The organism is Streptomyces sp. NBC_01431, assembly GCF_036231355.1.
Lineage (GTDB): Bacteria > Actinomycetota > Actinomycetes > Streptomycetales > Streptomycetaceae > Streptomyces.
On sequence record NZ_CP109498.1, the window covers coordinates 1 to 56,731 of the forward strand.

Annotated in this window: 56 protein-coding genes and 2 pseudogenes (1 of these 58 cut by a window edge); 30 read left to right on the forward strand and 28 right to left on the reverse strand. The window is 68.9% G+C overall.

Annotated elements, in window-relative coordinates:
* Positions 1-34 precede the first annotated feature (34 nt).
* The 3 genes from OG522_RS40825 to OG522_RS40835 are packed head-to-tail and all read left to right on the forward strand — an operon-like array spanning position 35 to position 2,612.
* Complete coding sequence (locus OG522_RS40825) at positions 35-952, forward strand: C40 family peptidase (protein WP_329468708.1); 918 nt, start codon at positions 35-37, stop codon at positions 950-952.
* Positions 949-1,599, forward strand: coding sequence for a hypothetical protein (locus tag OG522_RS40830; protein WP_329468710.1), 651 nt, complete (start codon positions 949-951; stop codon positions 1,597-1,599). Before OG522_RS40825 ends, OG522_RS40830 begins: the two co-directional genes overlap by 4 nt.
* Positions 1,600-1,613: 14 nt before the next feature.
* Complete coding sequence (locus OG522_RS40835; protein WP_329468711.1) at positions 1,614-2,612, forward strand: hypothetical protein; 999 nt, start codon at positions 1,614-1,616, stop codon at positions 2,610-2,612.
* 90 nt (positions 2,613-2,702) lie between these two features.
* Here the strand turns inward: OG522_RS40835 and OG522_RS40840 are convergent, their stop codons facing one another.
* Positions 2,703-2,921 carry a hypothetical protein gene (locus tag OG522_RS40840; RefSeq protein ID WP_329468712.1) on the reverse strand — a complete coding sequence of 73 codons (219 nt, stop codon included), beginning with the start codon at positions 2,919-2,921 and terminating at the stop codon, positions 2,703-2,705.
* Between the two features lie 815 nt (positions 2,922-3,736).
* On the reverse strand, positions 3,737-4,216 hold the full coding sequence (locus OG522_RS40845; protein WP_329468713.1) for a hypothetical protein: 480 nt from the start codon (positions 4,214-4,216) through the stop codon (positions 3,737-3,739).
* A 350-nt stretch (positions 4,217-4,566) separates the two neighbouring features.
* On the opposite strand from OG522_RS40845, the gene OG522_RS40850 reads away from it, so the two are divergent.
* Entirely contained in the window at positions 4,567-4,854 is a 288-nt protein-coding gene (locus OG522_RS40850; RefSeq protein ID WP_329468714.1) for a hypothetical protein, read from the forward strand.
* A gap of 76 nt (positions 4,855-4,930) precedes the next feature.
* Here the strand turns inward: OG522_RS40850 and OG522_RS40855 are convergent, their stop codons facing one another.
* Together OG522_RS40855 and OG522_RS40860 are read right to left on the reverse strand one after the other, a co-directional pair.
* Entirely contained in the window at positions 4,931-5,482 is a 552-nt protein-coding gene (locus tag OG522_RS40855; RefSeq protein ID WP_329468715.1) for a GNAT family N-acetyltransferase, read from the reverse strand.
* Positions 5,479-6,753, reverse strand: a complete 1,275-nt coding sequence (locus OG522_RS40860) for a Tat pathway signal protein (protein ID WP_329468716.1) — start codon at positions 6,751-6,753, stop codon at positions 5,479-5,481. Before OG522_RS40860 ends, OG522_RS40855 begins: the two co-directional genes overlap by 4 nt.
* Before the next feature lie 183 nt (positions 6,754-6,936).
* On the opposite strand from OG522_RS40860, the gene OG522_RS40865 reads away from it, so the two are divergent.
* The 4 genes from OG522_RS40865 to OG522_RS40880 all read left to right on the forward strand — a co-directional run bounded on the left by OG522_RS40865 (position 6,937) and on the right by OG522_RS40880 (position 10,563).
* Entirely contained in the window at positions 6,937-7,266 is a 330-nt protein-coding gene (locus OG522_RS40865; protein ID WP_329468717.1) for a DUF6415 family natural product biosynthesis protein, read from the forward strand.
* 122 nt (positions 7,267-7,388) lie between these two features.
* Entirely contained in the window at positions 7,389-8,546 is a 1,158-nt protein-coding gene (locus OG522_RS40870) for a hypothetical protein (RefSeq protein ID WP_329468719.1), read from the forward strand.
* Positions 8,543-9,448: a lactate/malate family dehydrogenase gene (locus OG522_RS40875; RefSeq protein WP_329468720.1), complete on the forward strand. Its 906-nt coding sequence runs from the start codon at positions 8,543-8,545 to the stop codon at positions 9,446-9,448. The genes OG522_RS40870 and OG522_RS40875 overlap by 4 nt, the downstream gene beginning before the upstream one ends.
* Positions 9,445-10,563 (forward strand): hypothetical protein, encoded by a 1,119-nt coding sequence (locus tag OG522_RS40880; protein WP_329468721.1) that lies wholly within the window; start codon positions 9,445-9,447, stop codon positions 10,561-10,563. Before OG522_RS40875 ends, OG522_RS40880 begins: the two co-directional genes overlap by 4 nt.
* Positions 10,564-10,644: 81 nt before the next feature.
* Here OG522_RS40880 and OG522_RS40885 read toward each other — a convergent pair whose 3' ends face one another.
* Positions 10,645-10,767 (reverse strand): hypothetical protein, encoded by a 123-nt coding sequence (locus OG522_RS40885; RefSeq protein ID WP_329468723.1) that lies wholly within the window; start codon positions 10,765-10,767, stop codon positions 10,645-10,647.
* A gap of 247 nt (positions 10,768-11,014) precedes the next feature.
* On the opposite strand from OG522_RS40885, the gene OG522_RS40890 reads away from it, so the two are divergent.
* Entirely contained in the window at positions 11,015-11,305 is a 291-nt protein-coding gene (locus tag OG522_RS40890; protein WP_329468725.1) for a tetratricopeptide repeat protein, read from the forward strand.
* A 123-nt stretch (positions 11,306-11,428) separates the two neighbouring features.
* Positions 11,429-12,114 (forward strand): annotated as a pseudogene (locus tag OG522_RS40895) (recombinase family protein).
* On the opposite strand, the gene OG522_RS40900 reads toward OG522_RS40895, so the two are convergent.
* From OG522_RS40900 to OG522_RS40915, 4 genes are all read right to left on the reverse strand, one after another.
* Positions 12,024-12,539, reverse strand: coding sequence for a tyrosine-type recombinase/integrase (locus OG522_RS40900; RefSeq protein ID WP_329468726.1), 516 nt, complete (start codon positions 12,537-12,539; stop codon positions 12,024-12,026). The pseudogene OG522_RS40895 and the gene OG522_RS40900 sit on opposite strands and share 91 nt — an antisense overlap.
* Positions 12,536-12,709, reverse strand: coding sequence for a hypothetical protein (locus OG522_RS40905; RefSeq protein WP_329468727.1), 174 nt, complete (start codon positions 12,707-12,709; stop codon positions 12,536-12,538). The genes OG522_RS40900 and OG522_RS40905 overlap by 4 nt, the downstream gene beginning before the upstream one ends.
* Positions 12,710-12,806: 97 nt before the next feature.
* The gene (locus tag OG522_RS40910; RefSeq protein ID WP_329468728.1) at positions 12,807-13,595 is read right to left on the reverse strand and encodes a hypothetical protein; all 789 of its coding nucleotides are present in this window, start codon (positions 13,593-13,595) and stop codon (positions 12,807-12,809) included.
* Between the two features lie 174 nt (positions 13,596-13,769).
* On the reverse strand, positions 13,770-13,946 hold the full coding sequence (locus OG522_RS40915; protein WP_329468729.1) for a hypothetical protein: 177 nt from the start codon (positions 13,944-13,946) through the stop codon (positions 13,770-13,772).
* 12 nt (positions 13,947-13,958) lie between these two features.
* On the opposite strand from OG522_RS40915, the gene OG522_RS40920 reads away from it, so the two are divergent.
* Complete coding sequence (locus OG522_RS40920; RefSeq protein WP_329468731.1) at positions 13,959-14,141, forward strand: hypothetical protein; 183 nt, start codon at positions 13,959-13,961, stop codon at positions 14,139-14,141.
* A gap of 419 nt (positions 14,142-14,560) precedes the next feature.
* Here the strand turns inward: OG522_RS40920 and OG522_RS40925 are convergent, their stop codons facing one another.
* The 4 genes and pseudogenes from OG522_RS40925 to OG522_RS40935 all read right to left on the reverse strand — a co-directional run bounded on the left by OG522_RS40925 (position 14,561) and on the right by OG522_RS40935 (position 17,991).
* Positions 14,561-14,863: a hypothetical protein gene (locus OG522_RS40925; RefSeq protein ID WP_329468732.1), complete on the reverse strand. Its 303-nt coding sequence runs from the start codon at positions 14,861-14,863 to the stop codon at positions 14,561-14,563.
* A 162-nt stretch (positions 14,864-15,025) separates the two neighbouring features.
* A pseudogene (locus OG522_RS41520) lies at positions 15,026-15,199 on the reverse strand (helix-turn-helix domain-containing protein); the annotation flags it as partial.
* A gap of 907 nt (positions 15,200-16,106) precedes the next feature.
* Positions 16,107-16,790, reverse strand: coding sequence for a recombinase family protein (locus tag OG522_RS40930; RefSeq protein WP_329468733.1), 684 nt, complete (start codon positions 16,788-16,790; stop codon positions 16,107-16,109).
* Between the two features lie 169 nt (positions 16,791-16,959).
* Positions 16,960-17,991, reverse strand: a complete 1,032-nt coding sequence (locus tag OG522_RS40935; RefSeq protein WP_329468734.1) for a hypothetical protein — start codon at positions 17,989-17,991, stop codon at positions 16,960-16,962.
* Positions 17,992-18,292: 301 nt separating this feature from the next.
* Between OG522_RS40935 and OG522_RS40940 the strand changes: the two genes are divergently transcribed.
* From OG522_RS40940 to OG522_RS40950, 3 genes are all read left to right on the forward strand, one after another.
* Positions 18,293-18,517, forward strand: coding sequence for a hypothetical protein (locus OG522_RS40940; protein WP_329468735.1), 225 nt, complete (start codon positions 18,293-18,295; stop codon positions 18,515-18,517).
* 319 nt (positions 18,518-18,836) lie between these two features.
* Positions 18,837-19,121 (forward strand): hypothetical protein, encoded by a 285-nt coding sequence (locus OG522_RS40945; protein ID WP_329468736.1) that lies wholly within the window; start codon positions 18,837-18,839, stop codon positions 19,119-19,121.
* Between the two features lie 354 nt (positions 19,122-19,475).
* Entirely contained in the window at positions 19,476-20,852 is a 1,377-nt protein-coding gene (locus OG522_RS40950; protein ID WP_329468737.1) for a tyrosine-type recombinase/integrase, read from the forward strand.
* Between the two features lie 77 nt (positions 20,853-20,929).
* Here OG522_RS40950 and OG522_RS40955 read toward each other — a convergent pair whose 3' ends face one another.
* Both OG522_RS40955 and OG522_RS40960 read right to left on the reverse strand, forming a co-directional pair.
* Positions 20,930-21,076, reverse strand: a complete 147-nt coding sequence (locus OG522_RS40955) for a hypothetical protein (protein WP_329468738.1) — start codon at positions 21,074-21,076, stop codon at positions 20,930-20,932.
* Positions 21,077-23,051: 1,975 nt separating this feature from the next.
* On the reverse strand, positions 23,052-23,234 hold the full coding sequence (locus OG522_RS40960) for a hypothetical protein (RefSeq protein ID WP_329468739.1): 183 nt from the start codon (positions 23,232-23,234) through the stop codon (positions 23,052-23,054).
* A 1,458-nt stretch (positions 23,235-24,692) separates the two neighbouring features.
* Here OG522_RS40960 and OG522_RS40965 point away from each other — a divergent pair.
* The 4 genes from OG522_RS40965 (at position 24,693) to OG522_RS40980 (ending at position 28,691) form a co-directional block, all read left to right on the forward strand.
* Positions 24,693-25,817, forward strand: coding sequence for a hypothetical protein (locus tag OG522_RS40965; RefSeq protein WP_329468740.1), 1,125 nt, complete (start codon positions 24,693-24,695; stop codon positions 25,815-25,817).
* Between the two features lie 81 nt (positions 25,818-25,898).
* Entirely contained in the window at positions 25,899-26,144 is a 246-nt protein-coding gene (locus tag OG522_RS40970) for a hypothetical protein (RefSeq protein ID WP_329468741.1), read from the forward strand.
* 175 nt (positions 26,145-26,319) lie between these two features.
* Complete coding sequence (locus OG522_RS40975; RefSeq protein WP_329468742.1) at positions 26,320-27,579, forward strand: AAA family ATPase; 1,260 nt, start codon at positions 26,320-26,322, stop codon at positions 27,577-27,579.
* A gap of 86 nt (positions 27,580-27,665) precedes the next feature.
* A complete protein-coding gene (locus OG522_RS40980) occupies positions 27,666-28,691 on the forward strand; it encodes a ParB/RepB/Spo0J family partition protein (protein ID WP_329468744.1) in 1,026 nt (341 codons plus the stop codon).
* A 381-nt stretch (positions 28,692-29,072) separates the two neighbouring features.
* On the opposite strand, the gene OG522_RS40985 is transcribed toward OG522_RS40980, so the two are convergent.
* Positions 29,073-29,726 (reverse strand): DUF7691 family protein, encoded by a 654-nt coding sequence (locus OG522_RS40985; protein WP_329468746.1) that lies wholly within the window; start codon positions 29,724-29,726, stop codon positions 29,073-29,075.
* A 152-nt stretch (positions 29,727-29,878) separates the two neighbouring features.
* On the opposite strand from OG522_RS40985, the gene OG522_RS40990 reads away from it, so the two are divergent.
* Positions 29,879-30,532, forward strand: a complete 654-nt coding sequence (locus OG522_RS40990) for an adenylate kinase (protein ID WP_329468673.1) — start codon at positions 29,879-29,881, stop codon at positions 30,530-30,532.
* A gap of 91 nt (positions 30,533-30,623) precedes the next feature.
* On the forward strand, positions 30,624-31,229 hold the full coding sequence (locus OG522_RS40995; RefSeq protein WP_329468674.1) for a helix-turn-helix domain-containing protein: 606 nt from the start codon (positions 30,624-30,626) through the stop codon (positions 31,227-31,229).
* 275 nt (positions 31,230-31,504) lie between these two features.
* Here OG522_RS40995 and OG522_RS41000 read toward each other — a convergent pair whose 3' ends face one another.
* A complete protein-coding gene (locus OG522_RS41000) occupies positions 31,505-32,125 on the reverse strand; it encodes a restriction endonuclease (protein ID WP_329468676.1) in 621 nt (206 codons plus the stop codon).
* A gap of 116 nt (positions 32,126-32,241) precedes the next feature.
* The gene (locus OG522_RS41005; RefSeq protein ID WP_329468678.1) at positions 32,242-32,574 is read right to left on the reverse strand and encodes a hypothetical protein; all 333 of its coding nucleotides are present in this window, start codon (positions 32,572-32,574) and stop codon (positions 32,242-32,244) included.
* A gap of 889 nt (positions 32,575-33,463) precedes the next feature.
* Here OG522_RS41005 and OG522_RS41010 point away from each other — a divergent pair.
* The 5 genes from OG522_RS41010 to OG522_RS41030 all read left to right on the forward strand — a co-directional run bounded on the left by OG522_RS41010 (position 33,464) and on the right by OG522_RS41030 (position 38,053).
* Complete coding sequence (locus OG522_RS41010; protein ID WP_329468679.1) at positions 33,464-34,648, forward strand: hypothetical protein; 1,185 nt, start codon at positions 33,464-33,466, stop codon at positions 34,646-34,648.
* An 805-nt stretch (positions 34,649-35,453) separates the two neighbouring features.
* Complete coding sequence (locus OG522_RS41015; protein WP_329468680.1) at positions 35,454-35,984, forward strand: hypothetical protein; 531 nt, start codon at positions 35,454-35,456, stop codon at positions 35,982-35,984.
* A 49-nt stretch (positions 35,985-36,033) separates the two neighbouring features.
* Positions 36,034-36,258: a hypothetical protein gene (locus tag OG522_RS41020; protein WP_329468681.1), complete on the forward strand. Its 225-nt coding sequence runs from the start codon at positions 36,034-36,036 to the stop codon at positions 36,256-36,258.
* 71 nt (positions 36,259-36,329) lie between these two features.
* Positions 36,330-37,172, forward strand: coding sequence for a hypothetical protein (locus OG522_RS41025; protein ID WP_329468683.1), 843 nt, complete (start codon positions 36,330-36,332; stop codon positions 37,170-37,172).
* A gap of 746 nt (positions 37,173-37,918) precedes the next feature.
* Positions 37,919-38,053, forward strand: coding sequence for a hypothetical protein (locus tag OG522_RS41030; protein ID WP_329468684.1), 135 nt, complete (start codon positions 37,919-37,921; stop codon positions 38,051-38,053).
* 3,239 nt (positions 38,054-41,292) lie between these two features.
* Here the strand turns inward: OG522_RS41030 and OG522_RS41035 are convergent.
* The 3 genes from OG522_RS41035 to OG522_RS41045 all read right to left on the reverse strand — a co-directional run bounded on the left by OG522_RS41035 (position 41,293) and on the right by OG522_RS41045 (position 43,473).
* Positions 41,293-42,576, reverse strand: a complete 1,284-nt coding sequence (locus OG522_RS41035; protein WP_329468686.1) for a hypothetical protein — start codon at positions 42,574-42,576, stop codon at positions 41,293-41,295.
* Complete coding sequence (locus OG522_RS41040) at positions 42,573-42,782, reverse strand: hypothetical protein (RefSeq protein WP_329468687.1); 210 nt, start codon at positions 42,780-42,782, stop codon at positions 42,573-42,575. Before OG522_RS41040 ends, OG522_RS41035 begins: the two co-directional genes overlap by 4 nt.
* 496 nt (positions 42,783-43,278) lie before the next feature.
* Positions 43,279-43,473 carry a DUF397 domain-containing protein gene (locus OG522_RS41045; RefSeq protein ID WP_329468688.1) on the reverse strand — a complete coding sequence of 65 codons (195 nt, stop codon included), beginning with the start codon at positions 43,471-43,473 and terminating at the stop codon, positions 43,279-43,281.
* Positions 43,474-43,605: 132 nt separating this feature from the next.
* On the opposite strand from OG522_RS41045, the gene OG522_RS41050 reads away from it, so the two are divergent.
* Together OG522_RS41050 and OG522_RS41055 are read left to right on the forward strand one after the other, a co-directional pair.
* Positions 43,606-43,860 (forward strand): hypothetical protein, encoded by a 255-nt coding sequence (locus OG522_RS41050; protein WP_329468690.1) that lies wholly within the window; start codon positions 43,606-43,608, stop codon positions 43,858-43,860.
* Positions 43,861-43,925: 65 nt separating this feature from the next.
* On the forward strand, positions 43,926-44,870 hold the full coding sequence (locus OG522_RS41055) for a zeta toxin family protein (RefSeq protein WP_329468748.1): 945 nt from the start codon (positions 43,926-43,928) through the stop codon (positions 44,868-44,870).
* A gap of 397 nt (positions 44,871-45,267) precedes the next feature.
* Here the strand turns inward: OG522_RS41055 and OG522_RS41060 are convergent, their stop codons facing one another.
* A complete protein-coding gene (locus OG522_RS41060) occupies positions 45,268-45,618 on the reverse strand; it encodes a hypothetical protein (protein ID WP_329468691.1) in 351 nt (116 codons plus the stop codon).
* A 247-nt stretch (positions 45,619-45,865) separates the two neighbouring features.
* Here OG522_RS41060 and OG522_RS41065 point away from each other — a divergent pair, with 247 nt between their 5' ends.
* The 3 genes from OG522_RS41065 to OG522_RS41075 are packed head-to-tail and all read left to right on the forward strand — an operon-like array spanning position 45,866 to position 49,819.
* Positions 45,866-46,267, forward strand: a complete 402-nt coding sequence (locus OG522_RS41065) for a plasmid mobilization protein (protein WP_329468692.1) — start codon at positions 45,866-45,868, stop codon at positions 46,265-46,267.
* Positions 46,264-47,757: a relaxase/mobilization nuclease domain-containing protein gene (locus OG522_RS41070; RefSeq protein ID WP_329468694.1), complete on the forward strand. Its 1,494-nt coding sequence runs from the start codon at positions 46,264-46,266 to the stop codon at positions 47,755-47,757. The genes OG522_RS41065 and OG522_RS41070 overlap by 4 nt, the downstream gene beginning before the upstream one ends.
* Before the next feature lie 31 nt (positions 47,758-47,788).
* Positions 47,789-49,819, forward strand: coding sequence for a hypothetical protein (locus tag OG522_RS41075; protein ID WP_329468695.1), 2,031 nt, complete (start codon positions 47,789-47,791; stop codon positions 49,817-49,819).
* Positions 49,820-49,888: 69 nt separating this feature from the next.
* Here OG522_RS41075 and OG522_RS41080 read toward each other — a convergent pair whose 3' ends face one another.
* The 6 genes in view from OG522_RS41080 to OG522_RS41105 are tightly spaced (at most 17 nt apart) and all read right to left on the reverse strand, a layout consistent with a single transcriptional unit that may run on beyond the window.
* Positions 49,889-50,389, reverse strand: coding sequence for a DUF4913 domain-containing protein (locus OG522_RS41080; RefSeq protein WP_329468749.1), 501 nt, complete (start codon positions 50,387-50,389; stop codon positions 49,889-49,891).
* A gap of 2 nt (positions 50,390-50,391) precedes the next feature.
* Positions 50,392-52,170 carry a type IV secretory system conjugative DNA transfer family protein gene (locus OG522_RS41085; protein WP_329468697.1) on the reverse strand — a complete coding sequence of 593 codons (1,779 nt, stop codon included), beginning with the start codon at positions 52,168-52,170 and terminating at the stop codon, positions 50,392-50,394.
* Positions 52,167-53,639 carry an ATP/GTP-binding protein gene (locus OG522_RS41090; protein ID WP_329468699.1) on the reverse strand — a complete coding sequence of 491 codons (1,473 nt, stop codon included), beginning with the start codon at positions 53,637-53,639 and terminating at the stop codon, positions 52,167-52,169. The genes OG522_RS41085 and OG522_RS41090 overlap by 4 nt, the downstream gene beginning before the upstream one ends.
* A gap of 17 nt (positions 53,640-53,656) precedes the next feature.
* Positions 53,657-55,159 (reverse strand): SCO6880 family protein, encoded by a 1,503-nt coding sequence (locus tag OG522_RS41095; protein WP_329468700.1) that lies wholly within the window; start codon positions 55,157-55,159, stop codon positions 53,657-53,659.
* Positions 55,146-56,432, reverse strand: coding sequence for a hypothetical protein (locus OG522_RS41100; RefSeq protein ID WP_329468702.1), 1,287 nt, complete (start codon positions 56,430-56,432; stop codon positions 55,146-55,148). The genes OG522_RS41095 and OG522_RS41100 overlap by 14 nt, the downstream gene beginning before the upstream one ends.
* Positions 56,432-56,731, reverse strand: the 3' portion of a protein-coding gene (locus OG522_RS41105) for a hypothetical protein (protein ID WP_329468703.1). The gene runs 480 nt beyond the window's last position; only the last 300 of its 780 coding nucleotides appear in the window; its start codon lies off the right edge, out of view; its stop codon occupies positions 56,432-56,434. Before OG522_RS41105 ends, OG522_RS41100 begins: the two co-directional genes overlap by 1 nt.

A 56,731-nucleotide genomic window follows, 5' to 3' on the forward strand; every position in this document is an offset into this window, starting at 1 on the left:
TGACGACAACAAGAGCGACGGCGGACACGGAAAATTGGTCCTTCTCGAAAAGGCCGTGCCCGAGCAGTACCGGAAATGGGTCATTGCGGCAGGCCAGCAGTGCCCCGAGGTGTCCAGCCCGCTCATCGCCGCGCAGATCGAGGCCGAATCCAACTGGGACCCCTACGCTGCGTCCCGGAACCCCGAGACGCACGAGGTGATCGCAGAAGGGATCTCCCAGTTCATCCCGGCGACCTGGGCCACTTGGGGCGTGGACGCCGACGGCGACGGAAAGGCCAACGTCTACACGCCGGCCGACGCGATCATGACGCAAGCCCGCTACGACTGCTATCTGGCCAAGGTGGTCAAGAGCTACAACCTGGCCGGCGACCAGACAAAGCTCATGCTCGCCGCCTACAACGCAGGCCCGTACGCGGTGCAGAGGGCGGGGGGTGTCCCGCAGATCCCGGAGACCCTGGACTACGTATCCAAGATCACGGCGCTGATGGCCAAGTACAGCCGGGCGATGCAAGACGGCGGGCCCACTTCCGAGTTCGGGCAGCGCGTTGCGGACAACGCGAAAAAATGGATCGGCACCCCCTACAGCTGGGGCGGCGGCAGTGTCGACGGCCCGAGCTTCGGGTTCGCCCAGGGCGCCAGCACTCGGGGGTTCGACTGCTCAAGCCTTGTGCAGTACGCCGTGTATCACGCGTCCGACGGAAAGATCATGCTGCCGAGGACCAGCCAGATTCAGGCCACCCAGGGCAAGGCCATCGACCCGGCGGACATCCGTGTCGGTGATGTGATCGCATTCGCGCTCAGCGGCGCTGGAGACTACGACCACATCGCCGTCTACGTCGGTCAGGGCCAGTTCGTGCACGCACCGCGCACCGGGGACAACGTCAAGGTGTCGTCCCTGGGCGACAGCTATTACAGCTCCAAACCGAAGACCATCAGGAGGTTCGGGCAGTGACCACGACACGGCAGCGGCGTGCGGCGGCCCTGGCGGCGGCCGCCGCCCTGGCGGCCCTGCTCGCCGGATGCAGTTCCGGCGGGCACGACGACCCGGCGCCCCCCGTCCCCAGCCGTCCCGCGCCGTCGGGCACCGGGCGCTATCCCGAGCCCCTGAACCCGGCGCCCGCGCCGTCCCTGCCTCCAGGCAAGAGCGGCCAGCCTCCCGGCGGCATCCCCTCCCCCGCAAGCGTCGACCAGAGCGACGCCACCGCGGTGAGCCGAGCCGCCCTGATCGCGCTGTCGACCTATGACACCGCCATCGACACCAGCCGCAACGACGCCGGCCGCCGGGCCGCCGAGGCCGGATGGTGCACCGAGGCCTACGCCGCACAGCTGCGCGGCGCAGCCGCCCACGCCGCCCCCGGCTCCGCCTGGACCCAGTGGGCCCAGCACCGCGCCTACACGACAGTGGCGGCGCAGAGCACCGAGGAGGCGGGCCGACCGGTCGACACCGCCACCACCGCCTACCGCCAGTGGACCCTCACACTCACCCCCAAAGGGCGCGACGGGTGGACCGGAACACCCGAAGTTCGCACCGTGTTCGCCGAGCTCACCCGCCCCGAGGCGGGCAAGCCCTGGCAGCTGAACTCCGTCAACTACCAGTAGCAGAGGAGCAGGACGTGGCCACCCCCGACCAGGTACCCGCCTGGCCCCTGTACGAGCTGCGGGCCGACGACGACGGAACCGTGACCCTGACCGGCCCGGCCGCCACCCCCGGCCCCTACCCCGGGCGCACGGAGGCCCTGGCCGCCGCCGCGGCCCTGGCCGCCCGACATCTGCGGCCCCCACGCGCCGTACGAGCCACAGCGATTGACGCCGATGGCACCGAATGGCCGCTCATCATCGCCACAGACGGCACCGCCCGCGAGGCAGGTCCCGCCCGGCGCCCCAAGGCCTCCCGCCGCAAGAAAAACGGCCAGCCTGCGCCCGTGCCCGCGTTCCCCGTCGCGCCGGTCCCCGCGCCGGCGCCCGCCATCGAGACGCATCCCGACCTGGCGCCCGCCCCCTTCCCGCCCGCCGTGGACGACGAGCCCAGCCGTACCGTGCGGATCGCATCCCCCCGCCGCTCCCGCGTCCCTGCCGACCCGCGCCAGCCCGCCGCCCCCACCGAACAGCACAGCCGCGCTCAGGAGACCGCCCCGCCGCAGGGCCCCGCCGAGCCCGCCGCCGACGAGCCCCGGGCGAAACCCGCCACCTATCTGCGGATCCGCACCCTCGCCGAGGCCGGACAGCTGACCGAGGCCAGGAGCGTGGCTGCCGAACTTGATGGCCAGGCCAGCCGGGTACACGGGCCCAGTCATCCCACCGCCCTGGAAGCCCGCGAGGTCCTGGCCCACATCACCGCCCAAAGCGGCGATCTGCCCACCGCCGTCCGCCTCTACCGCGACGTCGCAGAACGCTGGTGGCATCAGAACCTGCGGCAGGCCGCCGACCAGGCCGCAGGCCGCGCCCACGCCCTTTGGCTCCGCATCGCCGATCCTCACCAGGCCCTGGCCGCCGGGCAGGACGTCATCCGGATGCGACAGCAGATCCCCGGTCCCGACGGCCGCGCCTACCGCCAGGCCCTGCACCACATGGAACAGCTGGAGACCAATCACCAACCAGCTCCCCGTATCTGACGACTCGGCAGCACGGCGGCGGCCCCGGAAACTTCGGTCTCCGGGGCCGCCGCTTCCGTGCGTTGGTCAGGAAGTAGGTGCTCGGGTCGGTCACGGGGCGTTCAAGGTCTCGATACCCGCCTTCCAGGCGGCGATGTGCTCCAACAGGGCCTGGCGCGCCTGTGCGGGTACGGAGCTGCGGAGGTCGCGCACGGCCAGGGCGCGCTGCCACCAGGAGTCGCGCTCGGCCGGGTCTGCTGCGGCATCGGACCGGGCGGTGCACAGCCCGATCAGCTCGTTGGTGGTCTCGGCGAAGACGTCGTAGACCATCGCTGTAGGGGCCGCCGGCGTAGGGGGCGACCATGAAGTTTCTCCTCGCGGTTAGAGCGGTTCGGCGGCGTGGCCGCGATCCCCTAAGTACGGAACGGCAGTTGGGCCGTCGGCGCGATGAGTATGTCGATGGGATAGGCAAGTGCCGGAGGGCCGGGATCTGTCATCGTTCTGTCGCGCAGTCCAGTTATGGATCCCTGAAGCGGCCGGCGCAGGGTCGGGTGTCCAGCAACCGATCGTTTCCCAAACACCGCCCAGCCGAGATTTCTTCACCCACGAGCGTTCAGGAACCGTGCCCAAGAACGAAGTCACGACGCGCGTGAGTTCCAGACTTCCAGTGCGCAAGGTCAGCGTCAGCGACTGGCCCGTCGGCTGCCGGCTCTCGTCAGGTCTCGGGCCCGGCTTACCAGATCATCAGCAAGGCTCTGATCAGAAAGTGGCGGAAGACCCTCCTCGGTGCTGCAGCAGGGCGGTTTCGACCGCTCGCCCTGCGGTGGACGCTCCAAACCTGCCAGTTCGTAGAGAAGCGTGTACACGTCGTTGTGCGGATCGTCATCGTCGTGAGGTCCGACGATGACTATGATTGCTTCGTCCTCAGCAGTGAAAGCCACGACCACTCGCAGAGCCCGGGGCAGGTGTTTTACGCAGAGGTGCTCTACTACATCCCCGGTAAGCCTGTAGCCGAGGGCCTTACAGCCCTGGCTACGCAGCTCCCTCAGGAACTGGTCGTACGCAGCTCGGTGCATACGACGCAAGCCTGCGACCTGCTGTTTTGCGAGCGGTGTGACAGAGACCGTGACAGGCACCAGCGCAGCCTAGTGGGCTTGCGCTGCCTCTTCCTCGTCTTTGGTCAATGCTGGTTCGACCTGTCCCTCGCGCAGCTGCCGGAGGCTGGTCTTGAGGTCTTCTCGGTCGAGTAGAGCCGCGTCTTGCAGGCGGTTCCAGACGGAGTTGATGAGGTCCCTGTTGCGGCCCGCAGCCCGCAGCTCTTTCACCAGGTGGAGCACTCGGTGGAGCTGTATCGGGTCTACTCGCTGAGGGTGCTCGCTCGCCAGAGACAGTACTCCCTCAGCAACCCAGGTCCTGACGGTGCGATCGGTCAGCGCCAGCAACGACGCTGCGATCTTCAAGCGGACCGGCTCGGCAGTGCCGAGTGCAGCCTCAGCGACGCTACGAAGCTCCGTCGCTTGATCCGGCTCCCGGGACTCGATCCGTTCAGCTACGGCCTCGACCCGCTCTACGCGATCGAAGAGGGCTCTGACCTGCTTTTCTTCTCGTTCTAGTGTTTGCGTCATAGCGGCCTCCTCCCAGTTGCCTTACTTCAAAATATCCGAGCTTATTTAGAAGCCGCAATGGGAGCGGCGAAACGTTGCCTGACTTCAGGACCGTTGCGGCGAGCCTGCGAGCCCCCGACGGGAGCGTCCTACAGCGCCCCCGGCCTCAGGCGCGTGTACATGTCTGGAGAACCGTCCATCTTCAGCTCGTACCACCAGCCCGCCCCGGCGGCGGGAGGGCCGGGAGCGGCTGGGTGAGCGCGACAGAGACCGGGAACTCCACCCCTCCAGGCTGCCGCGCACCCGCCGCCGGGGTGCCCGACGGCGTGTAGGACGTGCCCAGTAAATCGAACGCGTGCTCTAATCAGGCCATGGTGCGAATCTTCCCTCCCGATCTTCTACAGGCCCAGCGCGAGTGGACCCGCACCTACGAAGCGCTCGCGCACCAGCCGTTCCGGACCGTGCTGCGCCGTCGCCTGCAACTGCTGTCCTCACGGATCGCTCGCCACTCCTACTGGAGCGCCAAGGGCGGACGCCCGTCCTCGGACCGAACCGAGCTGCGCCGCCAGGCCCGCGCTGCCGAGCAAGATGAGAAGAGACCGGCACACGGCCGAACGCCCGGGGACCCGGCTGTGCACCATTTGTTCAGCGGCCGGTGAGCTCGACCCGCTCCTCAGAGGGTTCGACCACATCCAGGACGCGTGAGCAGGGGCTGCGTCCCGCGGACGCAGTTGGTCAGGGCAGGGTGCGCAGCATGGTCGCGTAGACCGGGGAGTCGGGGAACGGCCGCTGATCGCCGATGTTGTAGTACCCCCAGGTTTCGTACAGGGCCTTGACCTTGGCGTGGGTGGGGTCGACCAGGAGTGTGACGCGCTCTTCGGGGCGGCCGTGCAGGAGCTCTTCGTGGATGCGGTGTGCGAGGCCGGTGCCGCGCCAGGGGGAGCGGACCATGATTTCGAAGAGGGCCAGGGTGCGTTGTCCGTTCTCGCGGCTCTGGTCCTCGGGCAGGGGGTTGAGCATGTGCGTCCACCAGCCGGTGCGCTCGGGCAGCGGGGAGGCGTAGGCGTAGCCCGCGGCCTCGCCCCGGTCGTAGGCGACGACGGCTTCCCAGCCGGGGCGGGAGGCGTGTCCGGACAGGCGGTCCTCGAAGCGTTCGATGGAGAAGAACGGGTCGGTCATCTCGTTCGCGTACACCTCGCCGTACAGGGAGACCAGTGTCGGACGGATCGCGTCGAGCTGGTCGCGGTTGTAGCGGATGAGCTCGGTGGTGGTCGGGCTGCTGGTCACGGGGTGGCTCCTCGGGGACGGGGGCGAACGGTCTGGGTGTGCTCGATCCACTCGCGGGTGACCGCGGTGTCGGGGGCGCGCATGGTCAGGGCGGAGGTGAACTTGCCCAACAGATGGGGGACCCGGCCGGTGGCGGCGCCAGCGGGAGGGATGACGTGGTGGGCGGTGGCGACGGCCTGCTCGATGTCGCCCTGCCGGAGTTGGGTGAGGGCGGCCTGCGCGGTGTAGTAGGCGCGGTTGCGGTGCTGGTCGGGGCGGAGCGCGGCGAGCGCGCGGTGGGTGTGGAACTCGGCCCGCTCGCCGTTGTCCAGGCGCAGGAGAGTGGCTCCGGCGAGACCGTGGAGTTCGCCCTCGGTGTAGAAGTCCATGCTGGCCGGGCGGTTCGCGCCGGGGTCGGCATGCGCGAAGGAGGCGGCGGCCCGGTCGAGGGCGCGCAGGGCGCGGGGGCGGTCCCCGGCGTCGGCGGCGGACAGGGCGAGCCGGGAGTGGGACAGGGAGGCGTACAGCGGGTCGGCCCGGTGCACCCGGGTGTTGGTGGCTGCCTCGGCGGCGGCGACCGAGTCGGTGTAGCGGCCGCGCTGGGAGGCCAGCATGGCGGCGTAGCGCCATGCCTGGTGCTGGACCTGGGCGTTCCCGGACAGCCCGGCCAGGGTGATGGCCTCCTCCAGGTGGCGCTGGGCGTCGTCGAAGTGGCGGGCGTCGACCGCGGCCCACATCGCGGCCGCGGTGAACGAGGCGGCCAGCGAGTAGAGGTGGCCGCGTACCCGCTGCGTGGCGCTCCCGTTGCGCTGGAGTCCGAGGGTCCGCGCCGCGAGGCCTTTGGCCCGGTTCTCCAGCTCGGTGCCGCCTCCGGTGGTGTCGTCTGTCAGCCACAGCGCGGTGAGTTCGTCGCGGAGCTCCTTTACCTCGGTGAATCCGACGGTGGGGCGGGCGGCAGCCGTGGGTGCACCGACGGCGAGGACGGTCCCGGTGGCGGCGGTGACGAACGTGCGGCGTTTCACGGGCTCCTCCTGCGACGGGGCGCGGCGGTTGGGGACGAATCCCAGGTCGGTGGGGGAGCGCCCGGTGATCGCTGCCAGAGCGAGACGCTGTGGTTCCCGGGGCCACCGGTTCTCGCCGGAGAGCCAGCGGAACACGGTGCGCTCACTGGTCGTCCCTACTCGCCCGGTGATCTGCCGCGTGGTGGTGTTGACCAGCTCGGTGAGGTCGGGGACCTCGACCTTGTTAGCGGCCATCCACGTGGCGAGCGCCCGGTTCTTACTCCGCGCCATACCGTCACGGTAGGGCGAGCAGCCGATCACGGAAAGTAAAGGCCGGGTCAATTCGTCAGCTGCTCCGCGAGTGCCCGTGCAGTTCTTCGTCATGGCCAACTCACCCCGGCAGGCGGTTACTTACTGCGTACGGCGTGCGGGCCCCGGGCCCCGCCGCACCGTCTTGCGGAAGGACCGCCCCTCATGGCCACCACCGAGCAGCACCACCGTCCCACGGCCACCGACATAGCCCGGGACGTCCAGCTCGCCGAGTCCCTGGCTCGATGGCCCGGCGACCAACGGGCCCAGGCGTGCCGGGAACGGCTGCGGGACTACATCCAGCTGCTCGCCGACCCGGCCGAGACGCAGGTACGCCTCATGCCCACCTCGCGGGCCCGCGACGTGGCCGAGCAGTCGATCCGCCACGCCCGCCGCCTTCTCGCCGACGGTCGGCACGGCGACCCCGGCGCCTGCCTCGCCCTGCTCGCCGGCGCGGTTCGCCACCTCATGCAGTACGCGGGAATGCCCCGCTGAGAGTCCTGCGCCGGGGCGGGCCCCACCCTCCGGCGCAGCCCCCGCCCGCCCCGGAAGGGGCGGGCCCCTCACCCCTTCCTGTAGCGGCACGCTGAGCTGGTGTGCCGGAGAGGAGCACGACCGTGGCGCCCACCATGACGCCGATTCCGGCGACCGTCCTGTTCTCGTACGCGGACCAGCAGATCCGCCGGTCGGCCCGCGCCCTGTGGCCGGGATCCCAGATAGACCTGGGGCCGCACGTTCCCTCCGTGACCGGCTACGTGCGGACCATCAGCCTCGACGGCACCCCGCTGTTCGCCAAGTACTCGCTGCTCGGCCTGTCGCTGGTATCGGTGCTGCGGGGCACCTGCGGCTCCTGGACGGCCGTCCAACAGGCCCAGGACGCCTATGTCTCCTCTCCCCGCGCATTGTTGGGACGGGAGGCAGGACAACTGCGGCTGTTGCGCCGGGCGGGCCTGAAGACGCCGCACGTGGCCGGGCTCGACAGCGGCGTCCTCTTCACCATGCCCGTGGCCGGGCCGACCCTGGGCGACCTGCTCGCCAAGGAACCCGAGCGCACGGAGGCCCTGATCACCGGCGTGCTGCGCACCCTGCGCGAAGGCTTGCGCCGGATCGACACCACCGAGGCCGAGGCCGTGGCGATCGGCGAGCGGTCGATCCCGGCGACGTTCACCCGCAAGTTCAACGGCCTCTCCGGGACGGCTTACTTACGGCAGGCCGGGCCGCACTGCTCGGTGCTGACCGCCATCGTCGGCCGCCTCCAGCGCATGCGGATGGCCCCGGTGCCCGGCTCGCGGCCGCTCGTGTACGGCGATCTCAAGCCCGAGCACGTGGTGTACGTCAACGGCCCCGACTGCGCCCCGGTCTTCATCGACCCCGGCATGGGGCGCGGCCGCCCGCAGGCCGACCACGCGAAACTCCTCTCGCGTCTGATCCTGTCCCTATTCGCGAACCCGCCCGTTCCGGCCGCCGTGCACGCCATCACCACCGGGCTGTCGGCCGTGGTGGAGCACGCCGTTGCCGGGCTCGGCAAGCCGGAGCGGTCGGCGTGGCTGCGGGAGCTGGTGCTGCTGTGGCTGATGGACACCGTCAACATCGTCTCCACCTACCTGACTTGCCCGGTGGTACTGCCCCTGCCGCCCCAGGCCGTGACCATCACCGAGCGGGCCGCCTCCCTGTTGGGTCTCCTCGACGCCGTGAGCACGGACCTGACCACACGTGACCCGCGCACCGTCTGGTCTCTCGCGCTCAGCCGTCTGTCGGAAGGTGTTGCGCGATGACCGGCCATACGGTGGGCATCGTCGGAGCCGGCGCCGTCGGCCAGACCGTCGGCGCCCTCCTCGTCACGGCGCCCTGGTGCACGGGCGTCAAGGTCCTCTCCCGCACGGTACCGGCGGCCGCGGGCCTGGCCTGCGATCTGGAAGACCTGGCCGTGGTGACCGGCTCCCCGGCCTGGGTGAGCCACGCCCGCGGCCCGGACGAACTCGCCACCTGTGACGCAGCGGTCATCTGCCCGCGCGCCCTGTTCACCAACAGCGCCCGCACCGACGTCCGCATGGCCGGACTGGCCGCGAACGCCCCCGTGATCGTGCGCCTCGCCCGGGGCCTGAAGGACTACCGCGGCGTGGTGATCGTGGTGACCAACCCCGTCGACGTCATGACCCGCCTGTTCGCCGAAGTGGCAGGCACCAACAGGGTGTTCGGGATCGGCTCCCACACCGACACCGCCCGCTACCGCATCGCCCTGGCCCACCGGCTCCGCGTACCGCTGACCGCCGTGGGCGCCCACGTGGTCGGCGAGCACGGCGACAGCGCGGTTCCCTGTGCCACCACCCTCCACGGCCACGCCCTGGACCTCATCCCGGACGGCGCACTTGCCGATGCCAGAAGCAGGCCCGCGCTCATCAACGCAGGCATCGGCCGCACCCGCTGCGGGCCGGCCGGGGCCGTCCTGGCCGCCCTCACCCACGCCCTCGGACTCACCGACGGCACCCTGGAACTCTCCACCCGCCACCGCGGCGCCTGGATCGGCGTCCCGGTGCAGTTCACCGCCGGGCAACCGACCGTAGCCCTGCCCCGCCTCACCCCCGACCAGGACACCGCCCTGGCGGCGGCCGCCGCAAAACTCGACACCGCGTACCGGGCCGCCGCCCCGTACCTGCCCCGAAGGACCGCATCGTGACCCTCCCTCAGCAGTACGCCACCCACATCCAGGCCAGCACCTGCTCGGTCACCGTCGCCTCCTACAGCGAACCCGTCGCAACCTGGGCTCGGCAGTACTTCGGGCAGTGGTGGCACGCCGCCCCCGAGCACCCCCCGTACGGCCGGAACCTCGTGGAGGCCGACATCGACCCGGCCGGGCTCGCAGCAATCACCCAGGACGTCCTCGACTACCCGCACCAGCAGACCACCTACGCGAACACACCCATGCTCCACCGGCGCACCCCGGGCCGGGCCGTCCTGGCGGCCCAGCCCGACGACCAGCTCGCCTACCGCTACGACCGCGGAGCCGGACTGCTGCGGATCGTCGGCGACGAACAGAGGACTGTCGCACTCGCCGCCGCCCGCCTGGCCCGCGAGACGATCCGAGGACAGCTACTGCTGGACGGCTGGTCGATCCTGCACGCCTCCGCCGTCACCAACGAGCACGGAGAGACCGTTTTGACGTTCGGCCCCAAGGGGGCAGGCAAGACCACCGTCGGCCTCCTCCTGGCCCGCCAGGGCTGGCGACTGCTGGCCAACGACCGGGTGTTCGTCAAGCCAGCCGGGGACCACGTACGCGTCCTGCCCTGGCCATCAGCAGCCGCCATCGGCTTCGGACTGCTCGACGCCCTCGGCCTGTACGACCCGGTCGCCGACCGGGTCAAGAAGGGCGAGGAACTCCACCCCACGCAGGACCAGACCGTCACCGACGCCCTGATGACAGGCTCCCGCACCCCGATCCGCAACGCCAAAGGCAAAGAGCTCAAGCCCCAGTTCCACCCGCACCAGCTCGCCGACTGGCTCGGCCTCACCCTCGCCACCGAAGGCCGCGCCGCCCGCCTCCTGTTCCCCACCGTCACCCCGGACACGGCGCCCACCGTCCTCGACCACACCCCCACACTCACCGACGCGGACTTCTTCACCGCCGCCACCGAAGACCGCTACCCCGACACATTCGACCTGCTGCCCGTCGGCGCCAGCCAAGACGCCGACCGTCTCACCGAACTGCTCGCCACACTCCCCCACCACGCCCTGGCCCTGAGCCACGACGCCGACGCGAACACCGCACTGCTCACGAAGGCGGTGGCAGTGTGACCACCGCGTAGCAAGCCCCACAGAGGCGCGGACCCCGGCCATCTTTGGCCAGGGTCCGCGCTTTTCGGCATGGCAGCGCAGTCAGTCGCTGGGCTGGAGGGAAGGAACGTGCCGCCTGACCAGGGCAGGCGGGTGCTGCGGGTCGAGGCGGAAGCCCCGTCGCTGGTAGGCGCGGGCGAGCTGCTCGGTGCGGGCGGCGGCCACCAGGCCGATGCCGTGGGCGTCTGCCGGAGCGCGAGGCGTACGAGGCGGCCGGCGGAGAGCGGGTCGCCCGCGGCGACGGCGAACAGAAGGTGAAGACGAGGAGTAGCCCCCGGCGGGCCGAGCGGCACGGGCTGCCTCCGGTGAGGTTGTCGCAATCCCGCCCGGCCCCGGAAACCTCCGCCTACGGTGCCGATATGAAGAACATTCTCCGCAAGACAGCGCCGCTGTCCGAAGCGAGTGGCATGGGGTGGCGGGGGATGCGGCCGGTGCGGCCGCGGCGTTCGAGCAGATACTGGCCGACCGGCAGCGGGTACTGGGTCCGGATCACCCCAACACCCTGACCGCCCGTAAAGACCTCGCCGTGTTGCATGGGTTGACGGGGGATTCGGCCGATGCGGCCCGCGCGCTCGCCGAACTGCTGGCCGACTGCGAGCGCGTGCTGGGTCCGGATCACCCCAACACCCTGGCCGTCCGTAGCCATCTCGCCCGGTTGCGGGGCAGGGCAGGGGGCGATGCTGTTGATCTATCGACCGGTTGATGAGCCAGATCAGTAAGTGGCGGCGCGCGACCGGATCGGCGCCGGATCATGCCCATAAAACGGTGTCAGAAAGTCGATGTGTTCAAGAACTTGAGGAGCACCCTTTTCTGTACGAGCTGGCGGGTGCAGCCACCCCAGGACGACGACGCCGATCTCCTCGCCCCCGTTCCGGCCGTACGGACCGGCGGCCTTGTGGGATACGCACGCGTGTCCACCAAGGGGCAACTGCTTGATCGGCAGATCCACGCACTCACCGAAGCAGGGTGCATCCGGATCTTCGCCGACAAGAAGTCCGGCAAGAACGCCGAACGCGAGGAACTGGGGAAGGTCCTCGACTACCTGCGCGAGGGCGACACCCTCGTCGTCCCTTCGCTGGACCGGCTCGGCCGCTCCATCCAGGACCTCATCGCCATCGTGTCCGGCCTGCGCAAGCGCGCGTCGGCTTCACCTCGCTGCACGAGGCGCTCGACACGACCACGCCCGGCAGGCGCCTGGTCTTCCACGTCTTCGCGGCCCTGGCGGAGTTCATCCGCGAACTCATCGTCCAGGGCACCAACGAGGGCCTGGACGCAGCCCGCGCCCGCGGCGCCCGACTCGGCCGCCCGCCGGCGATGACCGACGAACAGGTACGTCACGCCCGCGACCTGCTCGCCCGCCCGGAGAACACCGTCACCTCGATCGCCAAGCTCCTCGGCGTCTCCCGCAACACCATCTACAACTACGTGCCCGAACTGAAGGGCGGTCGCCTCGCACTCGCCGAGGCGACCAACACGCCAGAACTGCCCCAACCCACCAGGTCAGAAGACTGACCACCGCCGTTTGCGGCTGGTGACACGGTTCTTACCGGCACCCCATGTTCCATGGCGCCGGCGACGTCGGCGGCGAGGCCGTAACCGGGGCTGTCGTCGAGGAGTTCCTTGCGTTTGTTGTAGCGCTGGGTGGTTCGGAAGTCGCGGTGGTCGGCCCAGCGCTGGATCTTGTCGGGGCGGGCGTCCGGCCTGGCCAGGGCGTGGGTGATGGCGTCGTTCTTGGTGCCGTGCGGGCCGCGCGGCGTCAGCCCGGCGCGTTTGGCCAGGGACTGCAGCAGCCGCCACACCGCCGGTTCGTCGAGCCGGTTGCCGCTGGCCGTGCAGAACAGCCACCCGTGGTGCGGCCGTCGAGGTAGTCCTGTAGTGCGTCCCAGGCGACGGGTGGGATGGGCTTCTTCTTCCGGCCGGCAGCAGTGGGCCCTCACCGGGTAACGATCGGAGTCACGATCGAGGTCATTACGGCGGCGCAGGCCAGGCCGACGAGAAGCGGTTCGCGAGAAGCCGGGTGGCGGTACGCCAAGTAGACGAGCGACCCGCAAACAAGGACGGAGACCGAAACGAGCAGGACGGCAACGAGCAGGACGATGGTGGACATGGCCTGGTTCCCTTCGAAGTTCGGCATGAGGCTGGCGGTCCGGCGTCCCAACTGGCTGGAGGAGGCCGGACGAAGGGCAGCCTGCGGTGACCGAGGGCTAGCCGCGCAACTCGTGAGTGCACGAGTTGCTGACGCGCTGGGCGATCCGGCGCCGTTGTTCGAGGGCCAGGCGCTTGGTCTTGCGTCGTACGCGCTCGCCAACGGCATCCGGGTCGGAGGCGCCGGTGGTGGCCGCAGCCTCGGTCCAGGTGGTGCCCTTACCTTCGGCGTAAGCGAATAGCACCTGCCGTTCGACCGGATCCAGGCCGCGAAGGACGCCGTTGAGGCGTGCGTCCTCGAACACCCCGCCCGCAGTGTGGGAGAGCAGGTCGACGCTGGCGGCGACCAGGTCGTACAGCGACAGCCCGTCACTGAGGTCCGCGTCCAGCGACAGCACCCGGCCGTGCCGGGTGCCCCGTCGCCACACCGGCACGAGCTGCCGGTGCACCGTGCGGGTCTCGGCCCGCAGCGCGCCCAGGGCGGTGAACGGCAGCACCCCGGTCTCCAGGAAGGGCGCACACCAGTTACCCAGCAGGGCCGTTGACGCGGCCTCCCTCCATCGCTCGCTGCTCGGCTGCGCCAGCACCTTGGTGAGCAGCCGGTCGACCGCTTGGTCGAGTGCCTTGGTTCCGTCGCCCAGACGCAGGAGTCCCGCTGCTGCCGGACGGCAGATCAACGCCTGACACAAGTCCGATGTGGGGTCCACCATCTGCACCTCGGTGCCCGGTGGGGTGTCACTGATGCGGATACCGTCGGGGGTTTCCTCGACGTACGTGAGCAGGGAATCTCCCTTCTTGCGCGCCGGGATCGGCATCAAGTTGCCCTGCTTGTATGGCGGGAGAGGCATCAGGCGGGGGCGATCGGGGTGCTGGTGTTGCATGACGCAGTGCTCCGTGGGCGAGTGATGGGTGTGTCATCTTTCGGTCCCGGGAGACCTTCCGACCGGCAAGGAATCCTCAGGCAGATCGTGTGATCCGCATCACTCCATCGTTGTCGGGGGCCTCTGCCCCATGCGCACGGCCTAGGTCATGGTCTGTTCCAATGCGCCGCCGAGGCCGTAGCCGGGGCTGTCGTCGAGGAGTTCCTTGCGCCGGTTGTAGCGCTGGGTGGTGCGGGCGTCGTTGTGCTCGGCCCATCGCTGGATCTTGTCGGGGCGGGCGTCCGGCTTCGCGAGGGCGTGGGTGACGGCGTCGCCCACTCCATGCTCTCCATGGCCCTCCACCTCCGCGACCAGGAGATGAGCCTGCGCGACATCGCCAAGCGCCTCGTCATCACCACCGGCGCGAAGAAGGGCCAGCACCCCTCACCCGCCACCGTCATGCGAATGCTGCGCGAGCACGACCAGCTGACCGCCAACCCCGGTCACTCTGAGCTACTTGTCCCTCTGCCGTAGCTACCCGAGCGTAAGGCCGACGCGAACGCCTCCCGCCAGCCGTTCCGCAGGCCACGGCCCACGGCCCGCCAGGAGGACAGGAAGCAGCTGCACCCGCGCCCCTCCCGGCAGGGGCAGTCGGCCGCGTGCCCGCGCACGGCGAGCCGGACGAGGACGAAGGGGAGCACGACCAGATCAGCGAGCAGGACGAACGGAGCGACGAGGAGGACCAGGACATGAGAGCGCCAGCGGCGCGTGTTCGTGTTCATGGTCGGAAGTCTGGAGGCGTTGCCCTGTGGATAGTTTCCGCCGAGCACGGGTGACGCTCCGTCAGAACGGTCTGTCCGGGGCTGGATAGGATCTGTTCGACGTCACAGTTATGCCGATACCTGCGACGACGAACGGCCCCTCGTGAGAGGGGCCGTTCGTGGCGCGGACGGTTACCCGAAGGTCGCCGTAACGGAGGTGAGTCCCGGCATCCACTGGGACTCAGGGCCCTGCAGAGCCTTCAGGCGTCGCCAGGTGAACACCCAGACGTCGAGGTTCTTGTCGCGGATTCCGCAGGCGTACAAGTACGCGACGAACCGCTCGTACTTGGGCACCTCCTCCGAGTTGAGCATCGCCCCGACGCTGCTCTTGCTCAGACGACCCTTACCGCGCGTCTCCAGCGTGCGCAGCGACGGCGATCCAGCCCAGATCCGTACGGCGCGAAGGGCTTCAACGAGCTGGGCCGGCGTGGCCACCGTCAGAGGGTCCGGCTGGCCGAACTGAGGCAGCGGAATGTCGCTGCGGAATGCGAGCTCAGGCCGCCGTTCCCGCCGGGCATCTCGAGTTGCTCGTGCCTCTTCCCAGAGCCGGAGCATCAGCCGTGCCTGAGGGTCGGTTGCATTCGCCACGCTCAGGATCCGGACAAGGGTCTCGCGGGTGGGGAGAGCCCCTCCGCTGAGAGCCTGGGAGAGTGTGGCGCGACCTATCCCGGCCATTTTCGCAGTTGCGGTAGCTGTCAGATTGCGGTCCAACAACAAATCGTTGAGCCCCCGAGCGAAGGCAGCGTTCTGGCGCTCTTCATCCGTTGGCATCGGCGCTACCTCCGCCCTCGGCCCATGACGCGCTTGGAGCGCCTGGCGAGCCTGGCGAGCCTGGGGGCGAGCGCGCGGAGCGGCCTATCGGCGGCGCCGATGAGGACCGCGGCCAAGACCGCGCCAGCCACTTCCACGGCGTGGCCACCGAACCAGAGCCACCCCAAGGCGATCAACGGCACGCCGATTGCGAGAAGGGAGCGGCCGAAGCCGAAGGATCGCGGGATGGGTGGACGCAGCACGCATCCGTTCGTTGGCAGCGTGGAGGGCTGAAGTGCCCAGCCACCCTGCGTGTAGAGCCACAGCATGAGGAAACCTCCATGAGGTTCGTCGTCCTAGCCCGGACGTGAGAAGAAGGGGTTTCGCAGACCCCGAGGCAGCGCCCTCGCTCCCTCACTATGAGCATGGCGGGGTGTCGTCGCAGAAGGCAACTTCCGTTAATTCGGGCATCAGTTGGTGTCATTGACGGGCCGACTGCTCGATCGGTCAGCAGATTTCATCGGCGCCGAGGGGCGAGGATGCCGCTTCGTCCGTGTACCCGTTCCAGGACCGTCCAGGACTGTCCGAGACTGTCCACAGAAGCTGTCGGCGTAGTCCAGCAGGCCACAGCAAATCTGCAGCTCAGTTGCCTACATGGCGAACCCAGGCGCTTAGACTGTCCAGAACTGTCCCAACCCGTCCTGGAGCGTCCGTGCCGGCTGGCCAGCCAGCTGGCTGGCGTGGATAGTAATGGTCGAGCCCAGTCCGCCTAGCCCGGACGAACTCTCTTAGGCGCCTGTTCGCAGCGGGAGCCTAGTGTGTGACCAAGGCCACACGAGTTACGACGTCGCCCGCATCCTTGATGCGGGCTTTCGTCGTTCTCATCCCCCGCGCTACGCCCAGAAGGGCACGCTGCAGACCCCGTTGATCACCGGGCTGATTTCGGCAGGGCCGCTGGGCGAGCGCTCGGGACGAGCGAGTCACGTCCGGCCGCCAATTCGGGCACGTACTTGTAGAGCGTGGTGCGGGAGACGCCCAGCAGCTTGGCGATCGAGGTGATGGTGTTCTCCGGGTCGGTCAGCAGGCCCCGGGCGTGGCGGATCTGCTCCTCGGTCATGGCGGGAGGTCGGCCGATCCGTTCGCCGCGGGCGCGCGCGGCCGCCAGGCCCTCATGGGTGCCCTGCACGATCACCTCGCGGATGAACTCTGCGAGCGCGGCGAACACGTGGAAGACCAGGCGGCCGCCGGGTGTGGTGGTGTCGAGGGACTCGTGCAGCGATTGGAAGCCGATCCCGCGCTTGCGCAGTCCGGCCACGATGGAGATCAGGTCCTGGATCGAACGGCCCAGCCGGTCGAGGGAGGGCACCACGAGCGTGTCGCCGGGCCGGAGGTAGTCGAGGCACTTCCACAGTTCCTCGCGCTCCGCGTTCTTTCCGGACTTCTTGTCCGTGAACACCCGCACACAGCCGGCCGCTTCCAGAGCCGCGATCTGCCGGTCGAGCAGCTGCCCCTGGGTGGACACCCGCCCGTACCCGACCTGGGCCCCGGACGCGTTCGCGGGGAAGGTCTCCATCGGGCTGTCGGCGTCAGCCCACTCTGCGGTCGTCGTCATGTCCAGCACCGTACAGAAAAGGGGCCCAAGAGGTTCTTGAACACGCCGAGTTGATGAACACTCTTCTTGGACACGTAGAGCTGATTCTCCGCCCGCTGTTGCCCGCGAACAGCGTGCTGTCCAACAACCGGTCGGTTGATGAACGAGCCTCGCCCTAGGGCCCTTGGTCCTACTGCAGAGGTCGACGCCATTCGTTGATGGTGTGGCGGCGTTTGAGCACTGGTAGGACGACCTGACCGGCGTCTCTGTCGAAGGCGTCTAGCTGAAGCACGATTCGGTGACAGACGAGGTCGGTGCCGTTGTACTTCTTCCACTTACCGTCGTCGTGCCGTTTGGGGGGACGGTGCACGTCGAGGAGTTGGAAGGCTTCGAGCGGCTGGTGCGTCTCGTATGCGTCACGGCCAAGGCCGTAGAAGCCGTGCCGAGTGTTGCTCAGGACGTAGCCGTAGGTCAGGGTCCCCCCGCCCTCGACGGCAAGGTGCGTGGCGTCGAACTTCATGATGTCGAACCACATGAGGAGGGCGGCGATCTCGCTCGTGGTGAGGACGTGTACCCATCCGTTCGTGAAGAATCCGACGGGAATCTCTAGGTACTGCTCGGTGTCGTTGGGGACCGTGTACGGGATGTTCGTGGCCCCGGCGTTGTTGCTCTTGCCGTTCTCGCAGAGCAGCAGGACGCCCCGGCGGACCTCGCCGGCGATGCCGCTAGCCGACGTGAGGAGGCCCATGCGCTCCAGCGTCTTCATGGCCTCAGCGATCTGCCTGATCTTGTTCGTCCGGACCGAGGACGCCTGAACACCTGGGCCTGTGTACTTGGCGACCGTCGCGGCCAGCCCCAGCCAGGAGTCTGTCTCCTCGGAGTTCGGCTCGATCGGGTACGGCTTCGGCCACTCTCTTCCAGTGGCGGCCTCGCACTGTGCGGCGAACAGCATCAGCAGGAACAACTTCAGCGTCAGGCCCTTGGGCGAGATCATCTGTGCGCTGAGAGGTCGCTTGGACTTCGGCAGAGGCTTCCGCTCGTCCTCGACCAGCCCGCCGAACACCTCCAGCCGGACGAAGGACCGTCGAACCCTTACCACCTGTGGCATACGGCCACGTTCGTGGATCTCGCGCGCCTTCTTGGCCGCGTTGGCGAGCTCACCCTTGGCCTGCATCAGCTCCAGTTGGTCCTTCCGGACCTCGACCTTGCCGTCCTGCGCCACAGCCCTACCCCAAGAAGATTTCGACTGTTTATCCCCTACGGATTGATCCGCATGTGACGGTATCCATGTCTATTCCATCTATCTGTCATTTGAATATTGAAGGTGTCGACATGAGGATCAATCCGTTCGACAGCATACCTGAGGCGCTGTCAGGCCGGGCTCAAACTTGAGGTCATTGGGGGAAACCACCCCCGTGCACGGGCCGGAATCCCTTCCCGTGGATGTTCCTCAGGACCAGGGCAGCAAGCCGGCAAGCAGAACTGCCCTGGTACCTGTGCACCACAAGAAAGAGGTAACCCTCTTGGCAAACGACGGTACCGCAGGACGCCCAGCCCAGCACCAGCCCGCCATCTCCGTCCGCAGGCGGCACGCTGAGGGCCGCCTGGCGTGGTGCCAGTTCGCCTTCTCCGTCATCTGCGTCATCGGAGGAGTCGCGCTGTGCCTCACCGGCAACCCCGGCGCAGGTATCCCCCTCATCGGGGTCGGGGCCTGGAGTCAGGTCAGGGTCGTGATCAACCTGCGATGAGTCGGGTGGCCCAACTCATCGAGCGAAGCCCCGCTCCGCTCGATGAGTTGGGCCCTCGCCCGGGCGTCCTTCGCCGCACCGAAGTCCGAGGGCATCTGGGACGAGGTGCGCACCGACGGGCGTCGACCGGCGGCCGGGCCGAGAGCGGCAGGTGTATTTCGCCGCCCCACGGGTGTCAGTACGCCGCCGAACAGCCGTCTCAGCCGCCGGGCGGACGCGGAGCTCGCGCATGGTGAAGGGGTGGCAGACAAACCGAGGTGGTATCACCAGGGGCGGGCATCGGGCATCGGGCGGATGGCACGCCCCGCGCCTTGTGCGGGTGTGGATCGTCGCTCCGCTCGCCGTCCTCGGCGCCGTCGGCGCGGGCTATCTGACCTACCGCTTCGTTGTTGACCCGCTCGTCGCCAACACCGCGGACGCCATCAAGCTCACCCTCGCCATCCTCACCCTGATCGGCGCCGTGCTGGCCGGTGTGTACGCCTACCGCAAGCAGCGCATCGCCGAGAGCGACACCCACCGCGCCGACGCCAAGGGCGGTCGCCTCGCACTCGCCGAGTCGACCAACACGCCAGAACTGCCCCGACCCTCCAGGTCAGAAGACTGACCACCGCCGTTTGCGGCTGGTGACACGGTTCTTACCGGCACCCCGAGTACGAGAACCGTGTCGATGCACTCCCGACTGCCAGCCTGCGTTGAGCGGACCGAGCACCACACCCGCCAAGATCAAGTACTGGCGGCTTTTGGGCTCACCTCGGCGCTACCGGGAAGGCACCCGAAAACACGAGCCATCAACCACTCCTTGCCTCTATATGCAACTTGAGACAATCGCCCTGCACCCCATTCTCGGTGGGGTGGTTGAGGAGGTATGGCACGGTGCGGGTTCGGGTGGGGCTCGCGCGAGTTGCTCTTAGGGTGTGGGGGCTGGCGATTGTCTCAAGTTGTCTGTTTGAGGTGCTGCGTGGACCCGTACGAAGTGATGGAACAGTGGCTCGCGGCTGGATTGGGAAAGCAGGGCCGTGCGCTGCAGGGCACCAGCCCCGTGCGCTACCGCACCGACGTGGAGAGCTGGCTCCGCTTCATCGAGAGCGCCACCGGCATCGGCGCCTTCAACGCCGTCGAAGCCCACGTCGAAACCTGGCTCTCCGCCCGCCACCACCCCACCCGCGCAGCCGGCACCCCCCGACCCAACCGCTCGCCCCACAACCGCGACCGACGCCTCAGCGCGCTCTCCGCGTTCTACAACTACGCCGTCAACGCCGGGCACATCGACACCGTCCCGCTCAACCTCGCAATGCTGCGCACCACCGAACTGCCCCGCACCACACCCCTCACCCCGAGGGAAGCCCTGTACGTGTGGATCGCCGCCGACGACCTGCTCCCCGGCGAGCAACATCACGGCGCCGGCGGCGCCACTCCACACCGCGACCGGCTCATGGCCTACCTCATGCTCGACGGCCTCCGGCCCCGCCAGATCACCGCCCTCGACCTCGAAGACCTCAACCCCACCACCCACACCGCCAAGATCCTCGTCGCCAAGGGCGACGGCACCCGACAACGGACCCTCTCGCTGGAAGTGTGGGGCGCCCTCGACGGCTACCTCCCTCACCGCAAGCCCGGGCGCGACAACGGCCACGAGCCGCTGCTCACCTCCCGCGCCGGTAAGCGACTCGACTCCAACCAGACCCCCACCACCGTGCTGAAACGGGTCCTCGGCCACGTGCCGGCCGACTTCCCCCTGCCCGACCGCGTCACGCCCGACCACATCGCGCTCTCCCCCAGCCCGTTCACCGGGCAGACCCGGCGCAAGGGCACCCAGCCCGGCGAAGCGCTCGCCTACCGCACCACCACCGGCACCTGGACCACGACCCCCGCCGACCACGAACTCCCCCTCCAACTCCGCATCCAGCACCATCTGCGCGGCATCGGCACTCTGCCCCCGTGCGCCGACCACCCCGTTGACCAGGCCGCTCCGGCTGGCGACTGCGCATACTGCGACACCCACGCCGCGGCGTGGGACGCGTTCGCCGCGATGCTCGACGACACCGCACCCGCCTGCTGGGACTGGGAGGTGCCCCCGTACGCCCCGTACCAGGACCCCATCGAGCGGTTCCTCAACTTCCACGCCGGACAGTGCGCCATGTGCGGCAACCAACCCGCCCAGCAACCCCACACCGAGGACTTCGACGCCGACACCCAGCACGTCCGCGGACTACTCTGCCCCACCTGCACCACCGAACAAGACGACAGTCCCCGCTGGGACCGCTACCGCGACCGCGGCCCGGCCATGATCCTCGGACTGGTGCAGACGTATCCCTGGCTCCGCGGCCGCCGATAAGGGGCCTACGCACCACATCGTCGTGCACGATGAGCTCGTCGGCGGGGCCCATCCACGGGATGGGCCCCGCCGACGAGCTAGCGACGGCGGACGTTCACGGAGATCTGGATCCCGCCCACGGCGGCGGCTGCGCCGCCAATGGTGCCGATAGCAGTGGCCTGGTCGGCGTGCCCGGTCAAGGTGAGTACGGTGATGGCCGGGACGCTGACAGCGGCGACGCCCACGGTGAACCACCTCAGAGCACGTCCAGGGCGTTGTCCGACCTCTGAGGTACCTTCGATCTGGGTCAAGGGTCTCCTTCCCGTCTGGCGATGCGAAGAGCCCGTCGACGACCCCGGGAGCCCCCGGATACAGCCAGCCTCCAAGCAAGGGCCGTATCCAGGGGCTCCCTTCGTCGTACAAAGGGCGCTGTGCGGAACGCACTCAGGTTACGGCGCGCCACTGACACTCCGAGCGGACTGCCATGGGCCCTGTCGACAACTGCCGTCGAAGCACAACATCCTGACGACATGCCAGCCGGTGCCGAACTCGCGCATGCTGGAGGAAACTCCCGCTCAGCCCCTGTCCGGCGTCATCATGCGTCATGCCCACTATGGGTTGGGGCTTCTCCCCGACATGCACCGCGATGAGCGGGTCAAAGATGAGCGGGTCGAAGGTCGGAGGAGATGTTGGAGCACGTCACGGCCGCCGTCGACGAGTCTTGATGCGCAGCTCCAGCTCGGCATGGACCTGCACCAAGCAGCAGCCGAGCGGGATGCGCTTGCAGGCGTTCCCCCTCGTCGATGGACTTGCCGTGGCCCCTGTACTTGATCGGCTGCTCGGACGCCGAGCTGACCGGCCTCCTTCAAGAAGACGTAATCGCCGACGTCGTCGCTCCCCCGACCTTCCCGAAGTAATGGTTCGCCAGGTCCACCTTGACCCATCCGAGGTGCACCCCGGATGCGGCACACCAGGAGCACGCCCGCCACGAGGCCAGGCGGATAGGTCTCGTCATGGGCGGACATGAACTTCCGCAGGATGTTCTTGCCCTTGTCCACGACCTTCTTGGCCGCCCCGCCGCGGCGACCACTACCGGGAAGCTGTCGAGGAGCTCCTGGCCGCCAAGGCGGAGCACCGTGAACCCCCGGTCTGTCGAGCAAGCGTCGATCTCGCACACCTTCCCCGGCCCGAGGCTCGCACAGCGCCTTGGCTGCCCGGTACAGGTCCCGCTACCTCGGCTGAGTCCAGTCGGCGGCGCTGGTGGCCCAGATGCGGCGGTTGGCAGGAACGCCGAGAGCCACCGCCATTGCTTAATTGGGTTTACGACTGTGCGTTGAGATCCTGAGCGAGGAGTGCGACCCACCCCCCGCGCGCGGGGAGCACAGGCCGCGACCTGCCTAGATTCGGAACAGCGGCAAGAAGCGCGGACTACCCCCGCGCGTGCGGGGAGCGCGCTACAGTGCTTGAGGTGGCGACCCTAATAAGTTGACGCATGCCTGTGCATTGAATGGGCGGCGTCTGGTGCATAGTTTGCTGCCAGCGAAAGAGCGGGATCACGCCCGGCAAGGCGTGACCCCGCAAGGACGGGTTCGTGAGACCCGGCCAACTGGCCGCGTACGCGGTCAGCGAAGGGTGACCAGGGACCGGCTATAGGCCATGGCGCCTCCTCCAGTCGCTGAACCAGTCGGCAACAGCTCGACCCGCCAGCGCTGACAGGAAGGTGATCAAGACCTTTGCTGGTCCCTTCCCCTTGTCGCGAGACTCCCCGTCGTTCATGTGTGCCTCCAATGCACCAATGGGAGTGGCATAACCACGAACTCATGTGTTGGTGCTTGGAGTTGCACGCGTCGGACGGACCGACATCGCAGAGACGACGATATGCCGTGCCACGGAGCCGGAGAACCGTCTTCCCGATAAGTCTGAAATCCCATTCCTTCCCCCGTATGCAGCCATAAGGGCCGTTAGATTGCTCGCCCAGCGCGCCACAACGCGCTTACAGCGCGCAATGGAGAGGCGAGGCCAGCCTCCAACCCGGAAATCTTCACAAGCGGATGAAACGCTTCCCCTTCTCGCAAATGTGCGTTCAGAAGGAGGGCGCGTGGTGGTCCGCTTGTGGCGCGCATGGGTCAGCGGAAGTCCTGCGCACCCGTCGCCGAGACAGGTGTATGTCCCCTCCTCCTTGGCCTCATCTGGGTCCGGCGGAACGAACAGGGGCGGCATCTACCGGGCGGCGAGCTCGTGCGGCAGGTGCGGGCCCCGCAGGAAGGCCCGCATCGCGCCCTCCCACAGACCGCTGGCTGCGAATTCCTCCGCATTGCCGTTCTCCGAGCGGACTGGCTGAGGGATGTGGCGGTCGGCGGTGAAGCCCAGCATGCGCAGCTCCAGCTCGGCATGGACCTGCACCGAGCAGCAGCCGAGCGGGATGCGCGTGCAGGCGTTCCCCCTCGTCGAAGGCCCGTGCCGACGCCGCGCCCCACGACGAATCCCGCTACAACAACCAGGCGTGCCGCTGCGCCACATGCCGCACCCATGCCAGCGCCCAGCGAACTGCCCGCAACCACAAGGCAGATCGCACGGCCCAGCCCCTCCCCTCTTCGCTGCGGGTCGCGTCGTGATGGCGAAGCCGGATCCTCTGCAAGATCGATTTAGTTACCTCCGCTTCCAATAGGAAACGGAGGTAACCCCCCGCACGCCCGTCCGATGACCTGGAGATCTCATGACAAGCCCACTCGTACGACACGGAGGGAGAGGCGCGGGACAGATGGTGCCTGAAACAGATAGGCTGCGCCTGGCGCCAGACGACCACTCAGAAGCCGTGCTGTGGACGGATGGTGGCCACCAAGACAAAAAAGGAAAGCCCCCGCCGTAAGTTTCTGGTGTTTGCCGACATCAGAAGGCGGGGGCGGACCGGCACCCTACCCAACAGGTCAATGGAAGGCGCCAGTCACTATGACGCAGGCTACCCGGACAACCCGGGTTACAGACAGTGGGACCCCGCACTCCGCCGTGAAGATCACACCGGCGACGCAGACCAGGGGCCCTGTCACCGCGACCACCACGACTCGATGACCGCGGCCGGCGGAGCTTCCGCCGTGTCCGACGACACCATGTCGTGCCCCATCCCTTCCGTATCCGGCCTCGCGTGCATCAAGCACATCCCCGAAGGCTGGGCAGCAGAGGAAGGCCGCCTTGGTGGCCACTGGTGGGAATCCCCCGCCACGACAGACCTGTTCGAGCGCGGCGCGCACGTCGACGCCATAGCCCTCGTATCGGGTCGGCCAGCCAGCGTCCACATGCCCGCGGACTGCCCACCGCAGTGCGCACACTACGAGCCGACTCCGGGCATGCCCGGGTCAGTTGAACGAGGTCATTTGACGTAGCTCCTGCTGAGCGGGAGGTCTGCCCTCACGGGGGCACTTCCTCTACCGCTGGCCGCTGGTGTTGGCGCACCATGCGCGGCCCTATCCCACGGCTCGGTCTAAGCCACCGAGCTAAGGCCCGAACTTTCAACTCCGGTTTGGCGACCGGCTTCGAGCGTTCGAGCGACCTTCAGGTTCTCCCAGAACCAGCACCAACCGAAGCGGGGCTTTTTCATGCCCTCACGAGGACAGGTACATAGTGCACGACGAGAACAACGTTTGTCAGCTTCAGCGAGCCAATGCGGGCGTTTCGCGCGGTATTTCCGTCCCTCCGAGTGACATCCCGTGCCAGCGGAAGCCCGTCGCCGAGGGCGCCACTACCTCTCGAATCGAACAGGGATTCGTTTACACGTCGGGGTCGGCTTCTCTCGTGTACGGCGGTGAGCAAGAGATCGCACGTACGCGGTCACGCCGAAGCGGTCCGCGTCGTTGGCTTCGCGCTGTGACATGGCTGATCGCAGCCGGCCTTCACCCGCAGGCGAACGCCACCACGCTGGCCGTTGCGCGCGACCTCACGGCGCGTATGGACTACGACAGTGGCCACGCTCGCTACTGCCTCCTGGAGACCGCGGCCCGCCTGGGCGTTCACGAGGCGACCGTGAAGCGGCACGTGGCTGTGCTGCGCGAACTGGGGGCGCTGGTCTGGGTGGTGCACGGCACCCGTGCCAACATCCGCCGAGCTCTGGGCATGCCGGGGTATGCCGCCACCGCGACGGTGTACGCCGCGGTCATCCCGGCCTCCTACGACAACGCGATAGGGAACCACATCGTCGGCTCCGGATACGACGCGCGCATCATCGTGGGCCAGCGCAACAGTCGCGGGCCTGTGAGCAACGTCGCGGGGGAAGGCCCGAGTTCGGAGGTCTGTGCGCCCCCTTCCCTGAGCTTGGTTAAGGAAGACGGTCAGGTTCAGGTAGTGGGTGGTTGTGAAGACACCTCGCGCACGCGCGCGAGCCGCCGAACCGCCCCGGTCCCCCAGCAGAAGGCCAGCAGCAACATCCAGGAGTCGCAGCGGCGGACTGCGGCGCAGGTTGCCCGCTGTGTCTGGATTGCCCGGCAGGTGCGGGCTCGGGTCAACTGGACGCAGACTGCTCGGCTGCGGCGCCTGGAGTTCGTGCTGCGGCCGCTCACCGATGCGGGTCTGGACGTTCATGAGATCGTCGCTGAGCTCAACTCGTGGATGCTTGCCTGGCGTCCGGCCGACCCGGCCTCCTACATCCGGGCCACGCTGGTCCGGCACGCCTCGCGCGAGGCAGAGGAGCGGGCCGCGCTTGCTGAGGAGCAGGTGCTCGAGGCGGCCGCGACCGCGCCGAACGCCGCCTTCACCGAAGCCGTTCGTACCCTGCGAGTCAAAGAGTCTGCGGAGTCGGCGCCCGCCGAGGAGACCACGCTGAGCGGGGCTGAGCGAGTAGACCTCCAGGCGATCGGCATGCAGCACCCGAGCCTGGTCGTGCAGTACCTGGAGATGGCCGGGGAGCAGGCAGCAGTCGAGCTGTACGGGCGGCTCATGGTCGACGGCGCCCTCGCGAAGACCGGCCGCGCCGCCCAGGTCTCGCTCCACGGGTGAAGGCCCGTCTGGACCCGGGGCAACGACCCGGCCGAACTGGGCGACTGCGGCACCACTGTTCACACCCGAAGGAGCACACAGTTGACGACCGACTACGGAGGCCCCGCTATCCCGGTCCCGCTCGTGTACGCCTGTCCCCTGCATGCCGATGTCCGGGTCATGAGCGGCAACTGCTGGATGGCCACCGTCCGCTGGACCGGCACCCACCATCACCTCGGCGAACTGAATCGGCGACTCGCCTACCAGGCCGCGGTCGAGCGGCAAATGCTCGATGAGCTGGCGCGCAGCGTCCAACCCGTGTGCGTGACGCCAATTATTACGTCGTAATGATCCGTGCCGCCGGGGCGGATGGGTGCCCTGCCGCAGGGAGACGGGTCGTCATGTGCACAGCTTGCGCGGCTATTACGACGTAATAACGGGCGGCGACGCCGTGCGAGTGAACCGCACATACCTAACGTGTTGGTGAGCACCGTAGGGCGTATTCGTTAGTAAGGTACGGCCCATGAGCACTCCAGTCGCCGCGGGCGACCGCGAAAAGGTCGTCTCGAAGTTGCCGGGCAGGCTCCGGCAAGACCTCAAAATCCGGGCTGCCCAGCACGGCATCGAGATCCAGCACGCTGTGCAGCAAGGCATCGACGCATGGACGGGCCTGGCCAGTACCCCCGCCACCGTCGACACCGCGGGTGCCGACTCGTTCTCCACGTTCCTGCCCGCCGGCCAGTGGAACGACTTCCGGGCGCTGGCCGCCGAGCGCCAGGTATCGCTCACTCAGGGCCTGGCCCAGTCAGTTCAGCTCTGGCTCGACAAGAACCCGCCCCCTCACGTCGAACGCTCCGCTCACCCCCGGCGCACCATCGTCTGCAACCAGAAGGGCGGCGTCGGCAAGACCACCATCACCGGCGGGCTGGGCACAGCACTCGCCGAGGACAGCAACGAGCTTCACCCGGTGTGCGTCAGCAAGTACCTGGCCCGCCTTGTCGAAGAACTCAAGAGCGCCGGTGAGACGCCCGACCTCGACCTCCTGGACGTGGAAGAACTGCCCGGCCCCGGGCGCCGGGTCCTGCTGGTCGACTTCGACCCCCAGCGGCACCTGACCAAGCAGACCGGTCAGCAAGAGATCCTGATGGGGCAGGACAGCCTCGGCAAGCACATGACTGGGGACGCCACCGGCCACATCAAGGATCTCGTCGTGCCCATCAAGGAGGACCGCTACGGCGGCCGCCTCGACCTCCTGCCGGGCTGCCAGGACGGATTCCTGCTCGATGTCGGCCTGTCCCGCGCACGCGCCCGGGAGTCGGCCCTCGAGCGGGCCCTGGCCCCCCTCGAAGGGGACTACGACGACATCATCGTGGACTGCCCGCCCAGCCTCGGACTGAGCATGGACGCGGCGATCTACTACGGCCGGCGCCGCCCGGACGAAGCCCCGGAAAGCTCAGGCGTGCTCATCGTCGTCCAGGCAGAGGACAGCTCTGCGGACGCCTACGAACTACTGGTGTCACAGATCGAAGACCTGCGCGACGACCTGACCATCGACGTCGACTATCTCGGCATCGTCGTCAACCAGTACGACCCCCGGAAGGGATACATCGCGAAGTCCTCCCTGAAGAACTGGATGGATGTCAAAGACCCCCGCGTCGTCGCGGTCATCCCCCAGGCCGCCGACCAACTCAAGGCCGTACGGCTCAAGCAGACGCTTCTGACGTTCAGCCCTACATGCGAGCAGGCTGTCGCGATGCGCGCGCTCGCCCGGGAGATCTCATGAGTAGGACCGTGGCAGAGCAGTTGGGTGCTGGCGCATCGTTCGGTGCTACCCGGGCCATAAGCGCACGGCGCGCGGCCATGTCCGGCATGGGCATTCCCACCGAGGGAGCCGCGCCTCCCACCGAACTCGCCCTTGGCTTGCTGAGCCCCAACCCCGACAACCCGCGTACCGAAGCAGGCGACCTCACCGAGCTCGGCACGAGCCTGCTCAACCACGGGCAGAAGGTCGCCATCACGGTCATGAACCGTGACGCCTACGTGAAGGCGAACCCGTCGCGTGAAGGCGAACTTGAGGAAGGCGCCGCCTACGTCGTCATCGACGGCAGTACGCGCCTGCATGCTGCTCGCGAAGTCGGCCTGAAGAAGCTGAAGGTCATGGTCGATGACGACCTGGGCTCCGACGCCGAGGAACTCCTCGAGTCCGCTCTGGTCGCCAACATCCACCGCCAGAGCCTGTCGGAAATGGATGAAGCGCGCGCCCTCCAGCGGCTCATGGCGATCCACGGGACGCAGAGCGCGCTGGCCCGGCGCCTCGGTAAATCCCAGGGGTGGGTGTCCCAGCGGCTGGCGCTCCTGGGGCTGACGGAGGAACTCCAGGCCAGGGTGGACCAGGAACCGATCGATCTCCTGCGCGCGGTCGGCAAAAAGCCCCCGGCTGAGCAGGCCGCACTGCTGGAGCGTCTCAAGGAAGAGCGCGAGGACGCGGCCAAGAGCAAGCGCAAGGCCAGGGCAACCGCGGCGGCCGCGGAACAGGTGACGGGGGAGGGCGGCACCGGGACGGACAGCACGGGTGCCGCGGCCAAGCCGGAAGCGGACGCCACTCCCGACCCTGCGAACTTCCCCCCGGCCAGCCCCAGGCCGGGCAGCGGGCACGACGGGACGGAAGCCGCAGCAGTCGAGACGCCGACCAGAGGGGGGAGCCTGCCGGAACCGCGGAACGCGGGACAGCCCACACCTGGCGACGCACGTACGGCGCTCAAGATCAATCCATGTGCAGATGCGGAGGACATCGCCCGTTCACTGATCAACGGCCTGGAGCCCGAAGTGCTCGTCCAACTGGCGGTCCTGTTGCAACAGCACAACCGGCAGGCCGTCACCCGGCGCCGCTCCTAACTGCGCCCTGGCGCCCAGAGTGGCCGCCGCCGACGGCCCGGCCCAGGCGAGTATTACGACGTAATGGAGCGGACCCCGGCCGGGGGACCGCCGGGCGCCGGGCGCGCAGACCGCGAGCCGCCGGATCGACGGTTATTACGTCGTAATACTGCCCAGAGTCCCGCCCTGGCACGGCCCCGGCACGCCTGCTCCGCACAGGTCACAGATGTCCGGGAGTATTGCGTCGTCTTCCTGGTCCACTCCCGCGCCGGGCCAAAGGAGACCCCCACGCAGGAGCACGGCACAGCACTTCCCGCACCCGGCGCGCGACCCTGGATGCGCGAAACGCCGGACTGCCGCGGCCCGGTACCGGCCACGGATGGAACTCCGCGGCCAACCAGGTCAGCCGGTGATCGAGAAGAAAAGCGCGCCGTCCTCGGCCCACCACCACGCGCCCCGCCCCTCGACCCACTCCGAAGACCAACCATCCAGAGCCGTGATCAACTCCTCCAGGTCATACCGCATGTCGGCGTCAATCCGGTCCACGACTGCCCGGTACGCATCCACCGCACGCGCAGCCGTAGCCAGCGGCCAACACCCGATCTCCGGCGAACCATCCAAAGGGTGGGGAATGTAGAACCCGATGTTCGCGGGCGGCCCGCTGTAGATGTACTGATAGGGCAACAGGTCCTGCGCCACACCCACGGCGCTCAGCGCATCGTCCAGAGCTGAGAAATAGGTGGCAGGGCTCCGGTAACTCGCAAGAGTGGCCTCGTCGCTCGCGTTGTGATCAATGACGATCTGAAGCGCCGCGTAATACGCGGCGCCCGCGTAGTCAGCGCTGGAGTCGGCCCGGCCGGCGACCAGATGCTCCAGTGCATCCGGCACCGACAGCCCCCAGTCCACCTCCTGGGCATCGAGATCGTCCTGGCGCGCCCGCGCCGCCGCTCGCATGAGGCCGAGGCGTCGTGATTCCTCCGCGTTCAGATCCTGTGCTGGGAGGAAGCGCGCTATCGGGCCCGGGTTCGCCATGCTGTAGTTGACTACTTTGCTCATGGCGATCATGTTGCCAAAGGGCACTGACATCAAAGGCGTAGGCCCGGTGCTCTCTGCGAGGCCAAGGAGCCGCCTCAGGCGGCCGGCCGCAGGCCTTGGGCGAATCCCGGCGGCGAGTCTGAGTGCTGTAAGGTTTGGGATGGCGAAACCGGGTGGCAAGCGACGCCACCGCCGGCCCGCAGGCCGGTGCAGCCCGGACGCCTCCCCATGAAGGCAAGGAATCCATGCGGAAGATCGCACTCTTCGGACCGCCCGCGACCGGAAAATCCACCCTGGCCAAGTGGCTCTCGGCAGAGCTCGGCCACCCGCACACAGACCTCGATGACCTTCTCTTCACGCCTGACGGCCCGCTGCCGCTACCGGAGTTTCGCCGACAGGCAGCAGAAATCACGCAGCACGACGCATGGATCGTCGAAGGGAACTTCTCCAAACTCGCCGATGTGGTCTGGCACCGCGCCGACGTGCTCGTATGGCTCGACTTCCCGCTGCCCCTGATCATGTACCGCATCGTCCGCCGCAGCCTGAACCAGCTCACAGGCCGCGAAGACAGCGCACAAGCCCGCCGGCTGACCTGGAGCAAAGCATTCTTCAGCCGCCGGTCACTGCTGCGCACTGCCATCCGCAAATACCGCAACAACCGGCCCCGCTACGCCCAACAGGTAGCCGAGACCGCCAACCTGGGCATCGAGGTTGTCAGGCTCCGCAGCCCGCGGGAAGTCCACCGCTGGAAGGACGAACTGATGAAGATGAAAGGGCCGGCGGAGAGCCACTCACACGGAGCAGCCCGGCACACCACCGGCCCTTAACCAACATCCATGCAGGCGAAACGCCCGCGTCAGGAAGTACCACCAGCCTACAAGGCCCCGCACAAGAACCGACCCCCGTCCAAGGACCACCGTGATTCCCCGCAACCGGCCAGTGATCAACGAAGCCGACATCGCCCAGCAGGCCGGCACCCCCATCGCCACATGGCGGCGACGCGACGCCCCCGCCTTCCGCCAGCGCGTGGCAAGTCTCTTTCCCCGCAGCCGCGTCCTGATTTACGACCTCGCCCAAGCCCGTGCCTACCTCGCGGGACAACCGCTGCCCGCGCTGCCCGCCGGAGAACACCCCGACGACCTCCTCAACGACGAAGAGACCGCCGCCGTACTCGGCGTCACGGCCAGCACCGTCCGCTCGTACGCCTCCCAGGGCTACCTCTCACCCGGCAAAACGCTGTACAGCGTCCGCGTATGGCCCCGCCGTGACATTGAGGAACGCCTGAAGAACCCGCCGGGACAGGGAAAGGGTGGCGGACGCCCACCCGGCACAGGAAAAGGCCCGCTCAAAGCACACGCCTACGAGGGCGATCCCCGTCTGGACACCGCGGCCGCAGCTCTCAGCACCGCCGGCGACATCCCCCGCCACCACATCGCAGCATCTCTCGCCCAGCAGCACGGCGGCTCAACGCGCACCTGGGAACGCCTCCTCACCCAGGCCAGCCAGACCACCCTGCCCGACTGATCCGTAGCGGGACGCCATCGCTCAACTCCCGGCCGGTCAGCTCCTGCCCGGCCGGGCAGGCCGGTACGTGCGGGCTGCCGTGTCCGCACTGACCCCAAGGGCACGGCCGATCCGGCCCCAGATGTGCCCTGCCGCCTGGTCGGCGTCGACCGCCGCCGCAACGAGCAGTCGAACCGCCGCGAGCACGTCGACGCCGCACCGGGGTGCCGCGCCGCGGCGCAGACTCTTCCTGTGAGCAGCCCGCTCGGGCCGGGCCACTGCTGGGTGCTGGAGGATCAGGACATTGCCGAGGGGCGCCGCGGCGGCGGGAGTACACGCAGCAGCTCCCATATCGGCCGGCCGCCCGAGGCCCATTCCCCCAGGACCCGGCGGTCCACGAGGTGGATGTGCTGGGAACGAGCCAGCGGCGCGCACTTCGAGGAGAACCTGCCGTTGGTCACCATGACCACGATGTCGGCGCCGTGTAGCTGCCGGGCCGTGCCGTTGATGACGTGCAGGTCCGGGGTCCCCACGGCGCTTCCCCGGTCGCCGTCGCGGCGGTGTTTGCATTGGATGACCCAGCGCCGCCCGGCAGGGTCGGTTGCCTTCACATCCGCGCCGTTGTCGCCGGCGCCGCCGACCTGGCGGGCGTCCGTGCAGCCGTCGCGGCGCATCAGGTCCCGTACGGCGTGCTCGAACTCCCGGTGGCCCAGCGCGTCGAGCTGGGACATGGCATAGCGCAGGCCCTGGGCCCGCACCTGCTCCCACCGTGCACGCTGGCCGCGCTGATACAGCCAGGCCCCGCCCGCGGCCACGGCGAGGGCAAGGCCGATGAGGAGCACCCACCAGTGGGCGGCCAGCCACCGCAGCACCATCACGGCCAGGCCCAGCGCCGCCGCGGCGACGACCCCGAACACGAGCAGCTGCGTGTCCTGGCGCTGCTGGCGCCGCGACCGGCCCCGCCGCACCGGGGTGCGGCGCCGAACCGGCCGTCGCCTCGCCGGAGGCCGCCGCCGGGCGGCCGGGCGTCGGCTCACCACGCCCTGCCCGTGGCCCACGGGATCGGATAGGTCGCACCGGGGCGGGGCTTCTGGGAGTCCCGCTGCTGCTTGTCCCAGGCAGGCCACTTGATCGGGTACACCGTCGCGTTCTCCGGCTTGTACGAGAGCCCCGCCCCCGGAGAGGCCCCGCTACCGGGCCCCGCGTCCGGCCTGGCGTGCCCGCCGAACCCCACGATCAGCACCACGGCGATTGCCAGCAGCAGGCCACCGCCCGCAGCCCCCGCGAAATCCGGTAATCGGCGTATGTGCCCGCGAACCTCCGTGCCGTCCGCCTTCATGTACGGCCTGACCCATGTCGTCCTCACGGTTCCCCTCCACATTTCGCCAGCACGCTCCCCGCGCAACCACCCATGGAAGCAGCCCCCACTGACAGTGCGTCAGGGAAAGATCACCCGTGGTGATCTTGGACGGCGCGGGATAGCCGCCGGTCGCGCGACGTCCTCGACTTCGAGGTCTGTGGTGGTGGCGGTGTAGGTGTCGCCGCCGTCGGTCCGGGCTCGGCCGCGGCACGGGCCAGCAACTTCCCGGCGACCTCGGCTGGCGGGGCGTTGAGGCCCTCGATGTAGGGGACAGGCCGGCCGCAGCGCCGAGCTCCCTGATTCCCGGCCGCCACGAACCGCGAACTCGCGGCTCACGACCGGATACCCCTCAGGCCACGCCGACACCCACGGACCGCTGTTGGGGCGCCCAAGATCCGTAAGCCTCCGTAGCCTGACCGTCGGCGGCCGCAGCCGGTCGGGGCGCATCAAACAGTCTGGCGGCGAAGGAGGGGGGAGCCGGGGCCGATGACGGATCGCGCTCCCGGCTAGGTGGTGGGCGGGGCGCCGTGCCCCCGCCGTCGACCCGAACGGTGCGTGAGGCGACCTGCCGCCCGGCCGTGGCGGGCGGGGATCTGGCAGCTGCCGCGATGTGGCCCGGCCCGGTGTGGTCGCGCCGCTCGGTACCGGCATCGTCGTGGCCGGGCAGCGTGTCGTCCGGGGCGGCCCGAACCGTGGACACCCACCGCCCAAGGCCCGTGCGCCGACCCCCACCCGTAACCGTCAACAGCGGGGCACCTTTGATGAAAGGGCATCAAAAACCCTGCCTGATCTGCGATTTCACGTAGAGAAATGAGCTGAACTGCTGTAAAGTTAGTGATGTCGGAAGGGCGGCACACCCGACCGGCGACCAACACCACCGAGGGAAGGAAACCCGATGACCCAGTTGCTGCCGTCGGCACTCGAAGGCCGACGCCAGGATGTCCGCGTCGTTGACTCGCTTGCCGCCAAGGGCTACCCGGGCTACGTGAGCGGAGTCCAGCGGATGGGGACCGTGAGCGACGTCTACGGGTGGACCAAGGTCCACGCGCACATCAACGTCTCCCCCGACGAGGGGTACGCGCTGACCGACAAGCGGTCGCCGCACGCCCTCTATGAGCTCATGCTCATGTCCGCCGGGACCACGCACCGGCCCGGACTGCACGACCACGCACCCGAGTTCGGTACGGCGCTCGGAGTGGTCGCGGCGTGCTTCGCCGAGCACTGCCGCGCCTACGAGCTCAGCCCCGTGGTCTCGTGGAGCTACGACCCCAACACCCTGGACCGCGAATCCATCCAGGGCGAGAAGCGGTTTCACGCCCACTTCGTGGGGCGGACACACAAGGAGCGTGCGGAAGTCGAGGAGCGGGCCACACGGGTCGGGGGGCTGTCCGCAGTCCGGGCCCGCCGGATCGTCGAGGAAGCGTCCGTCCTTGGCGCCCTGATGAGCGCGGACGTGGTGGACCGTGACGCCCTGCGGGTGCTCGAACCCGTTCCGGCGCTCTCCACCCCCATGGCCACGGCCACGGCACAGTTCCTGTTGCCGCAGGGGTGGGAGAGCCTTGCCAACCCCGAATTCCACGCCGATATCGTCTACATCCATCGCAAGCTGCGGAGGCTGTACGACGAGATCATCCGTGCATGCGCCACCGGCGAGTCCGGGGTGTGGCAGCGGCCCGCCATCCGGGAGGAGTTCGACCCCGAAAGCATCGATGTACCGCTCCGCGCCACCACCCGCGCGACGCTCGCCCACTACCTCCGGGCGCTGCGCCCCGAAATCCTGGACGGCGGGCCGCTCGCCCGGTCCCGCGCCACGCACGTCTACCCCTTGGCCGATCTGGCCTACGCGATCACCATCACCGAGCACGAAGGGCAGGTCTACCTGCATCTCCGCATCAACGTGTTCTCCGATCTCGGAGGCGCGGGAATCAGCATCATCGACGGAGTCATCGTGAAGACCAAGAAGGGAGTGGGGGACATGCGCGTGGACGAGATCGCAGCCCGCAGCGCGTTCCAAGCCGACTTCCTCCGCAGGCTCCACCTGCACCCGATGGCAGCACGGGCACTGTTCCCCAGGCTGTAACACCCGCTGGTGCCGGGCTCGGCAACGGGCCCGGCACCCCACCACCCCCACCCTCACGGCCCGCCACAGACGGGCCGCCAGGTGCGGTAAAGGACAGCCGCATGCGGCGATGTCCCACAAACCCCCGCCGCCCAGGGGACCGGCCCACCACCCGGGCCCGGCCGCCGGCCGTCGCGCGCCAAAGGACGCCCCGTTGGGGCGGCGCTCCCGTTGCCCGGCGCGTTCACCGCCGGCGCCCGGCCCGGCCGCAGGCGGCCAGTCCGGGCGCCGGCGGGCGCCGGGCGTGTACGGGTGCAGGAGCGTTGAACCACAGCAAGGCCGGGCAAGCCCGGCCGGGATGCCCGGCAGCTCCAACGGCCGCGCTCCGACCGCCCGCAGCCCCTCCTGATCCACCCCCGCGCGGCCCAACTCCCCTTGCTTGCAAGGCGGTATGGCGGCGTCGGGCCGGACACCCACGGGAGCCGCCGGGTGTCCCGCAACGGACGGCCCGTCAACTCATCGGTACGGAAAATGAAGGCCGGGATTCCACTATCTGGTCTGTTGTCTGCGGACGGCTGGGCTCCTCGGAAGGGATGGAAAAACAAAACCGGACGCCTACGGCGGCGCCTGCAAGAGACGCCGCATACGGCGGAGGTGACGACCCTGGCATGGCCGCTGACCGGGTCCTGAGGCGGTCCTGGCATGCCTGGCGCAGCCAACTGGGCCACAACCGGACCCCCTTTTGCCCTCCCAGCACCGCAACGTGCGGCAGCGGCGCACTGAGTCCCTCGGGGGTTCCGCCTGGGGTGATCTGCACCGCACGATCATGATCGCGCTGCCCCGGTCCACCGAGTCCGAGCTCGTCGAGCTTCTGTCGGCCAACCTGGGCGACGCCGAGGACCTGGGACGCCTGGCCGGGTGGCGACTGTGGCGCCTGATCAATGATCGCCGCGACAAACACCACTACCGGCCCCGGCACGGTGACCGGTTGCAGGCCGACCATGTCACCGAGTGGGACGACGCCACCCCGGCCGAGCGTCGCCGCATCCTCGCCCGGTCGGCCTCCCCGGCCCAGGAGGCCGACAGGCGGGCCGAGTTCCTGCGCAAGCAGGAGGCCCAGCGCGAAGAAGCCCACCGCCGGGAGGCCGCCCTGGCCGCTGCCGAGGCCGAGCGGGCCGAGAAGTTCGCCCGCTGGAACCTGGCCCGCTACACCCAGCCCCAGGCCCAGCAGCCCGCACCCGAGACGCCGGCGCGCAGGATCGAGCGACCCCTACGGCTGGACACCGCAGAATCACGGCACGCCGCCGCCGTTGAGAGGGCCCGTGCCGAAAAGCGTGCCCGCCGCCAAGGCAACTGATCGTGGCCCAGCAGCCCCTGACTGGGTGTCGCAGTGTGAAACTGGGGCCATGGCGACGTATCCGAGGGTCGAGTGCCCGGTGTGCCGGGGGGTGTACGGCGGAGCTCCGACCACCGCACTCGGGATGGTCAGCGTGCACGATCACAAGCGCGAGCCCCGTAGTTTCCAGCTCTGCCCCGGCAGCATGGCCCGCGTTCCGATGCGGGACGCTTCCGCCTATCAGGACGAACTGCCCGACGAGGTCACCACGGTGGAGGAGCCGACCTTGTTCTGAGCGACGGTGTGACACCTAACCGTCACGTGACGATTGGGCGGGGCGCCGCTAGAGTGCTCCGTAAACGTCACGTGACGATAGAGGGGGTGGTCCGGGTGGGTACCTGCCCGGTCTGTGGCACCGATCTGCCCGCCCAGCGCGGCCCGCGGGCCCGGCGCTACTGCTCACGCGCCTGCCAGGCAAAGGCCTACCGGTCCCGCCAGCGCAGCCGCGACGAGCACCGCCAGGACCCGGCAGCCGAAGAGCAGTTGCTGGCGGAGTACGCCGATGTCCCCGCCGTCCAGCTCGCCGACCAGTTGGCCAGCGCGGCCCGCCGGCTGGCCCTCGCCCTGACCGCGGGCCTGCCCGCCGACGACTTCGATCTCGGTGAGGTGGCCCGGGTGCCGCTCGTCCTGGCCGCCCGTACGTACCGGGCCGCCCCCGCAGCACAGGCCGTACACGGCCTGCCGGCCGCCGCGGCGCCGAGCGTGACCGCCGTTGACCTGGCCGCCCCCGCCAGCGAGCCCCAGAGCCACCCGGAGCGGGCCCGCCAAACGACACGTGACGATTCGCGGACGGAGCAACGAACCGCCCCGGCGAAGCCCCGAGCAGAGGGATTCGAGGCCCGCCCGCAGAAGCTCTCCGCCAAGAAGGCCGCGGCGGTTGCGGACGCGGCGGAGCTGGTCCGGCACCCGGAATGGCGCGAGAACCACCGATGGATCCTGCGGAGCGGAGAGACGGTGCTCGGCTACGTGGAGCCGTCCTACGGTGGCACCTCCCCGTCCGGCCGCAACGGCTGGCGCGGCCGCCTGGCCAACTCCGCGGCCGCGGGGCGCGACCTCTGCCCGACGCGCCAGGCCGCAGCCGTACAACTGGCCCAGTCCTGGATCCGGCTGGTCACCACCGCCCCACGTCGGACCCTGACCGTCGACTGATCCTCTACGCGCGGACGGTTCACGGGGCTGACCGAGATACGGGACAGACGGGCAATCAGTGGATCTTGATCCGGTAAACGTGCTGGTCAGCTCCCTGCCTCCGGGCGCTGTATCGGGCCCGTAAGGCACGCCCGAAGCGCGTTTCAGGAGCTCAACCCCCTGCCGCAGTGACCCGACGGCACGGCCAGGCACCCGAGGCCCCGTCACCGGGCCCGGCACACCACCCCACCCACCCCCCACGGCAGCGGGTACCCGGGGTGCCCGGCGCCTGGGCAGGTCTGTGACTGGTCGCAGGGGGTTACCGATCTCTCGGTGACGGCACTGTGCCAGGCCCTCCTGGGGTAGCAGCCCGCTCCTGACGGCCCGGTTCTCGTATTGACACGCAGACGGACCTGTAGCGGAGACCGGTCGCTCCGCGGATTGTTGGCAGACCGTGATGGCCGCCGCCTCTTACCGTCGGCATCGGGCGCCAGCGGGCCACCTGCCCCCGAGAAGAGAGGGAGAGCCCCGCTCGATGCGCGGTGCCCACTCCGACCGAAGCGGAATCGGGTGTGTGACCGCGAGCAATGAAGAACTATCTCCGGTTGCCTTTATCGAGGTCCTCTCGGGACCCTGGTCCATCTCTCACTGCCCGAACCCGGCGCTGAATGATTCCCTTTCCGTGAGGGGGAGTGCTGCTACTGTCAGAACATCCCACTCAGCAATTTCGTGGGCGCCAGCAGATCTATCAGGAAGGAGGTGATCCAGTGTCCGGCAGGAACCTCGACGAGGAAGCCAAGCCGGGCCTGAGCAAGCGGGAGTTAGCCGTCCAGACGTTCATGCTGATTGCGCGCGCCAGCCAGGCCGCGTACTGGATGTACAAGCTCTGGAAGCTGCTCTAGCAGCGAAGATGGGCCCGACCGCGCACACGGTCGAGCCCATCCAGGTCCGACTCTGGGCCCCACGATCTCGATCCATTAGAGGCGTGGGGCCCACATCTTTGTGGACCCAATGGGCGCCAAACTTTTCAGAATTGGCACTCAGGCTCATGATACACGAGATGGGCAATTTGGCGAGCGCCGAAATGGGCCCTCGTTGGCCCGGCTATTTTCAGGCAATGCCGGGTGGGGGAATTTTCGAAAATTCCGAGTCGTGCGACTGCGGAACTCCCTCTGGATCTCGAATTGTAAATTTAAATTTGCGCCTCCCTATTTCAAGGGTGCTCAATTCTGTTTCGGTCCGGCGGGGTGGATTTCGGGGAGCGGGGCCGGCGCTTCGAGCGCAGCCGCTTCGGCTTCGGGGACGAGGGTCGGCGCTTCGGGGACAGCCGCTTCGGCTTCGGGAGCGGGGGCCCGCGCTTCGAGCGCAGTTGCTTCGGCTTCGGGGACAGCTGATCCGGTTTCGGGAGCGGCCTGGTTCCCGTCCCGCCGCGGTCCCGTATCGAGACCCGGGTCAGGCCGGCGAGACCGATACCGGGTCTCACCCGGCTCCGACTAGACCGGTCCGGGGGACTCTGCTTCAGCGACCTGAAGCCGTAGTTCGGGGACACGGTGGTGTCCTTCAAGGACACGTTCAGGGACACGGCGCAGTTGATCAAGGACAGTGCGTCCCCGCGACAGCCCGCCTGGCGGCACGACGACACGACTGTGCCGTCACGGGAGACCGTGACGGTGTGACGGCACGGTGTCCCGGTGTGCCGTGTCGGCGTCTCGGCACACGAGTTCGTCGCTCTCTGTGACCGGCACAAGTTTCGTGGACCAGTCGGGTCGTCCGTTCCGCGAGGGTCGTTCCGACGGTTCCGGGAGTCGTTCCGACGGTTCCGCCAGTCGTTCCGCGAGGGTCGTTCCGACGGTTCCGCCAGTCGTTCCGCCAGTCGTTCCGCGAGTCGGGTCGCCAGTTCCGCGAGCCGTTCCGCGAGGGTCGGTCCGACCGTTCCGCGGACCGTGAACGCGAGGCTCGCGAACCCTCGTGAACCGTGGACCGTGAACGCGGAGTTCACGCTCACGGTCCACGAGCCACGGACCGGTGAGCGCGCTCACGGACCGGTGGACCGTGTACCGGTACACGGTCCGTACCGATGAGCGAGCTCACCGGTACGTGGCTCGACGGACGGACACGACAGAATCGGCACGTCCGCGCGTACGGGGACCGTCGAGGCTTGGGCGCAAAGGGGTGTACGGCTACTGACGCCGTACAGGGGAACCGCTTCCCGCCCAGTCGGGAACTGGATTCCGGCAGTTCGAATCGCGTATGCCCCCTTCCGGTAGGGAGCCGTACGGCCCCCTCTATGGGCAGGCTGTACGGCCCCTGTACAGGGGCCGTACCGGTAGGGCACGTCGTACCGATACGACCCCTGTACAAACACATTTACCGGTGAGCTCGCTCATCGGTACGGACCGTGTACCGGTACACGGTCCACCGGTCCGTGAGCGCGCTCACCGGTCCGTGGCTCGTGGACCGTGAGCGTGAACTCCGCGTTCACGGTCCACGGTTCACGAGGGTTCGCGAGCCTCGCGTTCACGGTCCGCGGAACGGTCGGACCGACCCTCGCGGAACGGCTCGCGGAACTGGCGACCCGACTCGCGGAACGACTGGCGGAACGACTGGCGGAACCGTCGGAACGACCCTCGCGGAACGACTGGCGGAACCGTCGGAACGACTCCCGGAACCGTCGGAACGACCCTCGCGGAACGGACGACCCGACTGGTCCACGAAACTTGTGCCGGTCACAGAGAGCGACGAACTCGTGTGCCGAGACGCCGACACGGCACACCGGGACACCGTGCCGTCACACCGTCACGGTCTCCCGTGACGGCACAGTCGTGTCGTCGTGCCGCCAGGCGGGCTGTCGCGGGGACGCACTGTCCTTGATCAACTGCGCCGTGTCCCTGAACGTGTCCTTGAAGGACACCACCGTGTCCCCGAACTACGGCTTCAGGTCGCTGAAGCAGAGTCCCCCGGACCGGTCTAGTCGGAGCCGGGTGAGACCCGGTATCGGTCTCGCCGGCCTGACCCGGGTCTCGATACGGGACCGCGGCGGGACGGGAACCAGGCCGCTCCCGAAACCGGATCAGCTGTCCCCGAAGCCGAAGCAACTGCGCTCGAAGCGCGGGCCCCCGCTCCCGAAGCCGAAGCGGCTGTCCCCGAAGCGCCGACCCTCGTCCCCGAAGCCGAAGCGGCTGCGCTCGAAGCGCCGGCCCCGCTCCCCGAAATCCACCCCGCCGGACCGAAACGCGAACCGCAGCCCACACCCCGAAACAGAAAACACGGCCGCCGACGCGTGAGGACGGTGGGAGCGATTTCGGGGTGCTGGGACGGGAGCGTGCTGTCCGTCGCCTGGCAGGGGCGCGCCCGTCCGCCCTGAGGAATGGGCCTATGCCCGGGGTGAAGCTTTGCGTCTGGCGGCGGTGCCCAGCGGCGGCGTCCGGAATCCTCTCGCCGAAGCGGGTATGGAAGGAGCCGAGGGCTGGCGCGTGGTGCTCCCGGGGGCCGGTGCTGGCCCGGTCGACAGGCCGATGGTTGGAGGCTCCGGCGACTAGACAGGGCCCGGACCAGGCGAAACAGCCGGTCCGGGGCGTGCGGGACGGGTCCGGCCGGTGTGGTCTTGGTCACATTGGCGCCTCCGATCCGGGGCGGTCGGAGTGAGCGTGGGCGCTGCGGCGCAGGCCCGGCCGGGGGCGGTGGCCGCCCGGGACAGCGCTAAGCGGAATCTCCGGGCACCGGTCTTTGAGCCCGCCGGACGCCCCGCATCGGGGTGGTGCGGACCGGCGCCGCCCGGACTCCTACTTCCTGCCGTCCTTGCTTCGGCTGCGGAACCGGCGGAGGAGCACCCGGCCCAGCTACCCACTGACAAGGCTCATGGCAGAGCCACCGACAGTCAGAGGCAGACCATCCCCCTGGGGTGCCAGAAGTGTCACCAGCCGCAAACGGCGGTGATCGTCACCCGAGGGCCCGCCCCCGGGCCCGGCCGGTGGCCCCGGCGCCCCATCCGGCCCGCCCGCACGGCCAGTGGGTACCCCGGGTACCCGGCGCCCGGGCAGGTCTGTGACTGGTCGGCGGGGGTCACCGATCCGTCCGTGACGGCGTTGTGCCGCGCCCAGCTGGGGTAGGCAGTCGCCCGGCACTGGCACCGCGCCCGACGTCAGGTCCGGGTGTGGACGATGCGCGGGCCGGATGGGGCGGTCCGGCCGGGCCGGTCGGGGTGGTCGGCCCAGGCAATCAGCGGGTCGAGGTAGCGGGCGAGCGCGCGCGAGCCCCGCGCGTAGCGGCACTGCCGCTCGATGATGTGGACCGGGGCGCCGGTGTGCTGGAGGTGCCGCACGCGGCCGCGCCGCATCGAGTGCCCCGACCAGCGCGGCAGCGTCCGGCGCAGAGCCCGCCGCCGCAACCGGAGTTCGGCCCGGTGTGCGTCCCGTGCGGCCGGGTCCTCCACGGTGGCGAGATGCTCGCGCTCCACCCGGGTCGACAGCAGCTCGACTTCCGCCGGTTCCAGGGCCCGCACCAGGCGGGCGATCCGGGCGCAGCGCGCGATCAGGTTCCGTACCGCGCGGTCCCCGAAGCCCCCGGCCCGGGCCGGGTCCTTCGGAGGCCGTCCGGCCGTGGTGATGCGGTTGTGGCGGACCCGGCGCAGCAGCGGCCCGCTGGTGATGCGGTTCGCGTCCAGGACCGCCGCCCAGGCCCGCCAGGCCGCCACCGGGCAGGCCGCGTCGCCGCTTTCGAGCAGCTGGATACGGTCGGCCGTCAGCCCGTACGGGTTGGTCTTGGACAGCCGCAGCGTGAGGGTGAGCCCGGCGACTGTGAGCGGGGCGCCGCCGTCCGGGTCCGGGTACTCCACCGTCACCTCCGCGACGTCGCGCAGCCGCAGGGTGCCGGGCTCCGAGGCGCGTCCGGCCATGTGCCAGGCCAGGATCAGGGCGAGCGCGTCGCGCACGCCGGCCACGGTCGTGCGGTCGAGGGTGGCGAGCATCGCGAGCAGGTCCGCACGGCTGCACTCGGCCGCCTGGAGGGCGTCGCCCTGTCCGTCGTCGTCCTGGGCCTCCGCATGGGCGCGGGCCGCCACGATGCCCCGGATCAGGACCAGTTCGGAGGGCAACACCAGCACCGCGGGCCGGGCGGCCGCCAGCTGCCCGATGATCGTGGAGACATAGGTGGTGATCGTCTCGGCCGGGTGGTGCAGCGCGGCCAGGTGGGCGGCGTAGTCGGCAAGCGCCCCCGCATCGGAGTGGAGCCGCCCGTTCTCCCGGCACCAGGTGACGAACGCGCCCATCCGCGAGAAGCGGCCCCGGGTGGTGTTGGCCGGGACGCCCGAGGCCCCGAGCGCTGCCGTGGCGGCCGCCACGGTGTACCCGTCGGGGTGCAGGACCCGGCCGCCAGGCAGCAGGGTGTAGCCCGATGCGTCGGGAAGTCCGGTCGCCACGGCGGTCATGCCGCACCGGTGCCGAGGGTGTTGGGGGCCAGGTCGAAGAACACCACCGCGCCGTCCGCCCCGTCCTGGGTGCGGGTGACCGAGTCGCGGACCGTCTGGAAGACCTGCTGCCGGGTGTGGTGCGGGGCGGGGGTGATCAGGCCCTCGAAGGTCTGCGGCCCCTGCGCCGAGGCCAGGGTGATGATGAAGTGCTGCTGCACCGCCATGGGTGTGGTGCCCTCCCGGTCGCCGACGGCCCGTCACGCCCCGGGCCAGACCATCACGTTGGGTAACTGTGCCTGTCTCCACCAAGTTTACCGACTCCGGCACAGGATCGGTAAACACCCCGTCGCCCCGATTAGGCGTCAAAGATTGTTGACCCGATGAACTGATCACAATCCCCGACACCGACCACGGCCGCCGCCTCCGCGACGCCCTCATCGCCGGTGCCACCGAGGACACTCACCGATGACCAACCGTCGGACGACCTCACCCGCCAGCAACAGGAGCGGCTCACCGCCTGGAGCAGGCGCATGGGCAACCGCGACAAACCATCACCCGCGCCCGCCTCGCTGGACTGCCCGACCCTGAGACCGGCTCCACCGACTGGGACCTACGCGCACCCCTCTCCGAATCGGTGTCCGCAGGGCTGGGCGAGGCCTAGTTGCAGTGAGCGAGGCGATACTCGCGGCCTTCGTAAGGTTGGAGCTCCGGAGACCTCGGCTAGCGCGAGCCGAGCGCCGTGAGGAAGCCCGTCCAGGCCCCGGAGCTGACCGCCAGGCCCGGGCGGTCGAGATCCTTGGAATCACGTACGGTCACACCGTCGACGATTCGGCGTGACACCTCGACACACGCGTTGTCGAAATCGTCGCTGTACGAGCTCTTGTGCCACCCTGTGGCTGGCAATCCCGTCACCATGAAAACCTCCCTTAATGAGGCGCGGATGCGCGCTTGTGTCGCGCAACTGCCGCGCACGATCCGTCAGTCTAGGAGTCGGATCACGCCGTCGGCGGCCGGTTGCGGGGGTTCGCACCCGGGCAGGCCAGGGGCATGACCACCGATCCATACACCGAAGCTCTGGCCGAGTACGGCCACGCCCGCCAGCTGCACCGGGCTGTCATCGCGGCCTACAGCGCCCGTATCGCTTCCATTGCACACGAGCAGCAGGCCGCCGACCTCAAGGAACGGCGTCGCAGACTCGTGGCAGAACAACAGACACTCAGCGATGAGGACCGCACGCGAGTCCGGCAGATCCTCGCGGAGTTCCCCGGCTTGCTCGCCGCTCTTCGGGCCGGTGCCCAGTGAGTGAACCGGGACGGATTCTGTCGGATGCCGAGCTGGACACGCTGTATGCAGACGCCATCACGCCGATGCTCGACAGACCCGCGCGCGAGCATCCTCGCGTGCTCATCCTGGGGGGTCCCCAAGGGTCGGGAAAGAGCACGGCCCTGCCGCTGGTTCAGCGGCAGCTGAACATGACCGAGGCGGTACGGCTCGACGGCGACGACATCATGGCGCTGCACCCGCGCTTTGAGCCGTACGCACGCGTCCATGGCGGACTCGCGGCTGCCCGTCTTGTCGCCCCTGACTACCGCATCCTGGTCGCCCGGATGCTGGAAGAGGTCCGCCAGGCCAAGCAAGACCTTGTCCTCGTCGGCCCGTACACACACCCTGAAGCCACGTTCGAGCGACTCGACTACTTCCGCGCAGAGGGGTACGAGGCGGAGATGGCCTACATGGCCGTACACCCGGCCCGGTCCGAGCTTGGCGTGATGCATCGGCACTACCAGGCGATGACCGACGGCACGGGCTACAGCCTCCTGATCCCGCTTGAACTTCAAAGGTCCGTCATCGATGGCACCCCCAGAATCCTAGATGCCGCACAAGTGCGGGGAACGGTGCGAGCCTTGCACGCCGTGGGACGATCCGGGGTGCTCGCCAGCACTCGTCGTCAGGCCGACGGCTCATGGACTCCTCCCATCGCGATGAGTGCACGGGTCGAGGAGATCCGGAGGGAGCCGTGGAACCGGGAAACACAGGCACGGTTCCAGCAGGACCGAGCGGACGTGGCGGCCATTCAGGCAGCCGACTGGGTGGAGCGGCTGGCATCCGTCGACAGTCTCGCGGTGCCGATGCTGACAGCGGCTGTAGACGGCTCGGAGCCTGATGAGGAGCTCCGAAACGTCCTCCGGCTAGGCGGACTTGGATTCGGGCCCGCCACTCGTGCCGAGCGGTCCGGGTGGTCACAGGAAGGGGCGGGCGGGGGCAGGGGTAGCGAACACGATCGGAGCCACAGCAACGGGCTGGACCGCTAGCCCAGTCCCACCCGGAAGCCGAACGGCCAGCCCCCATACTGGCGCCCTGAGCGGAGCGCCCACGACGGGCTCAGCCACCGCGCGGCAGCGGCCAGATCCCCCTCAGCCCCAGACAGGCGATGCGGTCGCCTCGCGCGCCGTAGGGTTGAAGGCGGGGGTACGGTCTCCGCCCACTTCGGCGCACGTGCCGTCGGCTAACCTCCGCCCCCCACCTCTCCCTCGCAGCCAGACGTCTTACGGGGTTGGGCATACGGGTCGGACGGCGACGGCGAGGCCACCTAAGCCGGTCACCGGATCCGTACCCCCACCGACGGCGAAGCCGGGGCGGCGGGGAACTAAACGACAGACGGGCGGGGCCCGGCCGCGCATGCGGCCTGGCCCCGCCGGATGCTGGTCGTCAGACGCCCGCGGAATGCTGCGGGGTTGGAGACTCCGAAGCCTGCGGAGGCACCACGGGCGCGGAGCCAGTCGCCTTTGCAGGCTCTTCGCGGCGAGTACGCCGCGCTCGCTTGGGCGCCTTGACCGCAGGTGCCTTGAAGCCCAACCGCCCGAGCTCCTCCGCGCTCCACCCGGCGGCCAGAAGGTCAGCCCACGTGCGGGCCGTCTCATGCTCGCGCTCGATGAGCGCCGCTCGGGCCGCCTCCTCCGCATCCAGATTGCGCTTGTGGCTCTCCACAACTGTCAGCCGCTGGTCCAACAGTCTCTGAGCGGCCTTGAGCGTGGTTTCGAGATCAGGTGTGTTCGCCATGCCCCGCAGCCTAGCGACATCACGTCAACGCGTGTGCTACGCCAGGCGATTCGACGGCTACGGTCGACGCGCGGACCGACTGTGGCTCAGCCACTAGCTTGCTCACCCTCTGCCCGGCACCCAGTGAGCAAGCTAGCAGTTTGGGTAACCCAAACTGGCTTTTCCCCTCGCCTGCCGTCGGCGAGGGGTGGCACACTGACGTGTGATCCCCGGTGTCCGGGGTCGCTTCGCTGGGAGGAAGAGAAGCGTGGACGAGGAGTTGACGCCCCGTCGGGCAGCATTTCCCGGAAAGAAGTTGAAGCGGGTCGAGGAGGGGAAGCGCCAGCACGTCACCAAGGTGCTGATGAGTGACAAGGAAGCTCAGCTTGTGCGCGGGCGCGCCATCGCCCTCGGAGTGAGCGTGCCGCGGACCCTTGTAGAGGCTGCGACCGGTGTTCCGCCGCTCACCCGGACCGAGCGGGATGCGATGTACATGGAGGTCATGGCGGTTCGCCGTCTGTTGGCCAACATGGCCAACAACCTTAATCAGATTGCTCGGGCGCTGAACGCCGATGCCGAGTTCTCCCCAGACCAGCTCAGGGCGGTACTGGACCGGCTGCCGGGCACGATTGAGCGTGTCGAGGAGATGGCTGCGAAGTACGCCGCATGATGCCCAACATCACGCGCGGAACTGATACCGCCGGATTGGTGCGGTATCTGTTCGGGCCGGGCCGGGCGAACGAACATACGGATCCGCGGATCGTCGCCGCGTATGAGGGATTCACGGCCGAGGGAGAGCCCCGGTTCGAGGGCGGATCCCCCCAACTGGCTGCGGTCGCGGCTGACCTGGACAGCCCACACGCACTGTTCGGCACCACGGTCAAGGACGGCCACGTCTGGCACTGCTCGATCAGTCTCCGGTCGGACGACGGACCCCTCACAGACGAGCAATGGGCCACCGTCGCCGGCCGCATGGTCGAAGACATGGGATTCGCTAACCGCGACGGTAAGGCGCCGTGCCGGTGGATTGCTGTGCACCACGGCACGAGCACGAAGGGGAACGACCATATCCATCTCGTGGTCGACCTGGTGCGCGAAGACGGCAGCAAGGCCGACGTCTTCCGCGACCACCCGCGCAGCCAACAGATCTGTGCCGCCATCGAGCTGGACATGGGCCTGAGCGTCGTTGAGGGCAGGCGAGGCCGTAGTACTCCGGGAATCAAGCGCGGAGAGCAGGAAGCGGCGGCCCGCCGAGGGCATTTCGAACCGGAGCGCCACACCCTGGCCCGTCGCGTGCGGGCGGCCGGGGCCACCTCCCGGAGCGAAGCCGAGTTCGTTCGAAATCTGCGAGCCAGTGGCGTCATTGCCCGGCCCCGCTACGCGAAGGGCGGCCGCTCGGAAGTCGTTGGCTATTCGGTCGCGCTGCACATCAAGGCAGGAGATCATCCACCCCTGTGGTTCCCCGGCGGAAAGCTCGCCCGGGACCTCACCTTGACCCAACTGCGGCAGCAATGGCCGGACACCGATCCGGCGGACGCCGTAGCCGTATGGAGCGAACGATCGGATGCCCTGACAGAACGCGGGGCACCGAACGATCTGCTCCGGGATGAGACCGCGTGGGAGATGGCAGCCCAGCAGATCAGCGAGGTACGTGCGCGGCTTGCTCAAGTGCCCACGGATGACGTCGTTCGGTGGTCGCAGGCCGCCTACGACGCAGCCGGAGTCATGGCGGTTCTCAGTGCCCGCCTGGAGGAACGACCGGGCCCTCTGGCGAAGGCAGCCGATGTACTGGCACGGTCGGCACAGCGCAGTCATGAGGACCGTCATCGACCTATGGCAGTACCTCCCGGCCAACTGAGAGGGGCAGCAATGGCAGCACGGTATTCCCGCTCGAACGCGGCGAGCGCGCTCGGTCAGGCGCTCATGCTCCAGGCGATGCGCAACACGATGCGCGCGCTCCACGATCTGCACAAAGCCCGGCAGGAACGGCAGCAGGCGGCTGAGATCGCGCGCAGTGCCCAGGGCGATCTGGCACGACTGCAACACTCGCGCGAATGGCTCGCGTCCGGCCCCGGATCAATCCGCCGGCCCGGAGGCCAGGTTGAGAGGCCCGGACCGGAGAACGGACCGCAGGTCCAAGGTCCCGACCGCGACCGATAAGGCGGTCCACGCTGCCAGCAGAGGGGAACAAATGGCCCAGTATGACGACTCAACACGCGAGGTCTACGACGCAATCTCGGAGGCAATGGCCGAGTCCATCCGGCTCTTTGTCACCCTTGCGGCGCTGGCGGCGGAGATGGCGATCGAGGCCCGCGAGGAACGCATGCGTCTCGCCCGCGAGGCCGACGAGGAGCGAGCCCGTGCGGCGCTGGAGCGGTTGCAGGCTGAGCGCGCCGCGGCCGAGCCATTGCTGAGAGCGGCACATCAGGAACGGTTCTGGCGCGACCCCGATGCGCAGCGCATCGCGCGGAGTTGGCAGGCGGCCGCCGAGTGGGCGGCGCACGGCGACCCGTATGCGGCCATGACGCTGGAGCACATGCGCGATCAGCTCAAGGAGCGCTTTGGGATCGAGGTACCGCAATGGCAGGTGGAGGGCCAGGACCTCACCCGCCTTCTGGCACTGTCGGACCCGGCATTCCAGCGCGCTTTGGAGCAGGCACAGGAGGCCGCCACGGCGCTGCCCGGACTCTCGTACGCCGTCCTGATCCGGGACGTCGACAATCCGTACGAGGTGGCTTTCCGCGGTGAGGTGTCGGCACCTTTGGGCCGAGAGGCTCGCGCCGTGGCGGCGCAGGAGTACCAGGCGTGGGCCGCAGGCGCAGGCGCCGAGGTGATCCAGGACCGCAGCGCACGGTTCGTCACGGAACTCGTGGAGAACACCGGCGATCCGCAGGCCGCGCACGTGCCGGCCGCAACCGTCTATGGCGATCAGGCCGCGGCTTTGCTGGAGGACGAGGCGGCGCAGCTGCGCGGCATCATCGACGGCAACCGCAGTGATGCCAGCGTGGCGGAGCGCTTCTATGCGCTGTCGGTGGAGTCTGAGCGGCTGCGCGAGGAGGAATGGCGGCGGATCGCGAGGCGTGAGGACTACCTGAAGCGGCTGGACGCAGGCGGCTTGTCCGCGGCCGATGAGAAGCGGCTGGAGGGCAATGTGGCGGCCGTAAGCGAGGGGTTGGGGACGCTGCGCCAGGCCCAGGCGGACACGGCGCTGGAGATGGCCGCCACGGCTGCCGAGATCCGCGGCGAGAACCCGAGCCGGGTGGTCGAGGCGGCGCGGCTGACAGACACGCTCGATGACGGATGGTGGGCCACCGCCAGTGGCGAGGAAATCGCCGGGGTGTGGGGGCATGTCCAGGAGTGGGAGGCGGGACAGGCCCGCGAGGACATGCAGCGTGAACTCATCGGCAGGGTGGAGCGGCAACATGGGGTCGTCCTGTCCCCGTCGGCCACCCCGGAGATGGTGGCCGGACTGTTCGGCGGGCCGGGCCGGACGGGCCAGGCGGTGGCGTTGTCTGCTGAGGGTGAAGTCCTGCGCAGCGAGGCTCAGACCGCTTTCGCCCAGTCCTTCGACGCATTCACCCGGGCCACCCGGCTGGAGACGGAGGCGGAGCGGCAGAGCGGCGCGTACGCCGATGAACTGCGCGTCGAGGCGGCCCGGCTGGTGGACCAGGCGGTGAAGGTGGGAGAGCGCGGTACACGGCTTCTGGACCAGGGCACGTGGCTGGACGCGCAGGCCGCTTCCACCGTTGCCAGGATCTACAGCGACAACAGCGGCGCGGCCGCCGAGCAGCTCGCCGAGGAGTTCGCGAAGCGGTGGGGGCGGCCCCTGTCCGAGGAGGCGAACGGGCAACTCGCCGAGGCGGTGCAGCAGATGTACCGCAACCCACTCGCTCCGGCCGTGGAAGACGCGCGGAACGGTCCCGAGGCCGCCGAAGCCGGTACCGATCCTGCCTCCCTGGCCGCGATCCCTGGCCAAGTCCTGCGCGGTGTGGAGGAGGCCGTGGAAGGTGTCGCGGACGGCCGGGAGGATGAGCGGCGGGCCGAGGCCGCGCAGGCCGTGAGCGGGCTCGGAGATGACGAGGTTGCCGAAGCCGTACGGCTGGGCGCCCTGGGCTATCCGAGGGGTGCGGAGGCGGCCACGGAGCGGGCCCCGGCGCAGTCGCGGGGGCCAGCCCCGGAAGGGCGGGAGCACGGGCGGGAGATCGAGCGGCAGGGCCTGTAGGCGGTTACGCAGGGACAGCGCGAGAGGGGCGGCCACCACCGGTGGCCGCCCCTCTTTCACGATGCTGTGTCAGCCGGTTGAGGCGCCGTCAGGGGCACCGGAGAATGCGGGGTCGAGCCACATCAGCGGGTTGGCCGGCTTCAGGGGCAGCGGGTCCAACCGGACGTGCTTAGAGGGCTTGCACATCGCGAATGGGCCGGTCTCGGGATGCATCAGCGCCCGGAGATGCGGATCGGCATGGTGCAGCCACCAGGTGGACATGCCGAGGGCCGGGTCATGCTGGAGGTGCTCCCAGGCACGCCATACGGCGGCCAGCCGGGACAGCGCCTCAGGATGGCGCCACCACTCGTCACACCAGGACTGGGAGGAGCTGGGGATGCGACGCCGGATGATCTGCGCGAGGTAGTCGGACACGAACGCGTCGAGGTTCGAATACACCAGCGGCGGAGGCTTCTTGGCTTTCTTCCGTTTGCCGCCGCGCTTGCCTTTCGGGGCGGCGGAGGATTCCGGCGAGGCGTCCTGGGCGGAGCCGTCCTGCGGCTCGGGCACATCCGCCCATTCGTCGTCCATGATCACGCGTGCTCCGTTGCGGTGTCGGTGTCGTCCGCAGGGTCGTACCGGTCGATGGAGGCCTGAACCTGGGCGGCCCAAGGGTGCTCCCACCACGGCACGGTTTCCACGAGCACGGCGGGGGTCTGGGAGGCCAGCACGATGGCACGGCCCGAGCCGACTTCCACCAAGTCGGCGACGTCCAGCGTCTCCTCAGGCTGCGTGGAGTAGGTGGTGGACCGGCCGGAGGAGAACAGCCCGCCCTGGCCGTTGTTCGGCTGGCGGGTGACGGAACGCCGGTGCGCTTCGTATTTCTTGATGAACGAGGTGATGTCGCCGAGGAACTTTGCGTCCAGGACGCCGCCGCCGTAGGTGGACACGTTCGCCGACGACCACAGCTTGCCCATGCCTCGCTCCCCCCAGACCTCCACACCCTGGTCCCAGGACTGGAGGATGGTCATCAGGTTGATGCCGCGCGAGCCGTAGTGGCTGTAGAGGGAGGGGAGGTTGGCCCACTTGCAGACGTTGGCGGCTTCATCGAGGACGCCGAGCATGGGCCGGGCCAGGCGCCCGCCACGCGAGCGCATGGCGGTCTGTTCGGCCGCCTCGCACAGCGCCACCGACAGGGCGGTGACGAGCGCACCGGCGGACCCGGCGCCTTCCCGGGAGATGAGATAAATCGTGTCACTGTTGGTCGAGAAGGCGGCCGGGCTGAACTCCTCGCGCTTGTCCAGACCCGTGGTGGGCGTCACCCAGCGCGTCACGTCCGGGTTGCGCAGGATCGCGGCCATGCGGCGGGCGGTCGAGAACACGCCGGAGCGTTCCTTGTCCGCCGCGTCCAGGGTGCCCCGGACGCTGTCGGCGGACAGCTCATAGTCGGGCCCCGCTTTGCGCAGGATCGCTTCCGGCTCGTAGTCGCGCTGGTCGGACAGCCAGCTGTAGACCTGGGTGATGGGCCGCTTGTCGAGGGCTGCCGCCAAGAGAAGGTTCGCGAGGAGCTCCCGCCCGGCGGGCTCGAAATGCGCGTCAGATGTGGAGTTCTCGCCGCGCGAGTCCATGGCGAAGTGCCCCGCGAGTTCTTCGGCCCTGGCGATGCTGGTCACGTAGGTAAGGGGGTTCCACCACCAGGTGGTGGGCGGTTCGCCGACGATCTGCTGAGGGTCGAAAATCCACACCCGGCCGAGCTCCGAGCGCGGCCCCCGCGTTGCGTCGACCACGTCCCGCTTGTTGGAGGTGACGAAGCACGGCGCCGCCCCGTGATCCATGATCGCGGGAATGGCCCGGCGGGTCGTCTTGCCGGTCCGCGGCCCCCAGATGTCGACGTACGTGTCCTCCACGGTGCCGTAGAGCGGCTGACGTCCGATCACGGCACGGCCGAGGAACACGCCGATTCCCGCCGTCGAGCCGAGCCGTTCGGCGGTGGCCTGCGCGTGCGGCTGCGAGATGCGGGCCAGGGCCTTGCCCTTGCCCATGTGGCGGGCGGCCGCGTCGATGGGCTGTTGGCGGGCGCGGTAGCCGCGCACGGCCCGGACGCCGGCCACCGCGGCGACTGCCAGGGCGGCGCATTCCAGGACCAGAACCACGGTGGCCCAGGCGCCGGGCCAGGTATAGGCGCCGGTGGCCAGCTGGAGCAGGAGGGCGAAGGGGTTGGAGGGCGGGGCGGGTTGTCCGGCCAGGGCGGCCCCGGCGGCCGCCGATGTCCAGGCGGCGGCCGCAACGGCCAGCACCACGGCGCAGGCGCCGACCAGCAGGTATGGCGAGACGTCGCCGCCGGGGCCACGCTGCTTGTTCGTGGCGCTCATACGGATGCCGCCTTTTGCCAGCGCTGGTTGGTGTTGTTCACATCGAGCTCGGCGGGGGTCAGGTCGACGTGCAGCGGGATGCCCGGCCGACCGCCCACCTTGATCAGGAAATTTCCCTGACCGGGCGGGGCGATGTCGTGAGTGTCGGAGGTGGCCCAGGCCGGAGGCGTCGACCACTCGGTGATCATGCGCTGTTCCACACTGGAGAGGTCCACCACCTGCGTCAATCGGGGCATTTCCTCCATCGGGAGCCCGCCGCAGATGACCATTCCGCTTCGCTCCACGAAGCCCATGGCCTTGAGCCGGTCCTCTTCCGAGGGCAGCGCAAGCAAATCCTTCATCGTGTGCGTGATCATCGCGGTGCCAATGCCCCGGGTGCGGTTGAGGCGGGTCAGCGCGTCCACCCGGTTGACCAGGCCGCGCCCGGCCCGCAGCACGCGCCACAGCTCATCGAGCACGAGGAAATAGTGACGCTGCGGCTCCAGGCCGGCATCCGAAAGAGCCTGCGCGGCCGCCACCGCGCCGAACCCGTACGACCAGCACGACAGCAGCGCGGCCGCCTGAAGCAGTTCCTCACTGTCGTCAATGCTGCTGATGTCGAACACCACGGGCCGGTCCATCCGCATGGGCTCGGTGGTCTGCTCGGCGAACGTGTCGCCCAGGCGCCCCTCCCCCAACAGGCCGGTCAGCGACGATTCCAGGTTCTCGGTGATGTCGCGGTACCGGTCGATGCTGCCCCGGTCCAGGGCCACAGTACGAACCGCTTCGGGCCCTTCCTTGATGACCTGCACCAGGTCTCGCAGCACCGGGACGCCCTGCGTGTGCCGCTCATCAAGCACCTTGAGCGCGGCATTCAGGATGGTCTCTTCGCGGTCGGTAGGCGGGGCTGAGCGCAGGATCGTCAGCAGGGCGGAGACCGAGTTGAGGCGCCGCCCGTGCGCGTCGGCGAGCAGGGCCCTGCGGGCATCGCCGGTCAGCCGTGCGGCGGCCGCCGACGACTCGCCGGGGTCAAGGACGTTGAGGTAACCGCGCCCGCGCCCCAGGGTGATGACCTGTCCGCCCAGGGCCCGGATCAGGTCCACATAGTCGGGTTTCAGGTCCCCGAAGATCAGCGGCTGGACGCCGTAGCCGGCCAGCCCGAGCACCATGCGGCGTACGAGGGTGGACTTGCCGAGGCCGGGCTGACCGAGCACGAACAGCGACGGGTTGAGGATCAGCCCGGCCCGCATGAACCAGGAGATGGGGTCACAGCACACGGTGGCGCCGCTCATCAGGTCCCGGCCGAGCGGCACCCCCTGCATAGGAGTGCCGGAACCGGCGCCGAACGGCCACAGGCCGCACACCTGGACGCTGGTGCCGCGCCATTCCGTGGCCGGGTCGAGGTAGAGATGGGCACCGCCGCCGGGCCCGGCCCAGCCGCGCAGGCCAGGCCGGGAGCGCGGCGGGGCGGTGGTCTTGGTGCGTGCCATGAACTCTCCCCCAGGGATTACAGGTTGTCGCGCACGGTGGACGGCACCATGACGTGCGCGGGCAGGACCAGGCCGATGGGCAGCGCGGCCGCGAAGGAGGCGGCCTGCGTGCGCGTCATGCGGCGCAACCGGATACGGGCCGGGGCGGCCAAGTTGTCCATAGCTGCCTCAGCGCGCGGCAGGTCGGCGCGGTCGGTGACGGTGGCGGTGGCCAGTAGGGCGAACCGCACGACGCCGGCGCCGGTGGCCTCTTCCTCTTCGGACTGGCGGGCCGCCTTGACTGCCACGTCATCACGGGCGCGGTTCCCCTTGGTGGAACCCGCTTTGAACTCGGCGTCACGCTTGTCGCGCTGCACGATGTGGGTGGCCGAAGCCGGATCGTGGGGCCGGTACAGGAGCGTGACCCGCTTGCGGGCGATGTCGTCGGACGGCTGGAGGAAGCCGGTCAGCACCGAGGAGAGGACCGCGCCGCGGGGCGCTTCGGACATGGACCAGGTGATGGAGCAGGCCCCGTCATGCGCGTAGGTGCCCACCGCTTCGTCTGAACTGGCCGGGCCCGCTTCATCCCAGGTCAGGCCGGTCCCGCCGGAATGCTGGGCCTCTTCGACCAGGGCGGCAACCGACGGGTCGTAGGCGATGCGGACGGCTTCGGCGAGTTGACGGGCGGTCATGGGACGGGCCGGGCCTGCGCCGGTCATGGCCAGTGTGGAGGTGAGGCCGGGCAGCCGGTGGCCGATCAGGACGGCCATATCGTCGGCGGTGCGGCGCTCGTGTCCGGGCCGGGCCGCCCCCGAGTACGTGAGCGTGATCCGCGTGCTGATCTGCGCAGAACCGGCCGGGTAGGTGGCCAGCACGTCGCGCAGCATCGCGGCAGCAAGCGGCGGAGCGTCCGGGGAGAGGTTGGTGTTGACTTCCTCGGCCAGGCGGATGCCGGTGTCCGGGGCGGTCTCGACCGTCACGCTCGCGCCGATCAGACCGGGCTCGGTGGCCAGGTTGGCAAGCCACTGCCCCCAGTGCGCTACCCAGATGTCGACCTGGTCCTGATCCACCAGCCCCGCGCCGTCGGCGTCGCAGCTGAGCACCACGGCGTGGTGATTGGTCGGGTAGGACAGCATCGCGAACGGCCGACCGTAGGCGTCCTGGGCCTCCATCAGGGTGGAGGAGGCGGCCAGGCCGGGCAGTGTGCAGGTGCCGTAGCCGGTCCGGCCCAGCGGGCCCGACCGGTAGTAGTCGGCACCCGCCTTGACGGTCATGCGCCAGCCCAGCGCGGCACCCATGCGCACCATCAGCGTGCGGCCGTCGCGGTCCCGGACGGCCATCGGGGCGAGGATCAGGCCGAGCAACAGGAGCAGGGCCACGGCTGCCCACAGCGACTTTATGGCGACGAGTACGACAAGGATCATCCCGGCCATCAGTACGACGGTGCCCACCAGGCCGAGCGCGCCGACACCGGCCGTCTGCGGGCGGCGCCAGTTGCCGTAGGTGCGCTGCTGGCGCGGCCCGGGGCTACTTGCTGCCATGGGGGACCCCTTGGTTGTCGTCACGGTCACTGGCGGAGCGCGGGCGCGGGGCCTGCGGCGGGGGTGTACTGCCCCGCGGCCCGCCGGAGTTCGGTCCGGTGGGCGGGGCGGGCGGCTGACCGCCCTGGTTTCCGTGCGGGCCGGAATTGCTGGGCGGGGGCGCGCCGCCGCCGGACGGTGGAGGCGGCGGGGGCGGGGGGCCGGACGGCGGCCCGGGGCGGTTGGGAGGCAGCTGGGCACCGCTGGTCTGACCGCCCTTGGCCGCGCCGGTGGTCCCGGCTGCGGCTTTGCTCGCCCCGAGGGACTTGATGGCAATGGCTCCGGTGGCGATGGCCTGGCCCGCACCGGCCACTGCGGCCCCGGCGGAGGTCCCGCCGCTGGTCGCGGCGACCATGGGCATGACGAACTTCATCATCGCGGGCAGGGTGAAGGCGGCGAGCAGCAGCAGTACGACACCGCTGATCTGCGTGAAAATGTCGCTGGTCTTGGTCTGGCCAATGGAGGCGAACGCGGCTGCGTACACGATGGCTGCGGCAGGCTTGTACAGCACGAACGCGAGCAGCCAGCCCGTGCTTTTGCTGAACCATGCTTTGCCCGCCTCGGTGGAAGAGGCGGCCGCCGACAGTGGCAGCGTTCCCGCCAGCACAATGATCATGGCGTTGCGGACAAGGACGAATGCGATCTGGATCAGGCTGCTGATCATGATCAGGAGGGCGAGCAGCAGGATCAGGCCCTGTCCTGCGGCACTGGTCCCGCCGAACGCGGTCAAGGCCAAGACCCGTTGGCCGAACATGTCCACACAGTGCGAACTGGCCTGATCGGCAGCTGAGCAGCCTGTGGACCGGTTGACGATCCAGATCGAGAACGAGTCGGACGCCTTGGAGAGCAGGTTGATCGCCCCGACACTGGCGCCGGAGACCACCACCAGGCGCAGGAGGCCGGCGGCCGCGGTTTTGGCGGGCTCGCTCTTGCGCTCCCACACCATGCGCCCAGCGGCTATGAGCAGGCACAGGACCGCAATAGCGCTGGTGAGCCATGCCGTGCTGTCCCGCAGGAACCACACGGGGCCGGTCTGTGAATCGGGGTCCAGGTGGGGGCTCGGCAGGCCCAGCCAACCCGTGGTCAGTTCTTTGACAATCCAGCCCGCGCCGTCGGAAAAGCTCCCCACGATCGAATCGAACGCGGAGTCGCCGGTCTTTTTCGCTCCCCACTTGGCGATCGAGCAGGCTGCGGTGACCGCCGGGTTCAGGGTGCTGAGAATGTCACAGGACATCAGATCCCACTCCAGGCGATGTACCCGGCGAGGTTGTCCAGCTGCTGGCTGGGCGCCTGGGAAAGGGCGATCTCGGTTTTCCAGTCGCCGCCGGTCCACCGCATGGTTGAGGCTCCGGACGCGAGCGCGCCGGACTTGGCCCGCCACACCAGCTCGATCACGGCAGTGTCGGCGTTGTAGGTCACAAATTTGAACCCGGCGAGCTGCCCGTGTTCATCGGGGCCGACTGCGGCAGAAGTGCCTTGACTGTTCTCGAAGTTCTCGCGCTGCTGGATGTAATTGATCTTTCCGTCGCCGGT

Excerpts from the sequence above, each read along its gene's own strand:
- OG522_RS40875 (WP_329468720.1), top strand. The coding sequence starts at position 8,543 with ATGACCGGCCATACGGTGGGCATCGTCGGAGCCGGCGCCGTCGGCCAG.
- OG522_RS41020 (WP_329468681.1), top strand. The coding sequence starts at position 36,034 with ATGGCGACGTATCCGAGGGTCGAGTGCCCGGTGTGCCGGGGGGTGTAC.
- OG522_RS41045 (WP_329468688.1), bottom strand. The coding sequence starts at position 43,473 with ATGGTGACGGGATTGCCAGCCACAGGGTGGCACAAGAGCTCGTACAGC.
- OG522_RS41090 (WP_329468699.1), bottom strand. The coding sequence starts at position 53,639 with ATGGCACGCACCAAGACCACCGCCCCGCCGCGCTCCCGGCCTGGCCTG.
- OG522_RS41010 (WP_329468679.1), top strand. The coding sequence starts at position 33,464 with ATGACCCAGTTGCTGCCGTCGGCACTCGAAGGCCGACGCCAGGATGTC.
- OG522_RS40975 (WP_329468742.1), top strand. The coding sequence starts at position 26,320 with ATGAGCACTCCAGTCGCCGCGGGCGACCGCGAAAAGGTCGTCTCGAAG.
- OG522_RS40850 (WP_329468714.1), top strand. The coding sequence starts at position 4,567 with ATGGTGCGAATCTTCCCTCCCGATCTTCTACAGGCCCAGCGCGAGTGG.
- OG522_RS41050 (WP_329468690.1), top strand. The coding sequence starts at position 43,606 with ATGACCACCGATCCATACACCGAAGCTCTGGCCGAGTACGGCCACGCC.
- OG522_RS41035 (WP_329468686.1), bottom strand. The coding sequence starts at position 42,576 with ATGACCGCCGTGGCGACCGGACTTCCCGACGCATCGGGCTACACCCTG.
- OG522_RS40905 (WP_329468727.1), bottom strand. The coding sequence starts at position 12,709 with ATGTCCACCATCGTCCTGCTCGTTGCCGTCCTGCTCGTTTCGGTCTCC.
- OG522_RS40860 (WP_329468716.1), bottom strand. The coding sequence starts at position 6,753 with ATGGCGCGGAGTAAGAACCGGGCGCTCGCCACGTGGATGGCCGCTAAC.
- OG522_RS41100 (WP_329468702.1), bottom strand. The coding sequence starts at position 56,432 with ATGTCCTGTGACATTCTCAGCACCCTGAACCCGGCGGTCACCGCAGCC.
- OG522_RS41040 (WP_329468687.1), bottom strand. The coding sequence starts at position 42,782 with ATGGCGGTGCAGCAGCACTTCATCATCACCCTGGCCTCGGCGCAGGGG.
- OG522_RS40845 (WP_329468713.1), bottom strand. The coding sequence starts at position 4,216 with ATGACGCAAACACTAGAACGAGAAGAAAAGCAGGTCAGAGCCCTCTTC.
- OG522_RS41075 (WP_329468695.1), top strand. The coding sequence starts at position 47,789 with ATGGCCCAGTATGACGACTCAACACGCGAGGTCTACGACGCAATCTCG.
- OG522_RS40910 (WP_329468728.1), bottom strand. The coding sequence starts at position 13,595 with ATGCCTCTCCCGCCATACAAGCAGGGCAACTTGATGCCGATCCCGGCG.
- OG522_RS41070 (WP_329468694.1), top strand. The coding sequence starts at position 46,264 with ATGATGCCCAACATCACGCGCGGAACTGATACCGCCGGATTGGTGCGG.
- OG522_RS40980 (WP_329468744.1), top strand. The coding sequence starts at position 27,666 with ATGGGCATTCCCACCGAGGGAGCCGCGCCTCCCACCGAACTCGCCCTT.
- OG522_RS41055 (WP_329468748.1), top strand. The coding sequence starts at position 43,926 with ATGCTCGACAGACCCGCGCGCGAGCATCCTCGCGTGCTCATCCTGGGG.
- OG522_RS41085 (WP_329468697.1), bottom strand. The coding sequence starts at position 52,170 with ATGAGCGCCACGAACAAGCAGCGTGGCCCCGGCGGCGACGTCTCGCCA.
- OG522_RS40840 (WP_329468712.1), bottom strand. The coding sequence starts at position 2,921 with ATGGTCTACGACGTCTTCGCCGAGACCACCAACGAGCTGATCGGGCTG.
- OG522_RS41080 (WP_329468749.1), bottom strand. The coding sequence starts at position 50,389 with ATGGACGACGAATGGGCGGATGTGCCCGAGCCGCAGGACGGCTCCGCC.
- OG522_RS41015 (WP_329468680.1), top strand. The coding sequence starts at position 35,454 with ATGATCGCGCTGCCCCGGTCCACCGAGTCCGAGCTCGTCGAGCTTCTG.
- OG522_RS40920 (WP_329468731.1), top strand. The coding sequence starts at position 13,959 with ATGGCCCTCCACCTCCGCGACCAGGAGATGAGCCTGCGCGACATCGCC.
- OG522_RS41095 (WP_329468700.1), bottom strand. The coding sequence starts at position 55,159 with ATGGCAGCAAGTAGCCCCGGGCCGCGCCAGCAGCGCACCTACGGCAAC.
- OG522_RS40930 (WP_329468733.1), bottom strand. The coding sequence starts at position 16,790 with ATGACGACGACCGCAGAGTGGGCTGACGCCGACAGCCCGATGGAGACC.
- OG522_RS40985 (WP_329468746.1), bottom strand. The coding sequence starts at position 29,726 with ATGAGCAAAGTAGTCAACTACAGCATGGCGAACCCGGGCCCGATAGCG.
- OG522_RS41060 (WP_329468691.1), bottom strand. The coding sequence starts at position 45,618 with ATGGCGAACACACCTGATCTCGAAACCACGCTCAAGGCCGCTCAGAGA.
- OG522_RS40865 (WP_329468717.1), top strand. The coding sequence starts at position 6,937 with ATGGCCACCACCGAGCAGCACCACCGTCCCACGGCCACCGACATAGCC.